At 51.6% G+C, this 57671-nt stretch carries 61 protein-coding genes and 1 riboswitch (2 of these 62 running past the window's edge); of the genes, 56 read left to right on the top strand and 5 right to left on the bottom strand.

The genetic code is table 11. The features are described from left to right. The 48 genes from MHFGQ_RS08250 to MHFGQ_RS08015 form a co-directional block, all read left to right on the top strand. On the top strand, positions 1-1200 hold the 3' portion of the coding sequence (locus MHFGQ_RS08250) for a recombinase family protein (RefSeq protein ID WP_343105498.1). 408 nt of this gene lie to the left of the window's left edge; 1200 of the gene's 1608 nt are visible here — the last part of the coding sequence; the start codon falls outside the window, past its left edge; the stop codon is at positions 1198-1200. A gap of 189 nt (positions 1201-1389) precedes the next feature. Further along, positions 1390-2571 carry a class I SAM-dependent rRNA methyltransferase gene (locus MHFGQ_RS08245; RefSeq protein WP_106006115.1) on the top strand — a complete coding sequence of 394 codons (1182 nt, stop codon included), beginning with the start codon at positions 1390-1392 and terminating at the stop codon, positions 2569-2571. Positions 2572-2671: 100 nt separating this feature from the next. Continuing rightward, positions 2672-3181, top strand: coding sequence for a YqeG family HAD IIIA-type phosphatase (locus MHFGQ_RS08240; RefSeq protein WP_106006114.1), 510 nt, complete (start codon positions 2672-2674; stop codon positions 3179-3181). Positions 3182-3230: 49 nt separating this feature from the next. Then, the gene (locus MHFGQ_RS08235) at positions 3231-4103 is read left to right on the top strand and encodes a shikimate dehydrogenase (protein WP_106006113.1); all 873 of its coding nucleotides are present in this window, start codon (positions 3231-3233) and stop codon (positions 4101-4103) included. A gap of 113 nt (positions 4104-4216) precedes the next feature. Further along, positions 4217-5422: a chorismate synthase gene (gene aroC / locus MHFGQ_RS08230; protein ID WP_106006112.1), complete on the top strand. Its 1206-nt coding sequence runs from the start codon at positions 4217-4219 to the stop codon at positions 5420-5422. Between the two features lie 4 nt (positions 5423-5426). Further along, on the top strand, positions 5427-5948 hold the full coding sequence (locus MHFGQ_RS08225; RefSeq protein ID WP_106006111.1) for a shikimate kinase: 522 nt from the start codon (positions 5427-5429) through the stop codon (positions 5946-5948). Beyond that, the gene (gene aroB, locus MHFGQ_RS08220; protein ID WP_106006110.1) at positions 5927-7000 is read left to right on the top strand and encodes a 3-dehydroquinate synthase; all 1074 of its coding nucleotides are present in this window, start codon (positions 5927-5929) and stop codon (positions 6998-7000) included. Before MHFGQ_RS08225 ends, aroB begins: the two co-directional genes overlap by 22 nt. Positions 7001-7063: 63 nt before the next feature. After that, the gene (locus MHFGQ_RS08215; RefSeq protein ID WP_106006109.1) at positions 7064-8716 is read left to right on the top strand and encodes a GspE/PulE family protein; all 1653 of its coding nucleotides are present in this window, start codon (positions 7064-7066) and stop codon (positions 8714-8716) included. Positions 8717-8883: 167 nt separating this feature from the next. Then, positions 8884-9903, top strand: coding sequence for a type IV pilus twitching motility protein PilT (locus MHFGQ_RS08210; RefSeq protein ID WP_106006108.1), 1020 nt, complete (start codon positions 8884-8886; stop codon positions 9901-9903). Between the two features lie 55 nt (positions 9904-9958). After that, positions 9959-10042, top strand: a riboswitch (cyclic di-GMP riboswitch). 55 nt (positions 10043-10097) lie between these two features. Beyond that, a complete protein-coding gene (locus MHFGQ_RS08205) occupies positions 10098-11306 on the top strand; it encodes a type II secretion system F family protein (RefSeq protein ID WP_106006107.1) in 1209 nt (402 codons plus the stop codon). 244 nt (positions 11307-11550) lie between these two features. Next, the gene (locus MHFGQ_RS08200; RefSeq protein ID WP_106006106.1) at positions 11551-12108 is read left to right on the top strand and encodes a prepilin-type N-terminal cleavage/methylation domain-containing protein; all 558 of its coding nucleotides are present in this window, start codon (positions 11551-11553) and stop codon (positions 12106-12108) included. Between the two features lie 304 nt (positions 12109-12412). Beyond that, a complete protein-coding gene (locus tag MHFGQ_RS08195; RefSeq protein WP_245907894.1) occupies positions 12413-12991 on the top strand; it encodes a type II secretion system protein in 579 nt (192 codons plus the stop codon). 154 nt (positions 12992-13145) lie between these two features. Beyond that, positions 13146-13778, top strand: a complete 633-nt coding sequence (locus MHFGQ_RS08190; RefSeq protein WP_170066362.1) for a prepilin-type N-terminal cleavage/methylation domain-containing protein — start codon at positions 13146-13148, stop codon at positions 13776-13778. Positions 13779-14027: 249 nt separating this feature from the next. Continuing rightward, a complete protein-coding gene (locus MHFGQ_RS08185; RefSeq protein ID WP_106006104.1) occupies positions 14028-14771 on the top strand; it encodes a prepilin peptidase in 744 nt (247 codons plus the stop codon). 46 nt (positions 14772-14817) lie between these two features. After that, on the top strand, positions 14818-15297 hold the full coding sequence (locus MHFGQ_RS08180) for a type II secretion system protein (protein ID WP_106006103.1): 480 nt from the start codon (positions 14818-14820) through the stop codon (positions 15295-15297). Continuing rightward, entirely contained in the window at positions 15294-15692 is a 399-nt protein-coding gene (locus MHFGQ_RS08175; RefSeq protein ID WP_106006102.1) for a prepilin-type N-terminal cleavage/methylation domain-containing protein, read from the top strand. Before MHFGQ_RS08180 ends, MHFGQ_RS08175 begins: the two co-directional genes overlap by 4 nt. Continuing rightward, on the top strand, positions 15689-16195 hold the full coding sequence (locus tag MHFGQ_RS08170) for a hypothetical protein (RefSeq protein ID WP_106006122.1): 507 nt from the start codon (positions 15689-15691) through the stop codon (positions 16193-16195). The genes MHFGQ_RS08175 and MHFGQ_RS08170 overlap by 4 nt, the downstream gene beginning before the upstream one ends. A gap of 55 nt (positions 16196-16250) precedes the next feature. Beyond that, the gene (locus MHFGQ_RS08165) at positions 16251-17642 is read left to right on the top strand and encodes a hypothetical protein (RefSeq protein WP_146127169.1); all 1392 of its coding nucleotides are present in this window, start codon (positions 16251-16253) and stop codon (positions 17640-17642) included. A gap of 25 nt (positions 17643-17667) precedes the next feature. Next, positions 17668-18576, top strand: a complete 909-nt coding sequence (pilM, locus tag MHFGQ_RS08160; protein WP_106006100.1) for a type IV pilus biogenesis protein PilM — start codon at positions 17668-17670, stop codon at positions 18574-18576. Continuing rightward, complete coding sequence (locus MHFGQ_RS08155) at positions 18573-19208, top strand: PilN domain-containing protein (protein WP_106006099.1); 636 nt, start codon at positions 18573-18575, stop codon at positions 19206-19208. The genes pilM and MHFGQ_RS08155 overlap by 4 nt, the downstream gene beginning before the upstream one ends. Beyond that, positions 19205-20539, top strand: a complete 1335-nt coding sequence (gene pilO / locus MHFGQ_RS08150; RefSeq protein WP_106006098.1) for a type 4a pilus biogenesis protein PilO — start codon at positions 19205-19207, stop codon at positions 20537-20539. Before MHFGQ_RS08155 ends, pilO begins: the two co-directional genes overlap by 4 nt. A 62-nt stretch (positions 20540-20601) precedes the next feature. Then, a complete protein-coding gene (locus tag MHFGQ_RS08145; protein WP_106006097.1) occupies positions 20602-22017 on the top strand; it encodes a TldD/PmbA family protein in 1416 nt (471 codons plus the stop codon). Next, positions 22017-23369, top strand: coding sequence for a TldD/PmbA family protein (locus MHFGQ_RS08140; protein ID WP_106006096.1), 1353 nt, complete (start codon positions 22017-22019; stop codon positions 23367-23369). Before MHFGQ_RS08145 ends, MHFGQ_RS08140 begins: the two co-directional genes overlap by 1 nt. Before the next feature lie 43 nt (positions 23370-23412). Beyond that, positions 23413-23859: a type II 3-dehydroquinate dehydratase gene (aroQ, locus tag MHFGQ_RS08135; protein WP_106006095.1), complete on the top strand. Its 447-nt coding sequence runs from the start codon at positions 23413-23415 to the stop codon at positions 23857-23859. 6 nt (positions 23860-23865) lie between these two features. After that, positions 23866-24945 carry a M24 family metallopeptidase gene (locus MHFGQ_RS08130; protein WP_106006094.1) on the top strand — a complete coding sequence of 360 codons (1080 nt, stop codon included), beginning with the start codon at positions 23866-23868 and terminating at the stop codon, positions 24943-24945. Between the two features lie 23 nt (positions 24946-24968). Continuing rightward, complete coding sequence (efp, locus tag MHFGQ_RS08125) at positions 24969-25526, top strand: elongation factor P (RefSeq protein ID WP_106006093.1); 558 nt, start codon at positions 24969-24971, stop codon at positions 25524-25526. Between the two features lie 55 nt (positions 25527-25581). Further along, positions 25582-26070 (top strand): CD1247 N-terminal domain-containing protein, encoded by a 489-nt coding sequence (locus tag MHFGQ_RS08120; protein ID WP_338825669.1) that lies wholly within the window; start codon positions 25582-25584, stop codon positions 26068-26070. 106 nt (positions 26071-26176) lie between these two features. Beyond that, a complete protein-coding gene (spoIIIAA, locus tag MHFGQ_RS08115; protein WP_245907893.1) occupies positions 26177-27223 on the top strand; it encodes a stage III sporulation protein AA in 1047 nt (348 codons plus the stop codon). Beyond that, complete coding sequence (locus tag MHFGQ_RS08110) at positions 27217-27735, top strand: stage III sporulation protein AB (RefSeq protein WP_106006090.1); 519 nt, start codon at positions 27217-27219, stop codon at positions 27733-27735. The genes spoIIIAA and MHFGQ_RS08110 overlap by 7 nt, the downstream gene beginning before the upstream one ends. A gap of 18 nt (positions 27736-27753) precedes the next feature. Further along, a complete protein-coding gene (gene spoIIIAC, locus MHFGQ_RS08105) occupies positions 27754-27960 on the top strand; it encodes a stage III sporulation protein AC (protein ID WP_106006089.1) in 207 nt (68 codons plus the stop codon). 15 nt (positions 27961-27975) lie between these two features. Then, positions 27976-28365 carry a stage III sporulation protein AD gene (spoIIIAD, locus tag MHFGQ_RS08100; protein ID WP_106006088.1) on the top strand — a complete coding sequence of 130 codons (390 nt, stop codon included), beginning with the start codon at positions 27976-27978 and terminating at the stop codon, positions 28363-28365. 5 nt (positions 28366-28370) lie between these two features. Further along, the gene (spoIIIAE, locus tag MHFGQ_RS08095) at positions 28371-29633 is read left to right on the top strand and encodes a stage III sporulation protein AE (RefSeq protein ID WP_245907892.1); all 1263 of its coding nucleotides are present in this window, start codon (positions 28371-28373) and stop codon (positions 29631-29633) included. 8 nt (positions 29634-29641) lie between these two features. Beyond that, positions 29642-30244 (top strand): stage III sporulation protein AF, encoded by a 603-nt coding sequence (locus tag MHFGQ_RS08090; RefSeq protein ID WP_106006086.1) that lies wholly within the window; start codon positions 29642-29644, stop codon positions 30242-30244. A gap of 39 nt (positions 30245-30283) precedes the next feature. Continuing rightward, positions 30284-30907, top strand: coding sequence for a hypothetical protein (locus tag MHFGQ_RS08085; protein ID WP_106006085.1), 624 nt, complete (start codon positions 30284-30286; stop codon positions 30905-30907). 49 nt (positions 30908-30956) lie between these two features. Further along, complete coding sequence (locus tag MHFGQ_RS08080; protein WP_106006121.1) at positions 30957-31580, top strand: SpoIIIAH-like family protein; 624 nt, start codon at positions 30957-30959, stop codon at positions 31578-31580. Positions 31581-32335: 755 nt separating this feature from the next. Further along, positions 32336-32524, top strand: coding sequence for an FCD domain-containing protein (locus tag MHFGQ_RS08075; protein ID WP_343105553.1), 189 nt, complete (start codon positions 32336-32338; stop codon positions 32522-32524). 241 nt (positions 32525-32765) lie between these two features. Next, positions 32766-33776, top strand: coding sequence for a sugar ABC transporter substrate-binding protein (locus MHFGQ_RS08070; protein ID WP_106006083.1), 1011 nt, complete (start codon positions 32766-32768; stop codon positions 33774-33776). Between the two features lie 85 nt (positions 33777-33861). After that, entirely contained in the window at positions 33862-35367 is a 1506-nt protein-coding gene (locus tag MHFGQ_RS08065) for a sugar ABC transporter ATP-binding protein (protein WP_106006082.1), read from the top strand. A gap of 40 nt (positions 35368-35407) precedes the next feature. Continuing rightward, positions 35408-36358, top strand: a complete 951-nt coding sequence (locus MHFGQ_RS08060; RefSeq protein WP_211292933.1) for an ABC transporter permease — start codon at positions 35408-35410, stop codon at positions 36356-36358. Between the two features lie 188 nt (positions 36359-36546). Next, complete coding sequence (locus tag MHFGQ_RS08055; protein WP_106006081.1) at positions 36547-37788, top strand: uroporphyrinogen decarboxylase family protein; 1242 nt, start codon at positions 36547-36549, stop codon at positions 37786-37788. Positions 37789-37824: 36 nt separating this feature from the next. Beyond that, entirely contained in the window at positions 37825-38832 is a 1008-nt protein-coding gene (gene iolG / locus MHFGQ_RS08050) for an inositol 2-dehydrogenase (RefSeq protein ID WP_106006080.1), read from the top strand. Between the two features lie 96 nt (positions 38833-38928). Further along, entirely contained in the window at positions 38929-39717 is a 789-nt protein-coding gene (locus MHFGQ_RS08045; protein ID WP_211292931.1) for a TIM barrel protein, read from the top strand. A gap of 207 nt (positions 39718-39924) precedes the next feature. Beyond that, positions 39925-41142 (top strand): scyllo-inosose 3-dehydrogenase, encoded by a 1218-nt coding sequence (gene iolM / locus MHFGQ_RS08040; protein ID WP_106006079.1) that lies wholly within the window; start codon positions 39925-39927, stop codon positions 41140-41142. Positions 41143-41203: 61 nt separating this feature from the next. Continuing rightward, positions 41204-42325 (top strand): 3-dehydro-scyllo-inosose hydrolase, encoded by a 1122-nt coding sequence (iolN, locus tag MHFGQ_RS08035; RefSeq protein WP_106006078.1) that lies wholly within the window; start codon positions 41204-41206, stop codon positions 42323-42325. Between the two features lie 95 nt (positions 42326-42420). Then, entirely contained in the window at positions 42421-42570 is a 150-nt protein-coding gene (locus MHFGQ_RS08030; RefSeq protein ID WP_170066356.1) for a hypothetical protein, read from the top strand. A gap of 2 nt (positions 42571-42572) precedes the next feature. Further along, positions 42573-43388, top strand: a complete 816-nt coding sequence (locus MHFGQ_RS08025; protein WP_106006077.1) for a sugar phosphate isomerase/epimerase family protein — start codon at positions 42573-42575, stop codon at positions 43386-43388. A gap of 124 nt (positions 43389-43512) precedes the next feature. After that, on the top strand, positions 43513-45051 hold the full coding sequence (locus MHFGQ_RS08020; RefSeq protein ID WP_106006118.1) for a tagaturonate reductase: 1539 nt from the start codon (positions 43513-43515) through the stop codon (positions 45049-45051). Beyond that, positions 45048-46538, top strand: a complete 1491-nt coding sequence (locus tag MHFGQ_RS08015; RefSeq protein WP_106006076.1) for a UxaA family hydrolase — start codon at positions 45048-45050, stop codon at positions 46536-46538. Before MHFGQ_RS08020 ends, MHFGQ_RS08015 begins: the two co-directional genes overlap by 4 nt. A 167-nt stretch (positions 46539-46705) precedes the next feature. Here MHFGQ_RS08015 and MHFGQ_RS08010 read toward each other — a convergent pair whose 3' ends face one another. Then, complete coding sequence (locus MHFGQ_RS08010) at positions 46706-47092, bottom strand: cyclophilin-like fold protein (protein ID WP_106006075.1); 387 nt, start codon at positions 47090-47092, stop codon at positions 46706-46708. Between the two features lie 169 nt (positions 47093-47261). Here MHFGQ_RS08010 and MHFGQ_RS08005 point away from each other — a divergent pair, with 169 nt between their 5' ends. Beyond that, on the top strand, positions 47262-48113 hold the full coding sequence (locus tag MHFGQ_RS08005; protein ID WP_170066360.1) for a C40 family peptidase: 852 nt from the start codon (positions 47262-47264) through the stop codon (positions 48111-48113). Positions 48114-48149: 36 nt separating this feature from the next. Here the strand turns inward: MHFGQ_RS08005 and MHFGQ_RS08000 are convergent, their stop codons facing one another. Beyond that, a complete protein-coding gene (locus tag MHFGQ_RS08000; RefSeq protein WP_170066359.1) occupies positions 48150-49439 on the bottom strand; it encodes a nucleobase:cation symporter-2 family protein in 1290 nt (429 codons plus the stop codon). Positions 49440-49671: 232 nt separating this feature from the next. Here MHFGQ_RS08000 and MHFGQ_RS07995 point away from each other — a divergent pair, with 232 nt between their 5' ends. Together MHFGQ_RS07995 and MHFGQ_RS07985 are read left to right on the top strand one after the other, a co-directional pair. After that, positions 49672-51090: a hypothetical protein gene (locus MHFGQ_RS07995; RefSeq protein ID WP_343105497.1), complete on the top strand. Its 1419-nt coding sequence runs from the start codon at positions 49672-49674 to the stop codon at positions 51088-51090. A gap of 420 nt (positions 51091-51510) precedes the next feature. Then, the gene (locus MHFGQ_RS07985; protein ID WP_422879851.1) at positions 51511-51921 is read left to right on the top strand and encodes a copper amine oxidase N-terminal domain-containing protein; all 411 of its coding nucleotides are present in this window, start codon (positions 51511-51513) and stop codon (positions 51919-51921) included. Here the strand turns inward: MHFGQ_RS07985 and MHFGQ_RS07980 are convergent. Next, positions 51857-52093 carry a hypothetical protein gene (locus MHFGQ_RS07980; RefSeq protein WP_340637907.1) on the bottom strand — a complete coding sequence of 79 codons (237 nt, stop codon included), beginning with the start codon at positions 52091-52093 and terminating at the stop codon, positions 51857-51859. The two genes, MHFGQ_RS07985 and MHFGQ_RS07980, sit on opposite strands and share 65 nt — an antisense overlap. Between MHFGQ_RS07980 and MHFGQ_RS07975 the strand changes: the two genes are divergently transcribed. Beyond that, a complete protein-coding gene (locus MHFGQ_RS07975; RefSeq protein ID WP_340637906.1) occupies positions 51986-52306 on the top strand; it encodes an MBL fold metallo-hydrolase in 321 nt (106 codons plus the stop codon). The genes MHFGQ_RS07980 and MHFGQ_RS07975 overlap by 108 nt on opposite strands. Before the next feature lie 478 nt (positions 52307-52784). Here the strand turns inward: MHFGQ_RS07975 and MHFGQ_RS07970 are convergent, their stop codons facing one another. Both MHFGQ_RS07970 and MHFGQ_RS07965 read right to left on the bottom strand, forming a co-directional pair. Further along, positions 52785-53126, bottom strand: coding sequence for a nucleotidyltransferase domain-containing protein (locus MHFGQ_RS07970; RefSeq protein WP_106006071.1), 342 nt, complete (start codon positions 53124-53126; stop codon positions 52785-52787). Continuing rightward, positions 53093-53485 carry a HEPN domain-containing protein gene (locus MHFGQ_RS07965; RefSeq protein ID WP_106006070.1) on the bottom strand — a complete coding sequence of 131 codons (393 nt, stop codon included), beginning with the start codon at positions 53483-53485 and terminating at the stop codon, positions 53093-53095. The genes MHFGQ_RS07970 and MHFGQ_RS07965 overlap by 34 nt, the downstream gene beginning before the upstream one ends. Before the next feature lie 226 nt (positions 53486-53711). Here MHFGQ_RS07965 and accB point away from each other — a divergent pair, with 226 nt between their 5' ends. The 4 genes from accB to amaP all read left to right on the top strand — a co-directional run. Beyond that, positions 53712-55541, top strand: a complete 1830-nt coding sequence (accB, locus tag MHFGQ_RS07960) for an acetyl-CoA carboxylase biotin carboxyl carrier protein (RefSeq protein WP_106006068.1) — start codon at positions 53712-53714, stop codon at positions 55539-55541. 45 nt (positions 55542-55586) lie between these two features. Then, a complete protein-coding gene (gene accC, locus MHFGQ_RS07955) occupies positions 55587-56933 on the top strand; it encodes an acetyl-CoA carboxylase biotin carboxylase subunit (protein ID WP_106006067.1) in 1347 nt (448 codons plus the stop codon). A 77-nt stretch (positions 56934-57010) separates the two neighbouring features. Further along, positions 57011-57409, top strand: a complete 399-nt coding sequence (locus MHFGQ_RS07950; protein WP_211292929.1) for an Asp23/Gls24 family envelope stress response protein — start codon at positions 57011-57013, stop codon at positions 57407-57409. A 12-nt stretch (positions 57410-57421) separates the two neighbouring features. Further along, positions 57422-57671: the 5' end (the start) of an alkaline shock response membrane anchor protein AmaP gene (gene amaP, locus MHFGQ_RS07945; protein ID WP_106006065.1), read on the top strand. It continues 293 nt past the right edge of the window; the window shows 250 of its 543 coding nt (coding positions 1-250); it begins with the start codon at positions 57422-57424; its stop codon lies off the right edge, out of view.

Genomic DNA, 57671 nt, shown 5'->3' with positions numbered 1-57671 from the left:
AGGGGCAAGGCTAAAAAAGCGGCCAGCGGCAAGATCCGCTGCTACGCCAAGCCTTTTGGTTATGACTGGGACGCCGAGGGGGATACCCTGGTAATTAATCCCCAGGAAGCCGCAATCGTCAAGCAAATGTTTGAGTGGCTAACGGACCCCCTGGAACCCTTAACTCCCTGGCAGATTACCCAGAAGCTGGGCCAGGTGTACCCCCAAGGTCCCAGGGGCAAGGGGTGGGTCCACTCTTCGGTGGTACGGATGCTGAAAAATCCCGTATATACCGGCCGGTTGAGGCGCAAGGATGAGCAACCTGATTGGAAACCGGTCCTTGTGCCGGCCATAATTGACCAGGAAACCTTTATGAGAGCCCAGGAGATGCTTGCCAGGTCCAAGCGTTTTAACCCTAAAACTACCAGGAGAAGATTCTTACTACAGCGCCTGCTGGTATGCGGGGAGTGCGGGAGGAGGCTTACGGTCGTTACCCATAACAATCCCCAGAGGGCGAAATATAGCTATTATACCTGCCCCGGACGTTACCCAACCAAGTTTGACGACCAAGGCCGGGTAGGCAGGTGCGGGCTCCCACCCTGGCGGACGGAAGAAATAGATAAGACAGTATGGGATACTATAGCTTCTATAATTAAGAACCCGGAGCTTTTTTACCAGTATATTACCAGCGAGAAGCTTGAAACAGCCAGCATACCCCGGAGGCGCCTGGAGGAAGCGCGGAAGAGGCTAGAGCAAGTGCAACGGGTGATCGAGCGAATTGACCGGGCTTATTTTATCCTGGAGGCGTTGCCCGAAGAAGACTACAAGCGTTACCGGGCGGAACAAGAAGGAGAGCTAGTAAGAATAGAAGAAGATATCAAGAGGCTCGAAGCCGTAATTAACGCCCAGGAACAGGTGCAAAAAGGTGTAGAATTCCTGCGCCAGTACGCTGAAAACCTGGCAAGGTCGGTGGATGAACTAAACTTTTTTCAAAAGCAGAATATCACCCGTGAGCTGGTGCAGAGGGTAAAAATATATGCTGATGGCAGCCTGGAGATAGAAGGGTATTTTAACCTCCCCTTTACCGGGCCGGGCAAAAATCTCCCGGATCATTGCGAAGAACTTACAATATTAACCCCTCAGAAACACTTAAAGGAACCACTTCCCAGTAGTGTTTTAACTTGCACACATCGAGAAAAAGGCCATTCAGAAACTCCTTAAGGAACTATCTGCCGAAGGGTGTAAGTAAGGTTTATCGGCAGAAATCCCGTGAAAATGGTAAGCTGGTATGGTATAATTTTACCGCTCCCCTTTAGGCGAGCGGTAATTATAGGCGGTAATATCCTAAAGCTACCCAGCACTACCGCTGTTTGCCTTTTGCTGGGTGCATGGAAGACGCTGGTGGTTTAGTTGGCACGAGTACAGCTGCGGCGGGGTGAAGAGGGACGCCTTCAAAGGGGCCATCCCTGGGTTTACCGGACGGAGATTGCGTCCATCCATGGTACTTACACACCTGGAGACATAGTTGCTGTAGAGGACTACCGCGGCAGGTTTATTGGCCGGGGGTATATCAACCCGGCCTCCATGATTACTGTCCGCATCTTAACTAACGACCGTGATGAAAAAATCGATAAAGTTTTCTGGCGGCGGCGTCTAACAGCAGCCGTGGATTACCGCCGCAGGGTTTTGGCCGGTGCAGGAACGGACGCCTATCGTGTTGTCTTTGGGGAAGCGGACTTTCTGCCCGGGTTAATTGTCGACAAATTTGGCCCCTACCTGGTAGTCCAGACCCTGGCGTTAGGAATTGATCGCTTTAAAGAAACTTTAGTAGAAATCCTGGATGAGTTACTCCAGCCCGAGGGTATCTATGAGCGCAACGATGCGCCGGTGCGGGAACTGGAGGGCCTGGAGTTACGGTCAGGTTTCCTGAAAGGGCCCTTTGACCCGCAGGTGATTATCCAAGAAAACGGCTTAAAATTTTATGTAGATCTGGCCGCGGGACAGAAGACGGGTTACTTCCTGGACCAGAGGGAAAACCGGGCCGCCCTGCAGTCGCTTGTCAAAGGAGCGCGGGTGCTGGATTGTTTCTGCCATACCGGCGGGTTCAGCGTCCATGCCGCCCATTATGGCGCCCGGGAAGTCCTGGGCCTGGATATCTCCCCAGAAGCCATAGCTATGGCGCGGCGCAATGCCGTCCTTAATGGTTTTGGTAACCTATGTTCTTTTGAGGAAGCCAATGTTTTTGATGCCCTGCGGGAATTTGAACGCCGTAAAGAAAGGTTTGATGTAGTAATCCTGGATCCCCCGGCATTTGTTAAGGCCAGGAAGGCCCTGGAAGGGGCCATCCGCGGCTATAAAGAGATAAATTTGCGGGCGATGAAGCTTTTATCCCCGGGCGGCTTTCTGGTGACTTGCTCCTGTTCCTACCACATGCCCGAGGATCTCTTTTTAGAAGTTATCCAGAGCGCAGCCATGGATGCCCGGCGCCGCCTGCGCCTGCTGGCCAGGCGTGGCCAGGCCCTTGATCACCCGGTGCTTTTAGGTTACGACGAGTCGCGCTACCTCAAATGCCTGCTATTGGAGATAATTTGATTTAAACTAATACCGCTGCCGGCGAAAATCGAATAAAGTTTCTCCCGGCAGTTTATTTGTGGTATAATAACCTGTAAGTGCCTAACCTAAGGAGTGAAACATGCTCAAACTGCTGCAACCTGACCTCTACGTACGCTCCCTGCGGGATATACCCCTAGCAGCTTTAAAGGCCCGGGGCATCCGCGGCTTGATTATTGACCTGGATAATACGGTGACCGAATGGGGACGGGCAACCCTGGACCGGGAAGTTTATCAGTGGTTTATGGATTTAAAGAAGCAAGGCTTACGAGCATGTCTGGTTTCCAACAATCGGGATGAGAGGGTTAAAAAGATAGCCTCCCACCTTGGTATTCCCGGAATTTCCCGGGCCGGTAAACCCCGGCGGCGGGCCTTTTACCAGGCCATGGCCGTCATGGAAACGGCAGTTGGTAATACTGCCGTCATCGGCGACCAGGTTTTTACCGATGTGCTGGGGGGAAACCGCCTGGGGCTGTTTACGATCCTGGTGATGCCCATAAATAAGCGCGAGTTCTTTGGCACCAGGCTGATGCGCCAGTTAGAAAAATTGATAACTAAACACCTTGTGATCAGCGATTTAAAGGACTTATAAAAACTAGTTTTAAATATCCCGATTATTAAAAGAAATAGCGGGGCAGGCCATGTTACAGGTAAAAGCTTCAACGCGTCTGGTGGCCCTTCTGGGTTATCCTGTAGAACATTCTTTATCGCCTTTAATGCAGAACGCCGCCTTTACCAACGCCGGATTGGACTTGGTGTACCTGGCCTTTGCCGTTACTCCTGCCGACCTGCCGGCTGCCCTGGCCGGGCTTAAAGCCATGGGGTTCCTGGGCGCCAATGTTACGGTACCCCATAAAGAAGCAGTTATTAAATACCTGGATGCAGTTGACCCCACAGCGGCCCGGATTGGAGCCGTGAATACTATAGTCAATGAAGGCGGGCGCCTCACCGGCTACAATACTGACGCCAGCGGCTTTCTGCGCTCCCTCCAGGAGGCCGGTTTTGACCCGGCCGGCAAGAAAGCAGTCATCCTCGGGGCCGGGGGAGCGGCCAGGGCGGTGGCCTTTGCCCTGGCGGGGGCCGGTTGCGCTACGCTGACCATTGCCAACCGCACCGTGGAGCGGGCCGGGCACCTGGCAGCCGCTCTGACCGGTTTGGGGGTTCCCGTTAGGGCTTGTACCCTGCAAGAAGAAGAGCTGCGCCCTAGGCTAGAAGGGGCCGACCTGGTGGTAAATGCCACCAGTGCCGGCATGGCCCCCATGGTGGGAGCCGTACCCCTGCCGGCCGCCTGGCTCAACGCCGGGCAATGGGTCTACGATCTGGTCTATAACCCCCTGGAAACGAAGCTTTTGCGGGAAGCCCGGCAGCGGGGTTGCCATGTTGTATCCGGCTTGGGGATGCTCCTGTACCAGGGGACGGCGGCTTTCACCCTGTGGACGGGAAAGCCGGCACCGGCAGAAATTATGGGACAAGCATTGCGGAAAGCCCTCCAAGCTTCTCAGGTTGCTAAGTAGGCCTTATATCTTGATAACAGGCGAAGCCGGAGGGTAGGCAGCCTGCAGCTAATCCGCGGGCTGGACGGCAAGGAAATAGAATTCTGGGATATTTAGGAGAGGTAGGAGATATATTGCTGCGTTATCTTACCGCGGGGGAATCCCACGGGCGGGGTTTAAGTGTAATAATAGAAGGGCTGCCGGCCGGGGTACCCCTGACGGCTGCGGAGATAAACACGTGGCTGGCCCGCCGCCAGGGCGGTTACGGCCGCGGCGGGCGCATGGCCATTGAACGGGACCGGGCGGAAATCCTGGCCGGAGTGAGGGGCGGCTATACCCTTGGCAGCCCGGTAGCTATATTTATCGCCAACCGAGACTGGGCCAACTGGCAGGAAATTATGGCTCCGGGACCGGAGGCCCGGGCCGAACGCGTCGTCACCCGGCCGCGTCCGGGGCATGCCGACCTGGCGGGGGGCTTAAAGTACCACCAGGCGGACCTGCGCAATATCCTGGAACGGGCCAGTGCCCGGGAAACGGCTGCCAGGGTGGCGGCCGGGGCTGCGGCTGCTGCGTTGCTCAAAGAACTGGGGATTGAACTGGCGGCCCATGTGGTCCGGATCGGACCGGTTGCAGTCAAAGGGGCGGTAGAATTGAGTGCCGCCCGGCAGGCATGGGAGTCGCCCGTCTACTGTGCCGACCCGGAAGCGAGCCGGGCCATGGTAGCCGCTATTGAAGAAGCCCGGCAAAAGGGGGATACCCTGGGAGGGGTGGTGGAAGTCCTGGCAACCGGGGTTCCCGCCGGGCTGGGCAGCCATGTTCACTGGGACCGGCGCCTAGACGGCCGCCTGGCCCAGGCTTTAATGAGCATCCCGGCCATCAAAGGGGTAGAAATCGGAGCCGGTTTTGAGCTTGCAAGTATTCCGGGAAGCCAGGCCCACGATGCCATCGCCTACCGCGAAGGGCGCGGCTTTTACCATCCCACCAACCGCGCCGGCGGCCTGGAAGGCGGCATGACCAATGGCGAAAATCTTGTCCTGCGGGCAGCCATGAAGCCTATCCCCACCCTGATGCAACCCCTGCCCAGTGTTGATTTCCTAACCAAGAAACCTGTCACGGCGGCAGTTGAACGTTCTGACGTCTGTGCCGTCCCGGCGGCAGCAGTGGTGGCCTGGGCGGCGGTGGCCTGGGTCTTGGCCGGGGCCGTGCTGGAAAAATTCGGGGGCGATTATTTGCCGGAAATCCAAGGGCGAATGGCCGCTTACCGGCAGTATTTAATGGAAGGCCCGGGGAGAGAAAGCAAAGGACGGCCGAACCCATGGCAAGGAAAGGGGGAAGGCTGACACCATGCCGTGTAATATTGTTTTGATCGGCTTTATGGGTAGCGGCAAAACAACAGTAGGGAAGATTCTGGCAGCCAGCCTGGGCTGGCCTTTCCTGGATACCGACACCATGATCGAAGAGGATGCCGGTTTGTCTATTAAAGCAATTTTTGCCCGCTACGGAGAGCAATATTTCCGGGAACTGGAGCAGGCGGCAGTTGCCCGGGCAGCCGCATCCCGGCGGGTGGTTATCGCCACCGGCGGGGGGGCCGTCCTTTCCGGAGTCAATGTCCAGCGCCTGCGGGAAGGCAACAAAGTCGTCTGGCTCCAGGTAGGGCTGGAAACGGCCCTGCAGCGGGCCGGAGTGACCGGGGACCGCCCCCTCCTCCAGGGCCGGCGCCAGGAAGAGGTGGCAGAACTCATCAAGCACCGCGAGCCCTATTATGCCTTTGCCGACGTTTATGTTGAGACAGATGGCAAAAACGCAGCCGCCGTGGCCGGAGAAATAAAGGAGGCTTTAAAATTATGGCTGGCGAACTTAAAGTAGACCTGGGTGAACGTAGTTATAAAATTATATGTGGCTCCGGGCTGTTAAAGCAAACCGGATCCCTGCTTAAAAACCTGGACCTGGCCGCTCCCTGCTTGGTGGTAAGCAATGCCATTGTAGCTGGCCATTACTGGCCCACCCTGGAGCAAAGCCTCAAAGCAGCCGGTTTTCAGCCGCATCTCGCCCTGGTTCCCGACGGGGAGGAGGCCAAAACCCTTAAAGTTGCGGCTGAACTATATGATGCTGCCCTGGCAGCCGGTATCGAGCGCGGGGCAGCCATCATGGCCTTGGGCGGCGGCGTGGTCGGAGATGTAGCGGGGTTTGTCGCCGCCACCTGGCTACGTGGGGTTCCTTTTATCCAGATTCCCACCACTATCCTGGCCCAGGTGGACGCCAGCGTAGGGGGTAAGGTGGCCGTCAACCATCCCCGGGGTAAGAACCTCATCGGCGCCTTTTACCAGCCGGCGGCCGTCATAGCCGACCTGGCAACCCTGGCCACCCTGCCGCCGCGGGAAGTCCGGGCCGGCCTGGCAGAAGTCATTAAGTATGGTGTGATCATGGATGCCGGCTTTTTTGCCTACCTGGAGGATCACCTGGAAGGCGCCCTGAATGGAGAAGAAGGTGTCCTGGAAACCATCGTTTTGCGCTCCTGTGCCCTGAAAGCAGAAATAGTTTCCCGGGATGAGCGGGAAAGTGGGTTGCGGGCTATTTTAAATTTTGGCCACACCATCGGTCATGCCGTAGAAGCCGTAACAGGATTTGCCGCCTACCGTCACGGTGAAGCCGTGGCCATGGGGATGGTAGCTGCCGCCCGCCTGGCCGTCCGGCGGGGAATGTTTTCGGAAGAGGAAACCAACCGCCTGGTGCGGTTGCTGCAGCGGGCGGGCCTGCCGGTTGATTTGCCGGCCGTCGAACCTGCTGCTTTCCAGGCGGCCCTGGGCCATGATAAAAAAGTCCGCCAGGGCCAGCTGCGCATGGTCCTGCCGGAACGGCTGGGCAGGGTGCAGGTTACCCCGGTTAGTTTAGAGGAGATTATGGCGGTTATTTGCTGAGGAATTTCCGGAGGTTAGCCACCCTCGCCTGCTAAAGAATGAATGTTGCGGGAGGGGAGCAAGATGGATACCCGGCGGCGGTTGGGGGATCTTTTAATTGCGGCCGGGATGATCACCCCGGCCCAGCTAGAGGAGGCCTTGCGGGAACAAAAGCGTACCGGCGAACGCCTGGGAAGGGTACTGGTGCGGCTGGGTTTCATCACCGAAGAGAGCATCCTGGAAGTCCTGGAATTTCAGCTGGGCATTCCCAAAGTCGTCTTGGCCGACTACCACCTGGACCCGGAGGTGGTGCGTCTGGTGCCGGAGGGCTTGGCGCGGCGCTACCAGGCCATTCCCATTCGCCTGGACGGTAACCGTCTCCTGGTAGCCATGGCCGACCCCTTGAACCTGCTGGCCCTGGACGACCTGCGCCTGGCTACCGGCAAGGAGATCATGCCGGCTATAGCTGCTGAAAGGGAAATTGAAGAGGCTTTGAGCAGGTTCTGGCAGAAGGAAACTGCTGCCAGCATGAGCGAGGCGGCCGCCGCTGCCCTGGAAGCTCCCGGTGCCGGCGGTACCGAAGGGGCACCGGCTGTACGGCTGGTTAACAGCTTTATCCAGCAGGCAATCCAGATGCGGGCCAGCGATATCCACATCGAACCCCAGGAGGGGGAGGTGCGCGTACGCCTGCGGGTGGATGGCCTGCTGCGGGAGTTAACCCGCCTGCCCCTGGGGGTTCTAAGCAGCCTGATCTCCAGGATCAAGATCATGGCGGGCATGGATATTGCCGAAAAGCGCCTTCCCCAGGACGGTCGATTTCAGTTTACCCTGGGTAAACGCAACGTCGACCTGCGGGTTTCCAGCCTGCCCACAGTTTACGGGGAAAAGATCGTTCTGCGCTTGCTGGACCAGGAGGCCATGCTCCTCTCCCTGGACGACCTGGGATTTTTGCCGGCCATAAAAGAACGCTTTGAGAATCTCATCCACAGTTCCTACGGCATGCTCCTCATTACCGGTCCCACTGGTAGCGGTAAGACGACGACCCTCTATGCCACCCTTAACATTTTAAGCTCGCCGGAAAAAAACATCATTACCATTGAAGACCCGGTAGAATACCTGCTGCCCGGCATCAACCAGGTGCGGGTCAATCCCAAGGCAGGCTTGACCTTTGCCTCCGGGCTGCGGTCTATCCTGCGCCAGGATCCCGATATCATTATGGTAGGAGAAATTCGCGACCGGGAAACGGCAGACATCGCCGTCCGGGCGGCGACCACCGGCCATCTGGTGTTCAGCACCCTTCATACCAATGACGCTGCCGGGGCCGTCACCCGCCTCTTAGATATGGGCGTTGAACCTTACCTGGTCAACTCTTCCCTTATCGGCGTAGTGGCCCAGCGGCTGGTACGCCGGCTCTGCCCCCACTGCCGGGAGATTTACCGGCCCGAACCGGGGTCTTTGGAAAAGACCTGGCTGCCAGCAGTAGAAGAACTCTGGCGGGGTCGGGGTTGCCAGCGCTGCAGCTTTACCGGTTATGCCGGCCGGACGGCCATCCAGGAGGTACTGGTGATGAATGAAGAACTCCGCAGCCTGGTGACCGCCAAGGCACCGGCCATGACTCTGAAAGAGGCGGCCGTAGCTGCCGGTATGGTGCCTTTAATCGAGGACGGCTTGGAAAAAGTCCGCCAGGGAATTACCACGGTAAGTGAAGTCCTGCGTGTTTCCCTGGGCGGTTTGTAAAGACCAGACTGTACTGTCCCGGGTGGCATATACTTCCATTGATCTTGAATTCATAGTCCTGCCCTTTGCAGTTAGCCCGGCACCATACGTTGTTTATTAACATTGGTAGCAGTTGGCTATTAAAAATCCTTGCGTTTGTTATCCTGGCTTTATCCGGGAGGATTAAAATGTTCGACATTGAAACCATCCTACGGGCGGCGGCTGCCGCCGGGGCCTCCGATGTCCATCTCTCTGTTGGCCTGCCGCCGGTTTTCCGGGTCCACGGCGAACTCCAGGTTCAGCGCCAGTGGGAGCCCCTTGATGCCGGGATGACGGCCGCCCTGGTACGGCCTATGGTGGGCGAGAGGTGGGAGGTATTGCAAGAGCGGGGAGAAATAGACCTGGCTTACTCCCTGCCCGGCGTAAGCCGTTTCCGGGTCAATGTCTTTCACCAGCGGGGGAGCGTTAGCGCAGCCATCCGCCTTATACCCAGGGAAATACCCAGCCTGGAAACCCTGGGATTACCGCCGGTGGTGGCCGAGCTGGCGGAACGACAGCACGGCCTGGTCCTGGTGACGGGGCCGACGGGTAGCGGCAAGTCCACCACCCTGGCGGCCATGGTGGATAAAATCAACCGGGAACGCAGCTGCCATATTATTACCCTGGAAGACCCCATCGAATACCTGCACCAGCACCGCCGTAGCATCGTCAACCAGCGGGAAGTGGGTTCAGATACCCGTTCCTTTGCCAGTGCCCTGCGGGCCGCCCTGCGTCAGGACCCGGATGTTATCCTGGTCGGCGAGATGCGCGATCTGGAGACCATTGCCACGGCCATCACGGCCGCGGAAACGGGCCACCTGGTCCTGGCGACTTTACATACCAGCAGTGCCATCCAGAGCGTGGACCGGATCATTGACGTTTTCCCGCCCCACCAGCAGGGACAGGTCCGTATCCAGCTGGCTGACACCCTGGAAGGGGTTATCACCCAGCAGCTTTTACCGCGGGCCGATAGGAAGGGTCGGGTCGCCGCCGTGGAAGTGCTGATTGCTACCCCGGCTGTCAAGAATCTGATCCGCGAGGGTAAAACCCACCAGATTGTTTCCAGCATGCAGACGGGAGCCCGCTACGGCATGCAGACCATGGACATGGCTCTGCGGCAGCTGGTCACCAGAGGGGTAATAACGGATAGAGAATTAAACAATGGTTAACGGAGCCAGGATTAGCAGGAACTTGCCTTTTTATGACGAATTAATGTCCATATATCCTCGTTCAAGGCAAACCTGGCGAAAGCCAGGGGCGCAAAGCTACGGGCCTGTAGACGCTGTCCATGGCCGCCGGGCTGCCGGGGAAGAGTTCTATCTTTCCCTGTTGCCGGTGGCTATTTATATTTTGGAGGGAAAGCATGAATTTTGCCTACCGGGGAAGGGATGCCAGGGGGAATGCAGTTAGCGGGACAATTGAAGCGGAAAGCCAGGAACTGGCCATCAGGGAACTGCGCCGGCAAGGGATTTTTATTACTTACTGCCGGCCGGCAGTTGTAACCCCAGCGAGGGACTGGCGGCGCCTTCTCCGGCGTCCGGTATCCCGTCGCGACCTGGCCCTCTTCAGCCGCCAGCTGGCGACCATGCTGGGGGCTGGCCTGCCGATTGTGACGGCCTTGCATATTTTACAGCGACAGGCAGAAAATCCTTCTCTGCGAGAAAGTATCGGTATGCTTCTCCAGGACCTGGAGTCCGGGGAGGCCTTTTATCGGGCCCTGGAACGGCAGCCCCGGGTCTTCCCGCCTATTTTCATTCACACCGTAGAGGCCGGTGAACTGGGTGGGGCCCTGGACGAGACCCTGGAGCGCCTGGCCGGGCACCTGGAACGGGAACATGAGGTAGAGGAAAAGGTCAAGTCAGCCCTGACCTACCCGGCGATAGTCAGCATGGTTGCCCTGCTGGTAGTTATTTTTCTCCTGACTTATGTCCTGCCTTCCTTCCAGGTCATGTTGAACAGCTTGCAGGTGCCCTTGCCCTGGCCGACGCGCCTGGTTATGGGGCTAAGTGAAGGGTTACGGCGCTTGTGGCCTTTTCTGGTCCTTTTCCTGGCCGGCGCCAGTTACGGGTTTTACCGCTGGCAGCAAAGGCCAGCGGGGCGCTACCAGGTCGACCGTTTGTTCCTTCGTTTACCAATTTTCGGTCCCCTGCATCATAAGGCGGTTCTATCTCGTTTCAGCCGTACCCTGGGTACCCTCCTGCACAGCGGTGTACCGGTCCTGCTGGCCCTGGAAATAGTGCGGCGTACGGTGGGCAATGCTGTGGTGGCTGGCGCGGTGGAGCGGGCGGCAGAAAGCGTTCGCGATGGGCAGAGCCTGGCGACTCCACTGGAAGCGAGCGGCGTCTTCCCTCCCATGGTGGTGGAGATGATTACGGTAGGCGAGGAAACTGGGGCCCTGGATGCCATGCTAGAACGAGTGGCGACTCTTTATGAGCAGGAGTTGGAGGCGGTCGTGGCCCGCCTGGCCTCACTCATAGAACCAATCCTGATTGTCGGGCTTGGTGGCATTGTGGGGGTGATCGTAATTTCGGTCTTTCTGCCCTACTTTCAGATGCTGGGCGGCATAAGGTAGAGGCGCGGGGGTATCTTTTTTCTCGTTTTGCCGGTGGCTATCCTAGCAGCCTGCCCTCATGACAATGCCCTGGCCGGCGGTTCAATGTCGAGGAGTGCCAGGATAACTCTGCATCCTGCCGCGTTTGAGATCGGGGATAATAATGCGGGTAAGAGGGGGGTGATTTACTTGTAGGTTTCCCCGGCGGGCTGGCAGCAGGAAAGCAAAAAGCGCAGGCAAAAAAATCAAGGAGGTTGATTTATTTATGTGGCAGAGACTGAAAAAGGCGCGGGACCAGCGGGGTTTCACCCTTGTCGAGCTTCTGGTGGTCATCGCCATCATCGGCATCCTGGCCGCCATCATCGCACCCAACGCCTTCAAGGCCATCGAAAAGGGCAAGGTGGCGGCGGCGGAAGCGGATTATAAGGCGATTAAGGCAGCGGTGCTGAATGCGTATACAGATACCGGGACTTGGCCGCCGTCGTCAACAGATTGGGGTGTAGATCCTGGCCTTGTGGACAAAAATAAGTGGAGTGGGGGTGCCCCGTCTACATGGAACGGCCCCTACCTGGAAAGGTGGAAGGACAAGAACCCTTGGGGCGGAAAATACTATTACGGACAGGGTGCTCCTCCTGACGGCAGCTGGAGTTGGGGAACAACAGCTAGGTGGCTTCAGTTGGAAAATGTGCCAGGTGTTAAAAGTGACGGTACCCTTCAAGATGGCAGCTCTGCAATGATTTTACAACAAGACCTTGGTACAGATGTTGTAAAAGCAAAATCAGGTAGCACTGTCCTTTACATTTTGATTTCGAAAGACGAGTAAGGTTTCTTTAATAAAGAAAACAGACGGGGTTTTTAGCAAGACAGCAGGAGTTCTGGCCTTAACGGCCCAGAAAGAGCGGCAGCCTCGGTGTGATACGGTGCCGGGGCTGCCGCAGCACCCTGTGCAACATTAGTGGCGCGGGTGGTATGACTTAAGAAGGTTGGCGGTAGTAGCCAGCTGGTTACCGTGATGTCGAAGCCGACTCTGGTATACGCGAATGGCGCAAATGATAGGAGCAAGACTTTTGGTTTGCAGTTGCTGCGCTGTCGGCGGTCCGCGTGTTTTGGTGGAGGAAGGTGGGCAAGTGAATGTGGGCTTAACCTGTCTTCGCCGGGACAGCCGCGGCTTCACCCTGGTAGAGCTTCTGGTAGTTATCGCCATCATCGGCATCCTGGCCGCCATCATCGCCCTCAATGCTTTTAGGGCAGTGGAGAAGTCTAAAATTTCCAGAACGATTCGGGATATGACCGCCTTAAAGTCGGCGGTGCTGGCCTTTTATGCCGATGTGGGTTTCTTCCCGGCTGACCCGGAGCCCTGGCACCAAGATCCAGGTCTGGGAGTAAAACCGGACACTGTTACTTATAGGGCTGATACAATCGCGGCTATGGGCTTGACGGAGCAGGAATATCGAGATAGACTTAATTCCCGCTGGCAGGGACCTTATCTAGATTTCTCCCTAACCCAGAAGACCGCCTGGGGAGGCAGGTACGATTATGAGTGCTGGCCCGGACAGGGAATCTTTGTAACTATTCATGAAATCCCCGAGGCCAGCGCCGACAAACTGGCGGAACTGAGTCCCTTTGAAGTTTATTATAAGGGGCAAGATGATGTTAATCCTAGTTTGCACAAAGTTACCTTAAAGATTACCGATTGGATTTACTAAGCGGTGGCACCGCAATGGTAAGGCCAGGACAGCAGCGGGTTGCTTAACAAACTGCCGTCCGTCTTTATTTAGACCTGCCTGAATTATGCTCTTGCTGGCATTTTTTCAGGGGTCCCCCAGCCTAAACGAACAGAAAATGCAGGGTGCATTTAAAGTGTTTTATATTCTAAGGCAAAAACTGAACAACCAACGTGGCTTCACCCTGGTGGAGCTTCTGGTGGTCATCGCCATCATTGGGGTGCTGGCGGCCATCATTACCCCTAATGCGTTCAGGGCTATAGAGAAGAGTAAGGTTTCCAGGGCGGTTGCGGATCTTCGAGCAATCAGTAACGCGGCAATGACCTACTACGCCGATGTGGGAGACCTTCCGGGATCTAAAGGACACCCTCCTGGTGAGCCTTTGCAGAATGGAAGCGATCCCGGATTCGTTCGCAAGCCTGATAGCTCGTGGCAAACGGATAATCCCAATGTTGGTTATGGAGGAAACCTGGCTGCGTGGGATGGCCCGTACCTTGAGAAGTGGCCGTCACATCATCCCTGGGGTGACGTCTACACCTGGAATTACTGGCGCGATTACCCTGTACCGGGAACAGGCATGACGGTAAGCAAGGTGGGAATTGTAACGCTGGAGGATTACGGTCACATTCCTCGTGAATCGTTGGAGGCGATTGACAGGATCTTGGATGATGGCGATTTATCGAGGGGCTATGTGTTTTACCAGCAGAGTGGCGGTGGTGTTGATTACAATGGTAACGGTTACCTCCAGGTAGTAGTGGCTACGCAATAAAGAGGGGTTAATAGTGATTAATTCATCAAACTTGCAGCGAGACAACCGCGGCTTTACCCTGATAGAACTAGTTAAGATTTGGGAGCAGATGTTGTCAAGTTTAACAGCAGTATTACCTACATTTTGATTCTACATTTTGATTTCTAAGGACCAGTAAGGGGCTTGTCGTGGCGTAAGATTGACATAAGATTATTCATGGATAAGCAAAAAGTGATTAAGCAATTTTTGTAGGAGTAAAAGGAAAAAGTCATGCTGGTGTTTTTTTTCTTAGCGGGTCTTTTTATCGGTAGTTTCCTCAACGTGGTCATCTATCGCCTGCCGCGCGGAGAAACGGTGGTCTGGGGCCGTTCCCGCTGCCCGGCTTGCGGGCGTGCGCTGGCCTGGTACGACCTTATACCCGTATTAAGCTACCTACTCTTGCGGGGCAGGTGCCGTTACTGCCGCCTGCCGATTTCCCCTCGATACCCTTTAGTCGAGCTTGTCACGGGCGTGGTATTTACCACCCTTTTTTATAATTTCGGCCTCTCCTGGCTCCTGGTAAAATACCTTTTTCTAAGCGCCGTGCTGGTAGCCGCCAGCTTCATCGATCTGGAGCACTACCTGATCCCTGACTGCCTCGTGGTGACCGGTGCCTGCGGTGGTATTCTTTTAAGCCTGCTGGCGCGGGATGTGGGGTTCTGGGCTGCGTTAGGGGGAATTGCTGCGGCAGCAGGATTTTTGCTGCTGGTTGCCGTAATTAGTAATGGTGGCATGGGCGGCGGGGATGTCAAGCTTGCAGGTATGGTGGGGCTTTATCTAGGCTGGCCCCTGGCATCTCTGGCTCTTTTCCTTTCCCTGGTCACAGGTGGCCTGGCGGGCGTTTGCTTGCTGGTTTCCGGCCGGAAAAAGCGGCAGGACCCCCTTCCTTTCGCGCCTTTTATCACCATAGGGGGACTGCTGGCGTTGTTTTTTGGCGAGAAAATGTTGCACTGGTATCTTGTTAGGTTTATGTAAAGTAATGAAAGGCGAAGCGTGAGCAGTTTATATAGCGGCGGTTGATATGGCGGGGACGGAAAAATATGGTTCCACACAGGCGGTGCAGAGAGATCGCGGTTTTACCCTGATAGAAATGGTAGCTGTCATGGCCATCACCGGGCTCCTGGCTATGGTGGTCCTGCCGGTAGTGGCTAAGAGTTTGGCATGGTGGCAGGTGCAGACGGCGGCCTGGCAGCTGGTAAGCGATATCCGAGAAGTACAGCAAATGGCCATTAGCGGCGAAGATTACCACCGCACTATTCTCTTTGATACCGTTAATAATTTGTACCGGGTCAGAAAAGATACAGAGATTGTAAAAGAAACCAAACTTCCGGCGGGGGTATCTTTTGCCAGCGTGGCCTTTCCAGGCAGCAAGCTGGCCTTTAACCTGGAAGGTGTTCCCTCGGCCAGCGGCGACATCGTCTTAAAGGATCGCTACGGTCGCTATTACTATATTACTGTCCTGCCGGTTACAGGCCGGGTCAAGGCGGGGAAAACGACGTGAAAAAGTGTTGGTGGCCTGGTAACAACCGTGGTCTAACCCTGATTGAAGTCCTGGTGGCAGCAGCCTTGCTGGCGGCTGTGCTAGTACCAATGCTGAGTATGTTTACTACCGCCGCCCGGAGTTATACCAGGGGTGGTCAGGAGACCATAGTTTTGAATCTGGCCCGGGAACGCATGGAAACCTACCTGGCAGGCGGTTATAATGGCCTGGCCTCCCTGCCTGCAGCTGGCGGCACCTGGCAGGCTTATCCCGGCCGGCCGGGATATGAGTACCAGATAACTATAACAGATTATGACCTCGTCCTACAGGTGAAGGAAGTGATGGTGCGGGTGCGCCCGGTGAATGACCCGGCGGGGCAGGTGGAACTGGCAACCCTGGTTGCCAGGTGGCCTTGAAGTGGCGGCGGGCCGGCTTTACTTTAATTGAAACTGTAATTGCCGCCAGCCTGATGGTTCTGGTCCTTATGGCTTCCTTGAGCATCCTCCAGGCGGGTTTAAAATGGTGGCAGCGCGGCTGGGACCGCATGGATGCCCAGCAGAATGCCCGCGTGGCCCTGATGCAGATGACCAGGGAGATCCAGGCGGCCGGCCAGGTGGTTAGCGGTTCGGGGAGATATACCCTTATAATTGCTGACGCGGCCGGAAACCAGTTTAAATATGAGCTGAGCGGTAGCGATCTCCGGCGGGCTGTTAAAAATAAAGGATCTTTAAGCTTCAGCGGCTATAATCTCCTGGCCTATGGGGTGCAGACCCTGGAATTTTTTTATGACCATCCAGAGGCGCCGGAAAACAGTAAAATCGTAACCATTCACCTGGTTACGCGGGACGCCGAAGGACGGAACTTTGACGTAACTACCGCGGCGGCCCTGCGGCTCAGGGTGATGAACCCTGGAGGTTAGCGTTTAACTTGCTGGTAAAGATTCTGGTAATGATTTTTATTGCAGGTGATATTCTTTGGCCGGCACCTGGCGGCGGAGTATAGCTACAGGCAAGGGGAGAATTGATGGGGTGGGGTTGTCGGAGAGATGCTGGCACCGGCGCGGCAGCGCCCTGCCGGGGGTCCTGTTGGCCATCCTGGTCCTTTCCCTCCTGGGGGCGGGGCTCCTTTCCCTCTCCCTGGTGGAGCGCCAGGGCGCGGCTAATGAAGTCAAAATTACCCAGGCCACTTACCTGGCCGAAGCCGGCATCAACCTGGCCCTGGCAAGACTACGCCATAACCCCGGCTGGCGGGACGGTTTGGGAGAAACTTACCTGCCTCCGGCAAAGGGACGGATCATCAGCGTAAGCGTGGTGTCGCAGGCTGCAAGTTATCGCTTGCGTTCCGTTGGGGAAATAGATGGGGTCCAGCGAGCCATAGAGGTTGATCTGGCCCGCCCCTTTTTTAGTTATGCCCTGGCCGGCGCCGGGGACATAACCGTAAAGAACCCCTTGACCATTAACGGCGATCTTTTTGCCACAGGCAGCATTTACCTGCAAAAGGGGGCCAGCGGCAACGTTGCTACCGGGGTGGATTTAACCATTCAAAATAACACCACCGTCCAGGGCAGTGTGGTTACCGGCCGCTACCTATATAATTACGGCACCATCCGCGGCGACGCCACCGTGGGCCAGTTTACCGACAAATACGGCAACGACCCCAATTATTACGGCCGGGTAGACGGTCAGATTATCAAGGGCCTGGGCTTTTCCTTCCCTGCCTGGCCCGGTGACCTGGTGGCCCCTTACACCGGCGGGTATCCCCTCCCGGCGGGGGAATACACCCTAGCCAGGCTCCAGGACTTTGTCGATAATGCTCCGGCAGGAGATAACGGGATAAAGATCCTGTATTGTAACGGTGATTTAATCATTAGTAACTGGGATCACGGCAATGGTAAGGGTGGAGGTAATGATACTGATTTTTATACCGGCAAAGCCATTATTGCCGCGGCCGGGGATATTACCCTGAACAAAGATATACGGGCAACTGCCAGCAGCGACGCCTGGGCTTTTGTGGCAGGAAATGATATAATCCTGGATGGCGGTGTAACGGTTGATGTTGTCCTCGTGAGCGAAGGCTATTTTTACAAGCAGGGTGCCGCCAGTACCATTAACGGCAGTCTTGTGACAGGCGGCATTGAAGAGATAGACGAAGATGATGGCCACGGTAATGGCGATAACCAAGGTGAGGACCATGGCAACTTCAATAATGAGGGCCGTGGCAAAGGTGGTAAAAAAGGTAGCGGCCATGGTCACATCAAAGGACAGCTGGAAGTTATCTATGATAATAACCGGGTACAGCTCCTGAGCCCGGCTCTGGCCGCAGCAGGTTGGCAGATCCTATCCTGGCGCGGGGCTTCCCTATATTAAAGAGCTGTTTGGAGTTGACTGCTGGATGCGCTGGCCAAGATTCAGGAGACAACCCCAATACCTGGGCATCGACCTCGGTACAACTGCCGTCAAGGCGGCTGTTTACCAGGGCCGGCAGTGGCTGACGGCCAGCGTCCCGTCTCCCCAGGGTGGCCTGGCTGATACCCAGGCCATGGTGGCGGCCGTTGCCGAGGCAGCCTCCCGGACCGGCTGGCGCGGTCGCCGGGCCGTGACGGCCGTCAGTGGGGAAAGGGTGATCGTTCGCTACCTACGCCTGCCGCGGATGACCCCCGAGGAACTCAAGAGCGGCATGGCCTATGAAATCGAAAACTACCTGCCCACCGGGGCCCGGGACATGGTAGTGGACTGGACCATCCTGGATGCTGACCCTGGTACGGATGCCGGCCAGATGCCGGTTCTCCTGGCCGCGGCGCCACGGGAACAGGTGACCAGCTTATACCAGCTTTTCCATGCCGCCGGCCTGGACCTGGTGGCCATTGACCTGGTGCCCCTGGCCCTCTGCCGCGCCCTAGCCGGAGAGGCCGGCGATAGCACGGTGATAATCGACATCGGCGGCCGCTGGAGCAACCTGGTCCTGGCCCGGGAGGGACGACCCCTTTTCAGCCGGGTAGTAGCCATTGGCGCAGGAGAACTCAGCCAGCCCGGTATAACTGGTAGCAGCCGTATGGCCGAAATGGTCCAGGAGATCCGGCGTTCCCTGGAGTTTTACCGTTCCCAGGCCGGGACGGCCTTTAACCCGGAGCGCATCATCCTTACCGGAGGGGGAGCGCAGGTGGAGGGCCTGGTCGATTACTACGGGGAGGAACTGGGAGTAACGGTAATTATCGGCCGCCCGGGGACAGGCTTCAATGGGTCCCCAGACCCGGCCCTGGCCGTAGCCATGGGCTTGGCTTTGCGGGAGAGGGAAATATGAGTGTGACTATTAATTTACTACCCCCGGAGTACCTCCCGCGGCGGCGGTCGTTGCCCAGGAGAACTGCCATTGCCCTGGCCCTGACAGGATTTCTCGTAACCCTTTATTTTATCTTCCTGGTCCAATGGGGGCTGACGGCCAGGCGCGTTGCCGGGGTGGAGGCGCAACTGGCTCTGTATGAACCACAGGCGCAGCAGGCAGAGACCAGTAAAAGCGCCATTAGTGAATGGCAGCAGAAGGAAAGGGAACTGCAGCGTTTGGTAAAGGAAAGGCGGCGCTGGCAGCCGGTCCTGGCTGCAATAAACGATGCCCTGCCGCGGGAGATCTGGCTGACCCGCCTGGAAGCAAACGAAGCCAAAGGAGAACTAATCCTAGCCGGGGGTAGTACTTCCCTCCAGGCCATCGGTAATCTTTTAAATAACTTGCAGACAAGCGGTCTGTGGCAGGCCGTCAATCTTCAGGAAGTGAAGGGTAATGGCAGCAGCCTTACCTTTACCATCCAGGCTGTTTTTAAAGGTACGCGGCCAGAGACGGGCCAATCAGAGACTGCAAGAGCAGTTCCCGCACCAAGCGATGCAACAAGAGCAACCCCGGATTCCATAAACGCAAACAGGGAAGGCAACAGTAAATGAAATTTGGTACCTACCAGTTCAGCCGCCGGGAAAAAATATTGCTGGTTTTGCTGGTCGTTGTCGTAGGGATTATTTTCTTCAACTATGTAGTTTTAGGGCAGCAGTTGCCGGCCTACCGGGACCTCAGGGGAAGGCTCAAGGCAGGCCAGGAGCGCCTGGCTGCCGCCCGGCAGGCAGCAGCATCTGCAGCCGAGCTGGCCAAAAAAGCCGATCAGGCCCGGGCCGCATGGGAGGCTGCCAGGCTCCACCTGGGTTTTACCCTCCGGGGTACAGCACCCTTCCTGGAGGCTGCTCAGCCCCGGGACCAGTCCCTACAGGTACTGGCCTTCCGGCCCCTGCCTGTGGAAAAGAGAGACCCCTTCCGGGTCTATCCCTATGAAGTAACCGTTAGCGGCCCCTACCCGGCGCTGCAGGATTACATAAGTCAGCTGGAATCCCTGCCGGCCCTGACGGCCATCCATAACTTAAAGATCCTGGCGCGCCAGGGCAACAACGCAGCAGTCGAGGCCAGCTTTATTATTGACCTATACGACCTAGGGGAAGGCAATCCCCTTCCGGCGGCCGTAGCCCTTTTTCCGTCCGGGCGGGTCGATGGTTTCACACCTCCGGCAGGGGCGGTTGCTGCCGGGGATGGAGCTAATGGGGCAGGAGCTTCTCCCGGCCAGGGAGAGACCGCCGGGAACAAACCCGCTAGCCTTTCGACAGCTTCGGTTTCAGGAACAGTGCCTCAAAATTTGCCCCCTGCATCCCCTGCACCTGCGGGTAACCCGGGAACAAATCCGGCAACCCAACCTGTGCTTGCGTCCCCGGCAGATGTAGGACAGGCGCCTCAATATACCTTACCCCGACTCGCCAAGGATGGCCTGGTTCCCGGCCCGGCCTTCCAGGAACCCCTGGCCGGCAACGGGGATGTCTGGCTGGAAGAGTTGCGGGTGCTGCGCAATGTAGGGCCCTTCTATGTTCTGAAGCGTCCGGCGGCCCTGGCCGGTATGAACCTGGGCCGCAGCATAGGCGTAACACTAAGCAAAGATAAAACTAAAGCCGAATTAAAGGTCGATCTCCGCGGCCGGTATACTCGTCTCCAGGGGTATGCCGGCATCGACGATAGCTTTGCCAACAGCAGCGGTAAAGTTAAAGTCACTATTTTTGCCGACGGCCGGCAGCTTTATCAGGGAGAAATCAGGCCGGGTGATTACCCCCAGTACTTGGATTTACCCCTCTTCCTCGTCCAGCAACTGACCTTCAGCCTGGAATGGCAGGCTGGCGGTATTGGTGACTACGATCAATTACTGGCCACCCTGGCCAGCCTCCATTTTTCGCCTGCAGATTAGCAGGAATATTTTCCCGCCCCTTGAATTATACTTATAAGAAGTTATATAGAAAGGGTGGGCAGATGCTTTTACCAGAAGGGGATCTCAAAGCCATCCTCGAGGCCGCACTGGCCGAAGGCGGCGATTTTGCTGAAATTTTTCTTGAAAGGCGGCGGACGACCAGCATTAGCTGTGAAGATAATAAGATTGAACGGGTCATTTCCGGCCTGGAACAGGGGGCGGGCATCCGCGTTATTGCCGGGGAAAATACCGCCTACGGATACAGCAATGACTTGAGCCGGGAGAGCCTGATCCAGACGGCAGCCTTGGTGGGCAAAGCCCTGAAGGAGCAGAAACGGTCGGCAGGAAGAAAGGGCCAAATTAGTTTCCATCGTCCCCGGCCCGAAGTAGAATTCAATATAAAAAAACGTCCCGATCAAATACCTGTAGCCGAAAAGGTCGCTCTGGTGGAGCGGGCCAATGCGGCCGCCCGATCCGTAGACGGGCGCATTACCCAGGTGACCATAGGTTATGGAGACGTCATCCAGGAAGTAACCATTGCCAACAGCGAGGGCGTTTTAGTTGACGACGAGCGGGTACGCTGTCGTTTCGTTGTTAATGCCGTGGCTTCTGATGGTAAAGTTATCCAAACGGGCTTTGAATCGGCCGGGGGACACCAGGGGTGGGAACTTTTTGAAGAAGTCAACCCAGAGGAGAAGGCGCGGCAGGCGGCCCGGCGGGCCGTCATGATGCTGGAGGCCCGACCGGCACCGGCCGGCAAGATGCCGGTGGTCATGGCCGGCGAGGCCGGCGGCACCATGATCCACGAGGCATGCGGCCACGGTCTGGAAGCCGATTTGGTCCAGAAGCAGCTCTCCGTATACGCTGGGAAAAAAGGTCAGAAAGTGGCTTCTGAATTGATAACCGTCATCGACGACCCCACCATCCCCGGCAAATACGGTTCCTTCCGTTTTGATGACGAAGGCACGCCGGGGCAGAAAACCGTCCTCATTGAAAACGGCATCTTGAAGGAATACATGTACGACTATTTAACGGCCCGCAAGGAGGGTCGCCGTTCCACCGGCAACGGCCGCCGGGAATCTTACCAGGATCGTCCCATTCCCCGCATGACCAACACCTATATTGCCCCCGGTAAAGACGATCCCGAAGCCATTTTACGGGAAACCAAATATGGCCTACTGGTCAAGCGCATGGGCGGCGGGCAGGTCAACACGACCAACGGTGACTTTGTCTTTGATGTAGCCGAAGGTTATCTCATCCAGGACGGCAAGGTCGGTCCGGCCGTCAGGGGCGCCACCCTCACCGGCAACGGTCCCGAGGTGCTTAAAATAATCGACAGGGTGGGCAACGACCTGGGCTTTGCTTTAGGTACCTGCGGCAAAGACGGCCAGGGAGTACCAGTCGGGGATGCGCAGCCCACGATTCGCATTCCTGAGATGGTGGTCGGCGGCATCCTGGACGAGGAGGATAAACAATAATGGATTATCAGGCTTTACAAAAGCAGTACCTAGATTTGGCTACTCAGGTGGTAGAAAAGGCCGCCGGCAAGGGGGCAGTTGCCGAGGCCTACATAAGCGCCGGCGAGAGTTTAAGCATCGAAGTGCGCGACCAGGAAGTCGAGGCGTTAACTACGGCCCGGGATCGAGGTTTGGGTTTAAGGGTGATCGCCGACGGCCGTGTGGGCTTTGCCTACACCACCGATTTCTGCCCCCAGGCCATCGACCTTTGCGTGGAACAGGCCCTGGCCAACGCCAGGATAGCTGCACGTGATGAGCATAACTGCCTGCCGGCCCGTTATCCAGAATATCCCGGGCTGGACCTTTTTGATCAGGAGATTACCGCCACCCCTGTGGAGGAAAAGATCGAGCTGGTGCGCGAAATCGAACGCCAGGCCAGGGCGTACGATCCGCGGGTCAAAATTACCGAAAGCTGCACCTATAATGATTCCCGTTATTTGGTCGTCATCGTCAACTCCCAGGGAATAGCGACCGCCTACCATGCCGCCTACTGTGGCGCCAGTACCTTCGTTGTAGCCGTGGAAAACGAAGACAGCCAGACGGGTTTCGGCTTGGCCTATAGCCTCCGCTATAAAAATATCGATCCGGCAAAAATCGGCCGGGAAGGAGCGGCTCGGGCCGTGCGCATGCTCGGCGCCAAAAGGATCGCCACCCAGCGGGCTCCGGTTGTATTCGATCCCTATGTGGCCACCAACTTCCTAGGGGTCATCGCTCCGGCCTTGACAGCCGACGCCGTGCAGAAGGGCAAATCCCTTTTCCGGGGGCGGGTAGGACAGCAAGTGGCGTCCCCAATAATAAACATCGTCGACGACGGCCGCCGGGCGGACGGCATTGCCTCCGCCCCCTTTGACGGCGAGGGCGTCCCCACCCAGCATACGGTACTGGTAGATAAAGGGACGCTCAAGGGCTACCTGCACAATACTTATACGGCCGCCCGGGACGGAGTGAAGTCCACCGGCAACGGCGCCCGGGGAACCTTTAAGACGACTCCGGAGGTAGGGACGACCAATTTTTACATCGAAGCCGGCAACCGTACCCCGGAAGAAATTATCAAGGAGATCCCCCGGGGTCTTTACGTTACCGAGGTCATGGGCATGCATACGGCCAACCCCATTTCCGGCGATTTTTCCGTCGGGGCCAGCGGCCTGTGGATTGAAAACGGCGAGTTGACTAGGCCGGTCCGCGGCGTGGCCATTGCCGGCAACATCATCGGCCTGCTGGAGAACATTGATGCCGTCGGCAATGACCTTACCTTTTTCGGGTCCACCGGCGCGCCGACGATACGCATTGCCGCCATGACCATCAGCGGTTAAGTGCACTCTACCCAAGTGAACAATAATATGGTAAAATGCAGCCATGAAGATTTTAGTGCTAAACGGCCCCAATTTAAACCTTTTAGGCACCAGGGAACCGGAAATTTACGGCAGGACTACCCTATCCGATATTGAAAAAGGTTTAAGAGAGCAGGCGAAAGAGGCGGGCGTAGAACTCGAGTTCCACCAGTCCAATCATGAAGGGGTTCTCATTGACCGTCTCCATGAAGCCCGGGGGCGGGTAGACGCTGTGGTCATCAATCCCGGGGCCCTGGGACATTACAGCATCGCCCTCCGGGACGCCCTGGCGGCCCTGGATTGTCCGGTAGTGGAGGTCCATCTTTCCAATATTTATCGGCGTGAAGAATTTCGCCATCATACGGTGACGGCGGCCGTGGCAAGCGGCCAGATCACCGGCTTTGGACCTTTAAGCTACCGTCTGGGGCTGGCGGCCGCCATCGAACTGGCGCGCTCGCAACGTAAGGGGTGAACTTTTATGACCATCAGACTGGAACGTCTGCGGCGGCTTATGGCGGCGGAAGGCATTGCGGCTCTATGGGTGCGCCAGGAAGAAAACCGGCGTTACCTCAGCGGTTTTACCGGCGACAGCGGTCAGCTCCTCATTACCGCGACTTCCCAGTATATATTGACCGACGGCCGCTTTATCGAACAAGCCCGGGCGGAAGCTCCAGATTTTGAAGTGGTGGACCTTGGCAACAAGCCCTGGGAAAAATTAGGTAACACCCTAGCTGCCGCCGGGGTAACGGAATTATACTTTGAAGCCGAACACTTCTCCTACGCCACCTATGAAAAGTTTTTGGAGGAGGCCAGGGGCTGGCCGCACAGAGTGGTGTTGAAACCGGCCAGGGGCCTGGTAGAGAGACTGCGGCAGATTAAAGACGAAAGAGAACTACAGCTCCTGCAAAAAGCCATCGATCTGGCCGATGCGGGTTTCCGCCATATCCTGGGGATTTTACGTCCCGGTATCAGGGAGCGGGACGTAGCCCTGGAGTTGGAGTATTATTTAGGCAAACAGGGCTCCAACGGGCCTTCCTTTACCACCATCATTGCCGGCGGTTACCGGGCCGCCCTGCCCCACGGCGTGGCTTCCGACCGGGTGTTACAACCAGGCGACTTGGTGGTGATGGATTTCGGCGCCGTTTACGAGGGCTACCATTCTGATCTTACGCGGACGGTGGCCCTGACACCTGTAGATCCGGAATGGCGCCGCCTGTATCACCTCGTCCTGGATGCGCAGGAAAAGGCCATTGCCGCCGTCCGTCCCGGCTTAACGGGGCGGGAAGTCGATGCGGTAGCCCGTGATTATATATCCGCGGCAGGTTACGGTTCCCATTTTAGCCACGGCCTGGGCCACGGGGTGGGACTGGCCGTCCATGAAGAACCCACACTATCCAGCCGCAGCGAGGAAAAGCTTGCGCCGGGAATGGTTGTTACCGTCGAACCGGGAATTTACCTGCCGGGACGCGGCGGTATCCGTATAGAGGATGTGGTCCTGGTGGGAGAGGACGGCCCCCGGGTTTTATCCCGGGCGCCCAAGGAATTTATAGAGTTATAAGAGTTTAGTAGGAGGTATCCCCCTTGATATCCACCAATGATTTCCGTACCGGTCTTACCATCGAAGTCGACGGAGAAGTTTACCAGGTAATTGAATTCATGCACGTCAAGCCAGGAAAAGGTTCGGCCTTCGTCCGCACCAAGTTGAAAAACAGGCGCACGGGAGCGGTAATTGAACGGACCTTCCGGGCAGGGGAAAAGGTCAACCGCGCCCATATCGAACGACGGGAAATGCAGTATTTATACAATGACGGCGAAAACTATTATTTTATGGATACAGAAACCTACGAACAGATGTCCCTACCCAAAGTCCAACTGGACGATGCAGTAAAATACTTAAAGGATAATATGAACATTTACGTCCTCCTATACCAGGGGGAAACCATAGGCATCGAACTGCCGAACTTTGTTGAGCTGAAGGTAGTAGAAACAGAGCCGGGCATCAAAGGCGACACGGCCACCGGCGGTTCCAAAAACGCCGTGCTGGAAACCGGAGCCGTTATCCAGGTCCCCTTATTTATCGAGGCGGGGGATGTCGTCCGCATCGATACCCGTACCGGTGCCTATATAGAACGGGCCTAGTTTAAGTCCGGCAGGGGCCGGTAATAATAAAAGGTGGAAAGGGAAAGGAGTGGAGATGATGAGTGACGTTCGCAAGAAGGTAGCTTACCTGAAAGGGTTAGTGGACGGCATGGATTTAAACCCCGAAAACAAGGAAACCCGCCTCCTGAAGGAAATCGTCGAAGTCCTGGAGCAAATGGCCGAGGCCATCCACGACCTCCATGAAGACTACGAAGAACTGGAAGAGTACCTGGAAAGTATAGATGAAGATCTCTACGATTTAGAAGACGAAGTCTATGCCGGCGACGAAGACGAGTACGAGGAAGATGAAGACGAAGATGAAGAAGATGAGGAAGAGGAGGAAGACGAAGGCGACTACATTGAAGTAGAGTGCCCGAAATGTCATGAGATCGTATGTTTCGACGCCGATGTCTTAGATGATGAGGACGTCGTGGAAGTCACCTGCCCCAACTGCGAAACCGTCGTCTTCGTCAACGATGAAGACGAAAAGGCCTCCGCAATAGAAGAAGAACCTCCGGACCCCAAAGATACCGACGATATTTAAGCCAGGTTTTTTCAATACCCTTTCAATACCCGACCCCAGCCATGGGGTCTTATTTTTTTGCATAAAATTGCCAGGCCCATAATAAGCATAATGCAGGGGGATGAAAATGGGGAGCATAATGCCGGTCAGCTTAGCCGGACGGGAAATAAGAGGACAGGCCGGAAATGCAGGTAGTTTGGCCGACCTCTTGTCCCTATTACCACCGGCTATCTCCACTTCCCTGGACGCCCTGCCTGTGGAGGTAAAAAACGCCCTGGAAGAAATACGCCTGCGGCGGGAACGACCCCTGCAGGTGCGCTGGGATGCCGGTGAAGGCTGGGTGCAGGCCGGCGGCGCTTTGACATCCGTACCCGACCGGGCCTATATCGTAAGCGAAAACGACCTCAACCTGACCATCCAGGCCCTCACCCGCAGTTCCCTTTACGCCCTGGAGGAAGAATTGCGCTCCGGATATATAACCGTGAGGGGTGGGCACCGGGTGGGGCTGGTAGGCGAAGCAGTAGTGCGCCAGGGTGAAGTGCAAACCTTAAAGAATTTTTCCGGTCTGAATCTGCGCCTGGCCAGAAGTGTTCCGGGATGCGCCCGGAATTTAGTTCCCTATCTTCTGGAGCAGGGTCGCCCGTTAAACACCCTTATCCTTTCACCACCTCGCTGCGGCAAAACGACATTGCTGCGCGATATTATCCGGCTATTCAGTAGTGGTATGGCAGAGTTGAGATTTTCTGGTGTTACCGTAGGGGTGGTGGACGAGCGTTCGGAAATAGCGGGTTGCTGGCTGGGGGTTCCCCAGCTGGATGTCGGCTCCCGTACGGACGTCCTGGATCGTTGCCCCAAGGCGGCGGGGATGTTAATGCTCCTCCGGTCCATGGGGCCGGAAGTCATCGCCACCGACGAGATTGGCCGCCCGGAGGAACTGGCGGTTTTGCAGGACGTATTGAATGCCGGGGTGTCCATAGTGGCCAGCGCCCATGCCGGCAGCATCGAAGAGTTAAAAAACCGCCCCGGTTGGCGGCCCCTCTTGGAAAGGGGTTTCTGGCAGCGCTTGATTATCTTAAGCCGCGCCCTGGGTCCCGGTACCATTGAGGGGCTTTTAAACGGCGAGGGCCATACTTTGCGGCGCGGGCCCTGGCGGGGGGAGGGGGGACCATGTTAAAAATCCTGGGTGGGACTTTAATAATTATGACCTGCGGTATTATCGGACTCGAAAAGTCCCGTTCTTTTAGCGCCCGCATAGAACAGCTGCGCCTTTTAAATGCCGGGTTAAAAATGCTGGAGACGGAGATAGTCTATGGCTCCACCCTTTTACCCCTTGCCTTTGCCCGTATAGGAGAACGGTTTGAGGGGCCGGTGGCTTCTTTTTTCCAGACCGTAGCCCGCAGGTTGCAAGAAGATGTCGCCTCCGGAGCCCTGGGCGCCTGGCAGGAGGGGCTGCAAGAACTCGAAAGAAAAAGTTCCTTACAAACACAGGATATAGAAATACTCCGTGCCCTAGGTCCCATGCTGGGCAATTCCGGCGTCGGCGACCAGGTCAAAAACCTGGAGTTGATCCGCCAGCACCTGGGACAACAATATTTAGCCGCCCTGGAAGAAAACAATCGCAAGGGGAAAATATGGAGTACTATGGGTTTCCTTGTAGGGATCACTCTAGTGCTGCTGCTCTATTAAAAATTTGGAGGGAGAAAAATGCTGGGGGTAGATGTAAGCCTGATATTTAAGCTAGCGGCCCTGGCTATCATCATTACAATTTTTTATAGCTTTCTGAAACAGGCCGGGCGGGATGAATATGCCTACATGACCATGCTGGCCGGCCTAGCTATAGCCCTTCTCTGGGTCATTCCTTTGATTATGGATCTCTTCAGGGCAGTTCGGTCTGTCTTCCAGCTCTATTAGAGGGGTGGCCCCGGCATGGAGATTTTCCAGATTGTCGGCCTGGCCTTAACGGCAACTCTGATGATCGTCCTGGTGCGCCAGGCCCGGGGCGCGGATGCGGCCCTTTTCATCAGCCTGGTGACGGGAGCCATTATTTTTCTCCTCCTCCTGGACCGTATCGGTACGGTGGTCAAGGTACTGGCCGACCTCTCGGCCAGGGCGGGCATCAACCAGTTTTATCTAGATACCGTGTTAAAGATCATCGGCATCGCATATGTGGCCGAATTCGGCAGTCAAGTCTGCCGGGACGCCGGTGAAAACGCCATCGCCGGCAAAGTCGAATTGGCCGCCAAGGTTTTGATTATGGTTCTGGCCATTCCCATAATTGTTGCGATTCTGGAAAGCATTATCCGTCTTCTGCAGTAGGGCAGATGGGGCAGCAAGGTTGTGATGGTATGCATCGAGCTGCTTTTCTAAGATTAAGGTATTTCCTTTTTATTATTACCCTGGTTGTTTTAAATCTGGGCATTGCCCTCCCTCCGGCCGAAGCCTATTACCTGCCACCGTCTGCCAACGAAAAGACGGCGGCAGTCATGACCCTGGACGAAAGGCTGAAAAGCCAGATGGCCGAGCTTAACCTCCAGGGTATAGATACCTTCCTTAATGAGCTGGAACAGGAAGTAGGCGAATATCTGCCCCATTTAAGCTTTCAGGAAATCCTGGCCGACCTGCGCCAGGGGAAATTGCCCCTGGATCCGGCCGCCGCCGGTCGGGGTCTGTTAAAATATCTTTTTCATGAGCTCCTGGCCAGCGCCGCCCTGCTGGGACAGCTCTTAATCCTTGCCGTCGCCTGCGCCGTGTTGCAGAATCTACAGGCGGCCTTCAGCGGGGCAAGTGTGAGTACCGTGGCCCGGGGTGTCGCTTTTTTAGCCTTAATAACCCTGGCCCTGACCTCCTTTACCCTGGCCGTGCGCACCGGCGGGGAAGCCGTTGACCGGATGGTAACTTTTTTCCAGTCCCTTTTGCCGGTCTTGATCACTTTGCTTACGGCGACAGGCGGCATTACCGCGTCAACCCTGCTACACCCGGTGCTGATATATGCCGTGACAATCACCGGTACACTGATGCACAATGTACTTTTTCCTTTATTGTATCTTACGGCCTGCCTTACGGTAGTCGGCCGCATTGCCGATCGCTTTCAGGTTTCCAAGCTGGCCGGCCTCCTGAAACAGGTCGCCATGGTGGCCCTGGGACTGATGATGACCGTCTTCACCGGGATATTGTCCATTTACGGCATCGCCGGTTCGGTGGCCGACGGGGTGGGTTTGCGTGTCGTGGAATTTGCCACCGACACCTTTTTACCAGTAGTTGGCGGCATGCTTTCCGAAGCCGTGGAAACCGTTGCCGGGACCACCCTCCTTTTAAAAAGCGCCGTCAGCGTGGTAGGGGTAATCATTATTTTTTTCCTGGCCGCCTTTCCCATGTTAAAGATCCTCTCCCTGGTGATTGTTTACAAGGTTGCGGCGGCGGTAACCCAGCCCTTCGGCGAGGAACAACTGGCCGAAGCCCTGGACGGTATCGGCGGAGCCTTAACCCTGGTCTTTGCCTGCGTGGCAGTTACGGGGTTGATTTTCTTCCTGGCCATAGCAGTAATCGTCCTCCTGGGCAATTTGACTGTAGCTTTAAGGGGGTAGCGGGGAAATTGCTGGCAAAAATCGGCGAGATAGCCCGTCAGGTGGCCTTGATTGCCTTGCTGGCAGCCTTCCTGGAAATGCTCCTGCCGGAAAAAAACATTACCCGTTATGTTCGCTTAGTGTTGGGACTTTTTGTGGTGGTAGCCATCTTGACACCGTTGGTGGAAGGATTACGTATCGGACCGGAGCTGGAGCTAGCCGCCTGGGACCTGCGCCTGGATCAGGTAACCGCCGCGCCGATACAGCAGGGTAAAGAATTGGCCAGGACCAACGAAGAAGCAGCCCTGGAAATTTACCGCAACCGTCTGGCCGGGCAAATCAGGGCCCTGGTAGCCCTGGTACCCGAGGTAAAGGAAGAAGAAGTAATTGTGGAAGTAGCAGGCGACGGGGAACGCCTGGGAGCCATCCGCCGGGTGGTCATTACGGCTTTCCTTGCAGCCGGAGAAAAGGATAAAGGGGGTGAAGATTTTGCATCTTCCCCTGGGGATGACCAGACTGGAGAAAATAAAGACGCCGGGGCAAAAGTGATTCAATCCCGGATTATAAACATGATTACCCATTTTTATGGCCTGGAACCCGGCCAGGTAGAAGTGAAGATAAATGGGAAATGAAAAGCTCCCTGTCGAGGAGGTTGAGGAGGTGTTACCCAGTTGGAGAAAAACAAGTGGACCGCCTGGCGCTTTTTGCCCCAAAAACCGCCCTGGTATCTATGGCTGGCCGTCGGCGCCTTTATTTTGGGGACTATCTTTATCAGTATCGGCAATATTAACAACTCTCTCCAGCGCCAGGGGGCAAAGACTAATGGGCAGATGCCCGGTCAGATCGGAATAGAGAGGCAACAGACGGAATTGATGGTCACTGCACGGGAGATGGAAGAGGAACTCCAGGGCATTTTGGGACAAATCGCCGGGGCCGGCAGGGTGGCGGTGCGCGTATCTTTAAAGGCCAGTCCTCTAAAGGAATATGCCACTAACACCAGGACCAGCAAACACAGCGTGGAGGAAAAGGAACAAAGCGGCGCCACCAGGATTACTACTGATACCAGTGAAGATGCGCAACTGGTCATGGCCAGAAACGGCCAAATTGGCAGCGGCGAAGGGCCGGTGGTGGCCCGGGAAACCCAGCCGGAAGTTTTGGGTGTAGTTGTGGTGGCCGACGGTGCGGGCGATCCTCAAGTTAGGGCGCGATTTATCCAGGCGGTGCAAACCCTGTGGGGCCTGGCACCCCATCAGGTGCAGGTTCTGCCCATGAAGGCCGAAGGGAGCAGTAGGTAATATGACTGTAATTTTAATTAAACTGTCAAAGATGGGGAGGGGAAAAAAGATGCTCAAGGTAGGAGAAAAAGGACGAGTGATAATTGCCCTGGTGCTGACCTTTGGGGTCCTGGCTTACCTGGTCCAGGGCGAGCCTAAGGGGACCAAGACGGCTGGTATCGATCTGCCTCCGGAACGGCCGGTGCAGCAGGTCAACCAGACTAATGCCGGCGAAGCCACCAAGGTAGCTGCTCCGGCCAAGGGACAGACGACAACTAATACTGCTGTCACCGATCCCAAGGCGGAAGATATTCTCAAGGAGGCGAGTTCCAAAGCTGAAGGAGGAGCCGCCTTCTTTATCGAGTATCGCCTGGAAAGGGACCGCCAGCGCAGTCAGCAAATCGCCCTGCTCAAGCAGATTATCGATAACCCCAACGCCGGCGGCGAAGGTAAGCAGGAAGCCCAGAAGCGGCTGGTGGAACTGACCCAGCAGATGGACCTGGAGATGCAGCTGGAAAAACTCATCGTCGCCAAAGGTTATAAGGACGCGGCGGTGTTCATCCAGCCCAATGCCGTAAACGTCATCGTCATGGCCGACAACTTCGGCGACGAGGACGCCAACAAGATCGGCGACCTGGTCTCCCGCTCCACCGGCCGCCCCCGAGAGCAGATCAGTATGATTCATAAGAAATAGATAACGCTAATTAAATAAAAGTATAACAAATAACCGGGCTGAGAGCATATATGCTGGCCCGTTTTTTATTTAAAAAAATTTTTTATCCCTTAGGAGGAATTCAGGCAAGAATGTCGAATAAGATAATACAACCGGTATACAAGAAGGATACAAAAGGAACACAATTCAGGGTGGTATTTTTATGGAGACCCTTCGAGGATTGGATGTCATCCAACCTGTAATGGGGCAAAAAAAAAAATTTTTTTTTTTTTTTTTTTTTTTTTTTTTTTTTTTTTTTTCTTTTTCTTTTTTTTTTTTTTTTTTTTTTTTTTTTTTTTTTTCTTTTTTTTTTTTTTTTTTTTTTTTTTTTTTTTTTTTTTTTTTTTTTTTTTTTTTTTTTTTTTTTTTTTTTTTTTTTTTTTTTTTTTTTTTTTCTTTTTTTTTTTTTTTTTTTTTTTTTTTTCTTTTTTTTTTTTTTTTTCTTTTTTTTTTTTTTTTTTTTTTTTTTTTTTTTTTTTTTTTTTTTTTTTTTTTTTTTTTTTTTTTTTTTCTTTTTTTTTTAAAAATTTTTTTTTTTTTTTTTTTTTTTTTTATTTTTTTTTTTTTTTTTTTTTTTTTTTTTATTTTTTTTTTTTTAAATTTTTTTTAAAAATTTTTTTTTTTTGGTAAAAAATTTTTTTTCCATTTTATTTTAATTTTTATTTAAAAAAAATATCTTTCTATTTATATTATAAATTTTGGTAATAAGGCTCTCTATATTTAATATTTTGGATTAAATAGGGAATTATTTTTCTAACCAGGATAACAAGAATAGAATTGAAACGTCTTTCCCTCAACACCTAAAAATCCTGGAAGCGTTAAAACAAAGGGATCCTGCGGCGGCGGAAGAGAATATGCGCCAGCATATGCAAAGCATAAAAGAATACTACTATGATTGGTTTGGGTTTAAAGAAGCGAATTTATAGTAACTAAATCGGTTAAAAAATAAAAAGAAAAATAAAAGGTACTCACGATGTTAAGTAATGTTAAATAATAAAATCAGATAAATGATAAAAAATTACTTATAGTTTTTTATAACCTAAATACATAAGAAATACACTAAAGGAGGGGGCGGCCTTCGAGTAGTATAAGTGAGATTAAAATTTCAGAAGCATTGCGTCAGGAAAAGCAAAATATGACAAAATATGACAAGGAGGTTATTTAAAAATGAAGTTAAAAAGATTAATTATTACCCTATTAGTTTTTATAATTAGTGCAAGTTTGCTAATTGGTTGCGGAAAAGGAAGCAATACAGCAGACAAAGAAGGTTCTAAAAATACAAATGCTACTACCACGTCTACTAAGAAAAAAGTGATAGGCGTTATGATTGGAGATATGAGCAACCAGTTTCAATCTTATATTATGGATGGTATGAAAGCTGAAGCAAAAAAGTATGAGGATGAATTTGAATTTGTTTTTGTTGATGGAAAATTCGATTCCAATGTTCAGTTATCACAGGCAGAGAACTTCATTTCACAGAAAGTAAATGCCATCGTTTTAATACCCGGAGATAAAGAGGGGTCAAAACCAATAGTTGATCGAATCGTTAAAGCAGGTATTCCTCTTATAGGTTGTAATACTAAAGTGGCAGATATGGAAAAATTAACGACTTATGTCGGGTCCGATACTATCCAATCTGGAGAGCTTTTAATGCAAGGTATTGCAGATAAGTTAGGTGGTAAAGGAAATATCGTCGAACTCCAAGGTTTTTATGGGCATGAACCTCAAATAGAAAGACATAAAGGCATTCAAAATATACTAAGCAAATATTCCAATATAAAGGTTCTCGCAGAAAATACAGGGAAATGGAATAGAGCCGAAGGAATGGCAGTAATGGAGAACTGGTTAAAATCAGATCTAAAAGATAAGATTAATGCTGTTGTTGCCCATAATGATGAAATGGCGATTGGTGCGATGAAGGCAGTAGAGGCAGTAGGGTTGTTAGATAAAATTATTATTGGTGGGATTGATGCTACACCTGAAATGTTAAAGTATTTAAAAGAAGGCAAAGTAGAAGTTACAGTTTTCCAAGATGCAGTGGGTCAAGGTAAAAAAGCAATAGAATGTGCGGTAAAAGCTGTTAAAGGCGAGAAGTTGGAAAAGGAATATATGATCCCTTATGAATTAGTAAAACCAGAAGACGCCGATAAATATCTTGCAAAGTACCCAACCAAATAATACTACAAAAGGAAAATGCAGAACAGATATCAATTTTGATATCTGTTCTGCTAATTCTGCGAGTTAATAAAAGGCGGGTAGAAATATGCAAGAAAATTATATCTTAGAAATGGAAAATATAACCAAAACCTTTTCGGGTGTGAAAGCATTAAATAATGTTAAATTAAAAGTAAAAAAAGGAACCGTGCATGCATTAGTAGGTGAAAATGGTGCTGGGAAGTCTACGTTAATGAAAATCTTAATGGGGATTTATAAACCAGATAGTGGCATTATTAAATTTAAAGGAAAGGAAGTCAGTTTTCAAAGCCCACGAGATTCATTAAACCTAGGTATTTCTATGATTCACCAAGAATTATGTTTAATACCTTATATGACAGTCGCTGAAAATATTTATTTAGGAAGAGAACCGTTGAGTTCCACAGGCTGGGTAAATGAAAAAATAATGTTTCAAAACACAAAAAACTTATTAGATAGTTTAGATATACCTATCGAACCCACAGTAAAAATAAATGAACTTAGTATTGCTAATAGGCAATTGATAGAGATAGCAAAAGCTATATCCTATAATGCTGAACTAATTATTATGGATGAACCTACTTCTGCCATTACTGATAGGGAAGTCAATAACCTATTTAAAATTATTAGAACACTGATAGTTAAAGGTATATCTATTATTTATATTTCACATAAGTTGAATGAAATATTTGAGATAGCGGATGAAATTACTGTTTTAAGAGATGGGCAATATATAAAGACAGATTCAATAAAAAATCTTAATAAAGAAATGGTAATTGAAATGATGGTAGGGAGGGAATTAAAACAATTATTTCCCAAAAAAGAAGCAAAAATAACAGATATAATTTTAGAGGTAAAGAACTTAACCCATAAAAGGAAATTTAAAAACATCTCTTTTAAACTTCGTAAAGGTGAAATATTAGGCGTTGCAGGTTTAATGGGGGCAGGACGAACGGAGTTAATGGAAAGCATTTTTGGCTTAAGAAAACTTGATGAAGGGGAAATTTATATAAATGGTAAAAAAGTGGAGATTAAATCGCCAAAAGATGCTATAAAAAATAAAATAGCATTTTTAACCGAAGATCGTAAACGTACTGGATTATTTTTGGAACACTCTGTTGAAGACAATATGATCATCAGTAGTCTAAAGAACTATTTAAAAGGGAAAATAATTGTAGACCATAAAAAGATAAAAAATATATGTAAGAAATATATAGAACAATTAAAGATTAAAACACCAAATGAACAACAAATAGTTAAGAAGTTAAGTGGAGGAAACCAGCAAAAAATTTTAATAGCAAAATGGTTATTAACCGAACCAGATATATTTATACTTGATGAACCAACGAGAGGAATAGATGTAGGAGCCAAAGCCGAAATACATTCTTTAATGAGTACTTTAGCCCAAGAAGGAAAAGCCATCATTATGATTTCCTCTGAATTACCAGAAATTCTTGGAATGAGTGATAGAATTATAGTGATGCATGAAGGAAGAATTACTGGTGAATTATCAAGGGATGAAGCTAATCAAGATTTAATTATGAAATATGCAACTGGAATGTTTTTTAAAAACTAAAGATAAAACTTTAAAGATAAAACAAAGAGGTGTTTAAGACTTGAATTACAGACATATTTTAAGTCGTTATGGTATAACAATAGTTTTTGTAGCCATGGTTATTGTAGCATCAATACTTTCACCCTATTTTTTACAATTAGGAAATATAATCAATGTACTAAGACAGATTACTATTATAGCTATAGCTGGTTTTGGTGTTACTTTCATAATAATAAGTGGTGGCATTGATTTAGCTATCGGTTCAATTATCGCATTAACAGGAGTTATAGCAGCTAGTTTTGCCCATCCTAATCAATTTCCAGTTATTGTACCCATTTTAATAGGGCTTTTGGTAGGGGCATTGACAGGTTTAATAAGCGGATCAATTATTGTATTTGGAAAAATACCCCCTTTTATTGCCACGTTGGGTATGATGATCTCGGCAAGGGGATTAGCTTTAATATATACAGAAGGAAAACCTATAACCAATTTTTCAAAGTCATTTGATTTTATAGGTGAGGGCTTAGTATTTAATATCCCTTTTATGATTTATATATTATTAATCACATTATGTGTTTCCCATTTTATTTTGAGACATACTAAAATAGGTAAATATATTTACGCTATTGGGGGGAATGAACAAGCTGCTATTGTATCTGGTATTAATGTAACTAAAACTTTACTTTTCGTTTATTCGTATGGGGGATTGTTATCGGGACTTTCAGGAATTTTACTTGCTTCAAGGATAAGTGCAGGACATCCTACAGCTGCAGTAGGTTATGAATTAGATGCAATTGCTTCTGCTGTTATTGGAGGAACTAGTCTATCTGGGGGAATTGGTACAGTTTGGGGAACGTTAATAGGAGCGCTTATTATTGGGGTTTTAAATAATATTTTGGATTTACTTCATGTATCTGCATATTGGCAACAAGTTTTAAAAGGTGTTATTATCGTTGGTGCTATTTTATTAGATAGAATAAAGACGCTGAATACAAATGAAGATGGTAGATAATTTTATTTAAATTAATTAAGTCACAAGAAGGAATTAAGCTAAAAATGTAGAATAAAAATTTGTGTTATAGGTATACCCTAGGTATACAATTAGGATCCAATTTAATAAGGTGGTGGTCGTGAATAAGAGTAAAGTCTAAAAGTAAAAAATAGAAGCTAATAAAGATATAATCAAGGAAGGAGATTTGTATGAATTCGAGAGAACGAATAATTGCTTCTATTAATCATAAGCAAGTAGATATTGTACCAATAGATTTGGGTTCGACAACGAGTTCTGGAATATCTGCAATAGCTTATAATAATTTAAAACAATATCTTGGTATTAATAAAGGTTACACTAGAGTTTATGATATAGTACAACAACTTGCTCAACCTGAAGATGAAATATTAGATATGTTTAATGTTGATGTTCTAGATGTAGGTAGAGTATATAATACCGAGGAAAAGGATTGGTATGATATTACGCTTCCAAGCGGCCATATAGTACAATTTCCAACCTGGTTTAAACCTATTCGAGATGAAGAAGGTAATTTAAATGTTTATTCCGAAGATGGAATTCTGATATCAAGAATGAAAAAGGATGCATTTTACTTTCATCAAGAATATTATCCTTATCTTAATGGTTATCCCGAAAATTATGATAATATAACAGAAGCGATGAATAAAGTTCAATGGTTTAAAATTGCTGTCAGCCCATGGGATCATTTAAATGATACCAATTTTTGGGAAGATCTGCGTGAAAAAGCTTTAAACTTACGGGAAAACTCAGATCGTGCTTTAGTAATTTCTAGTGGATGTAGTTTATTAGAAAGTGGAAATTACTTACGACGTATGGATAATTTTTTAATGGATATTTATACTTGTCCGGAAGAAGTAGAACGTTTGCTTGATGTTTTAGTAGAACAGCATTTAGCTTTGTTAGAAAAAGTATGCAAAGCAGTAGGAGATGTGGTAGATATAATCCGTTTTTCCGATGATCTAGGAATGGATCAGGGCCCGCTTATGTCACCTGAGGTATTTCGTAAAATTTTTAAACCGCGGTTAGCATTATTGTGTGATTATGTAAAAAAACATAGTAATATGCATACCTTTTTACACTCCTGCGGTTCTATCTATAAACTCCTTCCAGACTTGATTGAAGCAGGTATTGAAATAATTAATCCTGTTCAGACTACCGCCAAAGATATGGAGCCTTATAGGTTAAAGAAAGAATTTGGAAATGATATTACCTTTTGGGGAGGTGGATGCAATACAAGGAGCATTTTAAACCGAGCTACGCCAAAAGAAGTAAAAGATTATGTAAAAAGACAATTGGAAGTGTTTGCTCCTGGAGGAGGATATATTTTTAATCAAGAACATAATATTTTACCTGACGTGCCTCCTGAAAATATTATTGCTATGTTTGAAGCCGTGCGTGAATTCTCTTTTTAAATAAGTTTATTTTGTAAAGTTATGGAGGAATATGCCATGGTAAGGCTTGGACTGATCGGTGCTGGTAGAATTGGAAAGGTACATGCTGAAAACATAGTATCTAGAATACGTGAAGTTGAGCTTAAAACCATAGCTGATATCTACCTAAATAATGATATTAAAGAATGGGCTCACAGCATTGGTATTAAAAATGTCACTAATGATGCTGGGGAAATTTTTAGCGATCCTGAAATTGATGCAGTGTTAATTTGCTCTTCTTCAGATACTCATGAGCAATTTATAATTGAAGCAGCGAAAGCTGGTAAACACATCTTTTGTGAAAAACCCATTGGAAGTGATATTGAAAAAATTAAAGAGGCTCTTGAGATAGTTGAAAATAAAGGAGTAAAGCTACAAGTTGGTTTTGTAAGGAGGTTTGATCACAATCATAAAAAGGTCCATGATGCAGTAAAAGAAGGTAAGATTGGTGAACCCTATCTTGTTAAAATAACCTCAAGAGATCCACAACCACCACCCTTAAATTATTTAAAAGTATCTGGTGGACTATTCTTCGATATGACTATTCATGATTTTGATATGGCAAGATATCTATCCGGCAGTGAAGTGGAAGAAGTATTCGTACATGCAGCAGTTCTAGTGGATCCCGCTATTGGGGAGATAGGTGACTTTGATACGGCAATTATAACTATGAGATTTAAGAATGGAATGCTTGGTGTCATTGATAATTGTCGAAAAGCAATATATGGCTATGACCAAAGAACGGAAGTACATGGTTCCAGAGGATGTATAATGGTAGAGAATGATAGACATAACACGTCAATGTTGTTAACCAATGAAGGTACTCTAAGTGAAAAACTACTTTGGTTCTTTTTGGAAAGATATAATGATGCTTTTGCTATGGAGCTTAAGTCTTTTATCGATGCAATTATAAATGATACTCAGCCCCCCGTTACAGGTATAGACGGACTTAAGGCGGTCTTAGTTGCTGAAGCGGCAGCTATTTCAGCTAAGGAGGGTAAACCAATAAAAGTAAATGAAATATAAGAGATTTAAAAACTCCAGTAAAGGGGGGCCTTCATAGGATATATGACATAGAAGGATAGATTAACAAATATGCAATTAATTATATTTAGATAGGGGTTGATTATTACGAAAAAATCAGTATGCATAGAAACTATATTTACAGAAGTACCTTTTGAAGAAAGAATTAAATTAGCTAAGGATTTTGGATTTGAATATATTGAGTTTTGGACTTGGAAAGACAAAGATATTGACAAAATAAAAAGTATATGTGAAAACCTTGAAATCAAAGTTGCTAGTTTTTCTGGCGACCAGGATTTTTCTTTAATTAATGAACAAGAAAGCAAAGAATATATCTCTTTTGTAAAAGATTCTATTAAAACCGCAAGATATTTAGATTGCCAATACCTTGTACTTCATTCTAATGCCTTAGGTAAAAATGGTGAGGTTTTGAATCCACACCATGAAATTAGTGACTATAAAAAATTCTATACTATGGTTAATGTATTAAAGGATTTAGCACCTATAGCTGAAGAAGCCAAAGTTACACTTGTGTTAGAGGCGCTAAATACAAAAATAGATCATGTTGGAAATTTTTTGGCTTATACAAAGGATGCTGTTGAAGTAGTTAAATTGATAAATTCTACCTACATCAAGATATTGTATGATATATATCATATGCAAATTATGGAGGGTGATTTAATCAATACTATTAAAAAATATATCGAAGTAATCGGTTACGTTCATATAGCAGACGTTCCGGGTAGACATGAACCTGGAACAGGGGAAATTAATTTTATAAATGTGATTGAGACGTTAAAATTGTTAAATTATAACGGAATTATAGGTTTTGAACTATATCCATTAAAAGATTCTAAACAAGCTGTTGCTATTATAAACAGCTTATAAATTCTTAAGTAGCTTGCGAGGAATAACGGCAAACTCACATTACAAATTGCAACGAGATACAACGAGATAATGTAATCCTTTGATTACAAAGTTTATGAACGCTTATTTTTAAATAAAGGGTATACCAGCAGAATACCAAAGGAACTCCAAAGCTGGTTCGCCAAATTATTAGTTTAATAAAATTAAAAATAAAAGGGGAGTGTTTTTATGAGCACCAAAATGCGCGCCGTAGTACTTCATGCCGATTGGGACCCCAAACCGGAATTCAAGTTGGGGCCCAAGGACATTGAAGGCCGGCAGACCTATCTGGGTAGCAAGGTATGGCGCAATCCCAGGGTAACTATCGAGGAAAGGGATGTTCCCCAGGCTGGACCTGGCGAAGTAGTAATTGAAGTTAAAGCCTGCGGTATTTGTGGTAGCGATGTCCATATGGCCCAACCGGATGAACAAGGTTATATTTTATACCCTGGGCTAACCGGTTTCCCGGCTGTTCTGGGTCATGAGTTCTCCGGTGTAATTGTTGATGCCGGGCCGGGTGCGTTCGATAAACGGACCAATAAGCCGTTTAAAGGCGGCGAAGCGGTTTGTGCTGAGGAAATGCTCTGGTGCGGCGCTTGCCAGCCCTGCGCTGATGGATGGCCAAACCACTGCGAACGCCTGGATGAGCTCGGATTCAACGTCGACGGCGCCATGGCCAAGTATATAAAAGTTCCCGCCCGTGTAGTCTGGAGCCTTGAACCCTTGCGCGAACATTATTCAGACGAAGAAGTATTTTTGTTGGGGAGCCTGGTGGAGCCTACGTCGGTAGCTTATAACGCCGTGATTGAGCGCAGCGGTTGGGGTATACTGGGTGGTATCCGGCCTGGCGATAACGTGGTCATTTGCGGCGGTGGACCGATTGGTATCGCAGCCTGTGCCATTTTGAAGCGCCAGGGCGCGGCTAAGGTTATTTTATCCGAACCCGAACCGTCCCGGGCCGAATTGGGACGCAAGATGGGGGCGGATTATACCATTAATCCCCTCCAGGAAGATTTCACCGAAAGGGTCCTGGAAATTACCCACGGCTATGGCGCCGCCCTATACCTGGAAGCCACCGGTCTGCCGACGATAGTCTATCCCCAGATTGAAAAAACGATTTGGGAGCAAAAGACGCTGAATGCCAGGGTCATGGTAGTTGCCCGCGCGGATGCCAAAATGCCGGTGACCGGGGAAGTCCTGCAGGTGCGCCGGGCGCAGATAATCGGTGCCCAGGGGCATTCCGGGCATGGTACCTTCCCGCGGGTTATTGAGAGCATGGCCGCCGGGATGAATATGTTGCCCATGATCACCAAGCAGATCACCCTCGATGAGGTACCCGAAAACCTGGTGACTTTAAGAACTGACCGGAAAGAATGTAAGATTACCGTGCGCTTGGATAAAGAATAAGTTTCACTTTCAACCGGGGCAATTTTACTGTCAAAAAATACAAAGCAAAGGAGTAAAGCATATGGACCAAAAAATATGCAAAGGATGGCTATTAACCGATCACCCGGCCATTATCTTTGAAGACAACGAAGTCGGCCGCCTGAAGAAACAAATCTGGGAGGCCTCCGAAGAAGAAATCGACGCTATCCTGAAAGAATACGAGATTCCTTCAGAACCTGAACTGGGTAAACCCGGTACTTATATCCAGAATACCCCCCGGGTCAAGGTAATCGAAAAGCGCAAGAAAAATGACATAGTGTTTGTGCCTATCGGCTGTACAGAAAACCACGGCCTTCATGCCAACAGCGGCCTGGACACCTTCATGGTCACCCAGATTTTAGAGGGTGTGCGTCGTTATACGGCCAAGCAAGGACGAGAAGTGAGCCTGGCTTTTCCGCCTCTGAATTACGGCGGCCATCCCTACCACCATCTGGGTATGCCTGGAACTGTAATCATGCCCAAAGAAGTCGTTGAGGAAACCGTAATCTACACTATGCTGGGCTTATGGAACGATGGCTTCCGGAAGATTATCCTGGTCAACAATCATGGTCACCTGTGGATGCTGGAATCCGCCATCCAGGAGTTTATGAAACGCTTCCAGTTGCCGGGTGTCTTCCAGGTAATTGATTGGCACCGGGCTGTAAGGGAATTCTTCTTCCCGGTAGATAGAGAAGATAGCCTGCAAACGGATTTCATCCACGCCGATGAATCCGAAACCTCGGTTGCCCTGCTGCTATTCCCCGGCATGATCGATATGAGCGTGGTGCAGGACGCCCAGGGAGAAAGCTTCCTGCCTCCGGGACACTTTGATACTTCAGTGGACCCCTACCGGCGTCCCCACCGCTGGTCCGAAGGAGAAGGGCATGCAGCTATTGAACGGGCGGCCACTCCCCAGGGCGTGGTAGGCAAACCCAGCCTGGCTTCCGCCCGGAAGGCCAAACGGCCCATCGCTGCCATTTTGAAGTATCTCACCCTGCTGCATGACCACATCCTGGAAGCATTCCCGCCCGGCACTGTACCGCCGGTTGAAAAGGTAACCTTACGGACGGAAGAAGAAATGAGGCCTTTCCTGAAAGAACCTTTAAGCGAGGGTTGGAAATCTGCATATGAACTGCCCCTTATCGGGCCGTTCTATAAACTGTAATTTTTAAGCGATATAGCTCTAAATTTCATGCGGGCTTCAAGGCAGGCAAAGGCCTATGCCTTAGCCCGCCTTTTAAACAGAAGGGGATTACAATTATGCCTGAAAAGATAAATCTGAACGACCAACAACCGCCTGTTACTGGCAATGACGGCTTGCAGCCTGTTTTAATCGGTCTGGCAGCCAAGCAATCACTGGCCGAAGGCAGGCCTGTTCCTGTTAAATTACCTGCAGGCGGAGGTCTATAAAAATGAAATTAAGTGTGTCCCTCGCTCAAAATGTATCTGATAGCGCCCCCTTTATCCTCAGGGGGCCTTATCTTGATAACATTAAAAAAGCCGCTGAACTGGGGTATGATGCTGTAGAGATCCACGTGCGCGACCCGCGCGAACTTGAGGTGGAGCAGATTTTAAAAGTTTGTCAGGAGGAAGGAATAACTGTTTCTACCCTGGGGACGGGCCTGGGATATGTGGTGGATAAATTAAGCCTGACCCATCCTGAGGCTCAAATAAGGGAGAAAGCTGTTAAGCGTATTTTAGACCATATTGAAGTTGCCTCATGCCTGGGGGCGGGAGTTATTGTTGGCTCAATGCGAGGAGTAATACCTGACATTGGCCAATTTAAACAATATGAAAATTACGCCGCCGAAGGCCTGGCTGTTTGCCTGGAGAAAGCTAAAAAATGCGGCGTGGTGCTTTTCTTAGAAGCTATCAACCGCTATGAAACCAATTTTCTCAATACGGCAGCTGATACTTTAAACTTTTTAGCGCGGTTCAATACCCCTTACCTTAAGGTCCATCTGGACACCTTTCACATGAATATCGAAGAGGTTGATCTTGACGAGACTCTGAAAAAGACGGGGGAAGCACTGGGCCATATTCATTTTGCCGATAGCAATAGATTTTATCCGGGACAGGGACATCTTGATTTTAAAAAGATAATAGAAACCTTGAAAAATATGGGTTATCAAGGTTATATCGCCCTGGAATGCCTCCCCTATCCTGCTCCTGAGGAGGCGGCAGCGGGGGCTATAAAGTATCTGAAAAGCTTACTCGATGAGAATTGAGCCATAAAAGGTCTACTGGTTATCAGGGTTAATTGCCGGGAAAGACGACGTGTGCTTTAAAGAAACGGCGATTTTTTTCAGGGGAAAATTTCTGAAATTAGTGCCCGGGAAGGAGCAAAAGAAAATGCTTGCACTAAATAAAGCCCTGCTCACCGGTGATTTCAGCTTCCCACCCAATCTGGAGGCAGGCCCCTACCCGGATAACTTACCGGAGCGGGTCCTCCAGTTCGGGGAAGGCAATTTCCTGCGCGCCTTTGTCGACTGGATGATCCATGAACTGAACAAAAAAGGGTTGTTCCAGGGCCGGGTGGTGGTAGTGCAGCCCCTGGCTCAGGGCCTGGTCGACAAGATAAATAAGCAGGACGGTCTGTATACCTTAATCCTGCGCGGATATCAAGACGGCCAGATGGTAGAAAAGCGGGAGATTATTACTTCCATCAGCCGGGGTATTAACCCTTACGAAGACTGGCAGGCCGTCCTGCGCTGCGCCGAAGACCCGCGAATCGACATCGTCATCTCCAACACCACCGAAGCCGGCATCATTTTCGACCACGGCGACAGCTTAACGGCCGCCCCGCCGCGGTCCTTCCCCGGGAAACTAACGGCTTATCTTTACCACCGCTATAAACACTTCCAGGGCGACCCGGATAAAGGGATGCTCATTCTTCCTTGCGAGCTCATCGACAGGAACGGCGACAACCTCAAAGAAATAACCTTAAGGCTGGCCGAAGAGTGGGGGTTACCGGGAGGATTCCGGCAGTGGCTAAAAGAAGCCAACATATTCCTCAACACCCTGGTGGACCGGGTTGTACCGGGTTACCCCCGCGACGAAGCAGAGCAACTGGCCGGAGAGCTAGGCTATCAAGACGACCTGCTAGACACCGGCGAGCTGTTCCACCTCTGGGTGATCGAAGGCCCTACGCACCTTAAAGAAAAGCTCCCCTTCCATGCAGCCGGCCTCAACGTCATCTGGACGGACGACATGACGCCGTACCGCACCCGCAAGGTACGCATCCTGAACGGCGCCCATACCGCCACAGCCGCCGTAGCCTTCCTAAGCGGCGTCGACACGGTAAGGGAGGCTGTAGAACATCCCCGCCTCGGCCGCTTTATAGAGGAATTAATATATAACGAAGTCATCCCCGCGACCGACCTGGATGAAGGAATGCTCACCGAATTTGCCGGGGAAGTGCTACAGCGCTTCCGCAATCCCTATATCGTCCACCGCTGGCAGAGCATTTTGCTCAACACCACCTCCAAATACAAGACGCGGGTGCTACCGTCATTACTGGACTACGTAGCAAAGAAAAAGGCCGTACCGGCAAAGCTCACCTTCTCCCTGGCCGCCACGGCAGCCTTATTTAAGGACGGCCGGGTTAACGGCCGGCAATTCCAGGGGAAGCGGCCGCAGGGAGAGTTTATTATCGAAGACGACCCCGAGGCCCTGGCTTTCTGGCAGGCAGCCTGGCAGCAGTATAAAGGAACAGCGGAAAGTGCAAGAGAAGTAGCCCCATATATCCTGGGTAACAGCGAACTGTGGGGCAAGGACTTAAATAGCGTTCCCGGCCTGGCGGAGAAACTTGGGGTTTACCTGCAAGAGATTGTAACCGGCGGCATGGCGGCAGCCCTGGAGAAGGTGCTGGCAGAAGGAGAAGGAGCATGAAAAAAGCAATCCAGCTGCATGCCCGGGATAACGTAGCCGTAGCCCTGGTGGATATAACAGCAGGAGAAACCATAGCTATCGCGGGCCGGGAGATAACCTTGCAAGAAAACATCAAAGCCGGCCACAAGTTTGCCCTTTTAGACCTGCCAGCCGGCCGGGAAGTAAAGAAATACGGCTATGCAATCGGGATAACCACCCAGCCGGTGAAAGCCGGGCAATGGGTGCACAGCCACAATTTGCACAGCGGGCTGGGGAAGCTAGAAGAATACACCTATAACCCCCTACCCATAACGCCGGTTGCCTTTGAAGGGAATCCGACCTTTCACGGCTACCGGCGACCAGACGGCCAGGTAGGAGTAAGAAACGAGCTCTGGATTATCCCCACGGTGGGCTGCGTCAACCAGCTGGCCGAGAACATGGCCCGGAACGCCGCAAAGGAACTGGAGGGTAAAAGCGCAATAGACGGCATCTATGCCCTCAAGCATCCCTACGGCTGCTCGCAGCTTGGTGACGACCACCATAATACCCAAAAGCTCCTGGCCTCCCTCTGCCGCCACCCCAACGCCGGCGGGGTCCTGGTCCTGGGCCTGGGCTGCGAAAACAACAATATCCCGGCCTTCCACCAGGTGCTGGGAGAGGTAGACCCGGCGAGGATTAAATTCCTGGTGGCCCAGGAAGCAGAAGACGAAATGAGGGAAGGTTTAAGGCTGATAAAAGAACTAGCAGAACAGGCCGCAAGCTGCGAACGCGAACCCTGCCCAATAAACGAACTAAAAATAGGGCTCAAGTGCGGCGGTTCCGACGCCTTTTCCGGCATAACCGCCAATCACCTGGCAGGCCTGGTAGCCGACCGGATAATAGCAGGGGGCGGCACGGCGGTACTCACCGAAGTACCGGAAATGTTCGGCGCCGAAACCATCCTCATGGACCGGGCCGTGGATGAAGAGGTGTTTCAAAGGATAGTAAAGCTGATCAACACCTGGAAGCAATACTACCTCGACCACGGCCAGCCGGTTTACGAGAACCCCTCACCCGGCAACAAAGAAGGCGGTATAACCACCCTGGAAGAAAAGTCCCTCGGCTGCGTGCAGAAAGGCGGCACGGCAGCAGTAGTAGATGTCTTGGATTACGGCGACAGGTGCCAGAAGCAGGGGCTCAACCTCTTAAGCGCGCCCGGCAACGACCTGGTATCCTCCACGGCCCTGGCGGCGGCCGGTTGCCAGATTATCCTTTTCACCACCGGCCGTGGTACACCCCTGGGCACCTGCGTGCCCACGATAAAAATCGCTAGCAACACTGGCATTTACTCTAAAAAGCCCCGGTGGTTCGACTTTAACGCCGGCAGGGTCCTGGAGGGTGAGAATATGGCGGAACTGGCAGGAGAATTACTGGAGCAGGTTTTGCGGGTAGCCTCCGGAGAACCGACAAAAGCGGAAACCCTGGGTGTAAGGGAGATCGCTATATTCAAGTCCGGGGTCACCCTCTAAAAGTCTTTTGAAAGAACTCCTTTACTCTCAAGTTAAATTTTATTTTATGATCCAAACGTCCGTAAAACGGAGTGGGTACGGAGAGGGTAGGGGGATAGTAGGGGGTCGCTAGTTAAGATATATTTAAAAAAAGCCCTGCCAGTTATAATTCTGCAGGGCTTATTTTTTCACAAAGTATTGGTGATATTGGCGGCAATAATTTCTACCTTAGCGCCGTCGGGTACCTTCTTTAGCAACTCCGGATCGCTTAAGATGCGTCCCACTTTATTTACCGGGCTGGCGGCGCGGGGTTTGAGGCCGGTGCTGGCAGGCGTGGGACCGAAGAAAAGGCAGAAGGCATGTCCCGGCGGCCAGTAAGCAATGTCACCCACTTCCATATCCGCCGTAGCTCCTTTTTCCAGTCCGGCTTTTACAGGGATGGAAAAGTAGATTTCATCGCCCCACGTATTCACCCGGCCGGTTATGGGCAGGGCGGCCTGGATCTTGCGTGCGGTTTCGCTGTCGTTTAGCTCGGCAGTCACGGCAATATCACCGAATTTAATAACAATTTCCATGGTTGCAACCCCCGGTAGCATTTTTAGGCATATTTTAGCATACATAAGGTCTGACCTGCAATAATATATTTTAAACTGGCGTAAAGGGAGTTGAAGGTCTGGTTTGAGCCGGCGTGTTTATTTTTTACTGCTATTACCTGCAGTTTTAATCACGATAGGGGTGATCGGATTGAACAAAAGGGCCGTCCGCTTACCACCGCCGGAAAAACCCGCAGCGCCACAACCGGCCCGGCAGAGTTCCTATTATGTCCGAATCCCGGTGGCCGACGTCCGCGCCAACCCCGATGGAGGGGCGGAATTGGTCACCCAGGCCCTCCTGGGAGATGAGGTAAAGGTGCTGAAGGAGGGAGGGGAATGGCTCCAGGGGCAGGTACCTGACGGCTATATCGGGTGGTTGAAAACGGCCGATGTAGTGCGCGATACTTCACCGGCGGTGCGTGATTTGGCGGTGGTAAAAGTTCCCCGTACTTTGCTGTACGGCCGCCCGGGTGGAGGGGATACAAAAGGTGAAGCCTTAATGGCCACCGATTTGCCCCTGCTGCAGCAACAAGGGGATTGGCTGGAAGTATGGCTTCCCGGACAGGGAACGGCCTGGCTGAAAGCCGGGGATAATGAGGTCTGGCCTCAGGGCAAACTGGCAGGCAACCGCAGCGGGGAAGATGTGGTTCGGACGGCCGAACGCCTGCAGGGGGTGTCATACCTCTGGGGCGGGGTGACCCTTTACGGCATTGACTGCTCCGGTTTAGCTTATATTGCCTATTTTTTAAATGGCATTAGACTCCCCCGGGATGCCGACATGCAGTATCATGTCGGAAAAGAGGTGGCCAGGGAGGAACTCCAGCCGGGCGACCTGGTCTTTTTCAATACGGAAGGCACGGGAGAACTGCCGACCCATGTGGGTATATATAGCGGTAATGTAGAATTTATCAATTCCCGTTCCGGCCGGGGCGTGATAACCAGCCGCCTGGATGAACCGCTCTTCGTCCGGGGATATCTAGGAGCGCGGCGTTACCTGCCGTAGATGAGTGGGGGAACCTTTTAGGTTCCCCCTGCCGATTTATTTACCGCCGTTAAAGAATAGGTTTAAAAATATGGCCGCAAGGGAACCTAAGGTAATGCCGCTGTGGAAGATAATTTGACACCAAGATGGAAATGCTTTAAAGAATTCCGGAGCTAACGTTGGTATCATGCCGATGCCGATGCTGATGGCCACGATAAAGAGGTTGTGAGGATTTTTTTCAAAATCGACCCGGGAAAGGGTCCTGATGCCGTTGGCAGCGACGATCCCAAACATGGCGATCCCGGCTCCGCCGAGCACGGCGGAAGGTATGGAGGCAACGATGGTGGCCAATTTGGGAAAAAGGCCGAGGGCTACTAAAATGATACCGGAAGTCGCCACTACAAAGCGGCTTTTTACACCGCTTAAAGCAACAAGCCCCACGTTCTGGGCGAAGGCAGTATAGGGAAAGGCATTAAGAATGCCGCCCAGCATAGTGGCAAAACCATCACCCCTCAGACCTCGGGCCACATCATCTTCGCTTATTTCTTTGCCGACGATTTCACCCAGGGCAAAGAAATCGCCCGTCGATTCTACCATGATAACCAGCATTACGAGGATCATGGAGATAACTGCACCTACGTTAAAGGTAGGAAGGCCAAAATAAAAGGGAGTATCGATTTTGAGCCAGGGAGCCGTATTTAAACCGGACAGATTCACCATACCCAGGGGGATGGCGACGACCAGACCGATAAGCAGTCCCAGCAGTACTGAAATATTAGCGATAAATCCTTTAAAATATTTTTGCAGCAACAAAATGGAAATAAGAACTAGCGTCGCCACCATGAGGTTGGTCGGTGAACCATAATCGGGGCTGCCCGTGCCTCCGGCGGCCCAGTTTATACCTACCGGCAAGAGGGAAAGGCCGATGATAGTAATTACACTGCCGGTGACAATAGGGGGAAAGAAATTGATGATTTTGCTGAAGTAGGGGGCGAAAATAAAGGCGAAGAGTCCTGCGATAATTACCGCTCCATAAATACCCCGCATACCCATAGTAGAGGCGATCATTACCATGGGGGTAACAGCGGCAAAGGATACGCCTTGAATAATAGGCAGGCGAATGCCGAGTTTCCAAAACCCAATGGTTTGAATTAAAGTGGCGATACCGCAGGTGAATAGATCGGCATTAATTAAAAAAGCCGTCTGTTCCTTTGCCAGGTGGGCGGCTCCGGCTATAATGAGGGGAACGGCGACCGCACCTGCATACATTGCGAAAACGTGCTGCAACCCATAGAGGAAAAGCTGGCGGCCGGGAAGTATTTCATCTACTGGGTGTTTACCTTGCATTTAGCATCCCACCTTGCACAGTTAGGTTTATTGCCTTAATTATTAAATTATCTCCTGCTAGTGCCTTTTTATAACATCACTCCTTTTAATTTAAATTTAGATTAAATTATTGAGTGTTTATTTGATGATATTATACTCTTAAAAAAACAAAGACCGCTATATGTAAATTACTGTTTAAGATGAATTCCTGCACAGGGTCGTAGACAAGGTCTGGAATAAGCTCCGGGAGTTGTTGCAACAGCTCGATAGGGCGTCGGTGATCCGCGAAGTGCTCGGGGTGCATGAAGCCGTTATCCAGGACCGTGACCACTGGCGCCGTACCGCACAGGCAGTCCTTGCCTTGTATGCGCCGGAGGAGGACGTCTTCGCTGTCGCGCAAAAGCGGGAATCGGATCGGACCAATGTTTCGTTGGCGGCCCGCACTATCCTGGAAATGGCTATCTGTGAGTGTCCAGAGGTAGGTGGCCGCCAGCTCTCCCGGTGGGAACTGGATGAACTATTGGCCAAAGCGGCACTGCTAGTCGAAGTTGCAACGGACTCTGACGCGGTCAATAGTGACCTGATTGAACCCCGAATCGACTTGCACCCGAATGGCGAGTACACCATCGATCGCGGGTTCCATAACACCGTCATCAAACCTTTTTTGACCGCTTACTTCCGTGAAGAATTCGAAGCGGCGGCAGGGGAGTATAGTAAATTGTATCGAAATGAGCGCCCCGGCGAACGAAAGAGCGCTGACGAGGTATTTTCTGCCGATTTTATTCGCGCATTTCGGACTGAGTTCGGTTTAACGCCGGACGAAGCGGTTGACGGTTTAGCGGAGCTTATGGATTTAGCGGTCGAGCGTGACAGCGTCGTCGTGGAGACAACGCTAGGCGCCCTCAAGAAGAGATTGACTAAGGCCCGTGGCCTGTCACTTGATGCCAGCAAAGCATTCATCCGTACTTTCAGCATCTTTCATCGCCCGGCATGGGACAAACCGCCGTCAGGATTCAGGAAACAGGACCTTTACCCCTGGCGATTCCGTCGCAGGCTTTCTGCAACATTCAGGCCTATTCTTGTCTTTGGGGAGCAAGATGACGACAAAGTGTTTTTCGGAGCCGGCTTGTTGTGGCTTGGAGTCGGATACCTGCTGGAAAGGGCAGAGAAAGGACATCTGCCGAAAGAGTTTTTCACCTCGCAGGAGATGAAACAGTACATCGGGAGGGTAAACAGCGAGAGGGGTCATGCATTTGCTTGGCTCGTTGCCGATCACTTTCGCGAGAACGGATGGCAGACGCGGACCAACGTACAGATGACCGAGTTGGGTGGTCCCGCCGAACTCGGCGATGTCGATGTCCTGGCGTGGAGGCCAAGTGGAGAAATTCAGATCATTGAGTGCAAGCGCTTGCAGCTTGCCCGGACTGTTGCCGAGGTTGCTGAAATCTGCCGCCGCTTTCGAGGAGAAGCGAAGGATGAGCTAGATAGGCATCTCCGGCGGGTTAACTGGATAAAGGCTAACCCTGCAGGTCTGCACGGTATTGTCGGATTCGTGCCGGATCCAACTTGCATCGATGATAGGCTTGTAACTAACACACACGTACCGATGATGTACCTCACTTCGTTGCCGCTCGAAGCTGACAAGATAGGTCCACTGAAGTATTCAAAGTAAACAATTAGCGGTTGGGCGTACGTATGTCTCGTTTCCTCACCCATAGGCAATAGCCAACTCCAAATTACGCGAGGGATGAAAGTTGCGATAGCCGCACGGATGACGACGAATTCCTCCTCGTCATTCACGCAGCTTTGGCTATCTGCCATTCCAAATCCTGGTTGAGGGCGGCAGAAAGTTGCCGCCCAAATTCATTACCTAGGGTGGGATTTCAGTGTCCCTAACCGCCCTAGATAAGTCCACAAAACTCCTCACTTGGTTACCTCACGCTATCCCTGATTACCTCCTACCCCAAGACACTCCCAATGCGCAGAATCCATCTTTGTCCTTTTCCTTACAGTAATCTATGCCTTTACCTTCATCCTACCGGCCGTAGCCCAGCCCACGGTCACCGTCGACGGCCAGACGCTTGCCTTCGACGTGCCGCTGACTGTCGAGCAGGGTCGCACCTTGGTTCCATTGCGGGCCATCTTTGAAGCCCTGGGCGCGGACGTAAACTGGGATGCCGCCACCCAGACGGTCACCGGGACGAAGGGTGCCACAATCGTTAAGCTCACCATCGGCTCCACCATCGCCTACGTCTCTGGCCAGGCCGTGCCCCTCGATGTTCCGGGCAAGATTCTGAACGGACGCACCCTGGTCCCACTTCGCTTCATCAGCGAAAGTCTCGGTGCAGAGGTTGTCTATGACAACAGCCGGATTACTATCCGGTCTGGTGATGCAACATTCGTGTCTCCCGATCCGACGGTCGGTGTCAAGGTCCACTTCATCCGTCGGCTAGGGCGACGCAATCTACATCGAACTGCCAAACGAGGTGGACATCCTGATTGACGCTTGGGACACGGGCTACGGCTCCAAAGTCGTTAGCTACCTGCAGAACAGAGATGTGGACGATATAGAAATCCTTATTGCCACGCATCCCCATGCAGACCACATAGGGGGTCTGCCGGCCGTTTTTGAAGCCTACAACGTAGAGACCGTCGTCGACTCCGGCGTAAGCCACATGAGCCAGACCTACCAACGATACTGGAGCGCCGTCCAGGCGGAAGGCTGCGATTACCAGAAGGCAGCCGGACAGTCCTGGACCTTTGGAAACTGCCAGTTCGAAGTTCTGGGGCCCACTACCACCTACCAGAACCTGAACGACAACTCGGTGGTTGCGAGGCTCACTAGCCTGGGTGGAGCGTTCTTGTTCACCGGCGATGCCCTAGGCTGAAGCTGAGGGCGCGATCCTCCACAAGAACATGGACGCCAACATACTGAAGGTCGGTCACCACGGGAGTAGAACCTCGACCAGTGACGCCTTCCTGGCGGCGGTGGATCCTAAAGTCGCTGTTATTATGGTCGGAGAGGGGAACCGATACAGCCACCCACACGGAGAAACTTTATCCAGACTGGCCGACGCAGGTGTTGAGATTTACCGGACGGACCCTTCATGGCACGATATCCGTCTCGTTGACTGACCGCGATTATACCGTTAGTACCGAAAAGAAGGCGACGGTAAAGCCAATTACCTAGCCGGCACCGTCTCCCGACCCTGCTCCGGGCGATCCGGCTCCAGGGAAGGTGAACATCAATATCGCCACGGTAGAAAAACTACAACAGATCATCCACATCGGACAGAGCAGAGCACGAGATGAAAAATAACCTCCGAACGGTTCGGCCCGATGGAGGTTTACTGTACTATACCCTTCTTATATTTGATACTCAACAATTTTCTGTCGTGTCAGGACGTCATAAAGAAAGCTAGCTTTGCTTAATTTTTCTAGCTGTATCTCCTCTGGTAGGCAGGCTAAAGGTTCTATAGGTTCCCTTACTTTTGCAATAGCCGTACCCAGAACTTCAAAACGCCGGTGATAAGGCATTTTTGCAAAGTCAGATGAGACAACCAGCAGGTCTATATCACTATCTTCCCGGGCATCTCCCCTGGCCTGAGAGCCAAAAAGGATTATTTTGTCCACCTTGAGCCCTTGTTGTTTAAGGGCTTCGGCAAAGTTTCGGATTATGACGTCAATATTGGATTGCTTTTGAGACATTCTAGCACCTCCCTTGTCTTGGCAAGGTACTCCTTTGCAACTTTTCTTGAATATGCTTTGAGGGCCGCCTCGAGATCTTTGGGATAGCGGGTGTTTGGACCTATAGCATCCAATATTCCGAGAAATTTGAGGTGATCTTCTACCATGGTCAACTGAGCTATTTCTGCCAGGTATACTAGCTTATGGGTCTTTGGTGGCGCCTGTCCTGTTTTTTGAACTATTATGGCTTTAAGAGCTTTTTCTAAAGCTAACTGTCCCATGAAGATGGAATAGATGTATTTCCTGGCTTTAAACATGGCCTCAGCAGTGGAAAAATCGTATTCAGCTTGTTCCAGCCATTCCAGGGCTTCCGGTATCACAGTTTAACACCTCTAAAAAATGATACCACATTTTGTAAGAAACGCCAACTTTAAATTTGTAAAAATCAAGGATTTCGAGGGTATATACAAATATATTGTATACTTGCTCAAGAAATATTGCGTAAGCCGGCTCTGGTTTATATAATAAGGCAAGGCGGTTATATAAAATAAAGGAAAACCGCTCTGGTAAGCAAACCAGAGTTTTTCTATATCTGGGAGGAGAAACATTTTGAGCCGGCTAAAAATTACCGATACAACCTTACGGGACGGACACCAGAGCCTTTGGGCCACGCGGATGACCACTGCCGATATGGTGCCCATCCTGGAGAAGATCGATAGCGTCGGCTATCATTCCCTGGAGGTCTGGGGCGGCGCCACCTTTGACGTCTGCATGCGTTTCCTGGACGAAGATCCGTGGGAACGCCTGCGGACCATTAAAAAATACGTCCGCAAGACCCCCCTGCAGATGCTCCTCAGGGCCCAGTCCCTGGTTGGTTATCAGCTCTATCCCGATGATGTGGTAAGAGCCTTTATCGCCAGGGCGGTGGCCAACGGCATCGATATCATCCGCATTTTTGACGCCTTAAACGACCTGCGTAATATGGAGGTCCCCATAGAAGCAGCCAAAAAGGAAGGAGCCCACGTCCAGGGAACGGTAGTCTATACCATCAGTCCCGTCCATACCACCGAGCACTACCTTAAAACGGCCCTGGAACTGGAGGGCATGGGCGTGGACTCTATCTGTATTAAAGATATGGCCGGCCTTCTCGCCCCCTTTGAAGCCTATGAGCTGGTGAAGCTTTTTAAAGAAAAGCTCCGCATCCCCGTTCAGCTCCACAGCCACTATATCGGCGGCTTGGCCGTAGGCGCATACCTCGAGGCCGCCCGGGCGGGGGTAGACGTTGTTGATACGGCGTCAGTCCCCCTAGCCTTCGGTGCTTCCCAGCCGCCTGTGGAAACAGTGGTCCGGGCCCTGGCGGGGACGCCTTACGATACCGGCCTGGATTTAAATCTCCTCTTTGACATTGCCCGCTATTTCGACGACCTGCGCCGGGAGTTGGGATACGAACGCGGTGTGACCCGCATCACCGATATGTGGGTCTTCCAGCATCAGGTACCGGGCGGAATGATATCCAACCTGGTAAGCCAGTTGAAGGAACAAAAAGCGGCCGACCGCATTCATGAAGTTCTGGCCGAAATTCCACGGGTGCGAGCCGATCTGGGTTATCCGCCCCTGGTGACGCCCACCAGTCAGATTGTCGGCACCCAGGCAGTACTTAATGTCCTTACGGGACAGCGGTATAAGATTGTACCTGGGGAAGTTAAAAATTACGTCAGGGGCCTTTACGGCCGGCCGCCGGCGCCCATCGACGAAGAAGTACGCCGGATAATCATTGGGGATGAAGAACCCATTCAAGGCCGGCCCGCCGATGCCCTGCCGCCGCGTTTAGATGAAGCCCGACAGGAAATCGGCGATCTGGCCGAGAATGAAGAAGACGTCATCAGTTACGCCTTGTTCCCCCAGGTAGCCCGGAAATTTTTAGAAGATCGCCGCGCCGGACGTTTGCGGCCCGGTCGCCGTACTACAAAACCCCAGGTCGGAGATAAGGTTGAGGCAGGAGGTAAAAGAAAGATGGATCTTAAGGACATCACCCAGCTCATAAAAGCCCTGGACGAAACGGGGATTACCGAACTGAACCTGGAAAGCGAGGGGGTCAAAATCGTCATCCGCCGCGGCGGCAACCGGGAAGGGTATACGCAGGTTGAAGAAAGGCGTAGCCCCGAAGATACACCGTCAGTCCAAGAGCGGGAAGATATAGTTGAAGTCAAGGCACCTATGGTCGGCACTTTCTACCGGGCTCCGTCTCCTGACGCGCCACCCTTCGTCGAAGAGGGTACCAGGGTTAAACAGGGGCAAACCTTGTGTATAATAGAGGCGATGAAGTTAATGAACGAACTGGCGGCGGAAACCTCCGGCCGGGTGATAAAGATCTTGGCTGAAAATGGCCAGCCGGTAGAATACGGCCAAGTCCTCTTTCTAATAAAGAAGGAATAGAAACTAAAACAGTCGTTTAACTTTGTTTTCTGCGGAGGAAAAGAGATGTTCAGGCGTGTGCTTGTTGCCAATCGCGGTGAGATTGCGGTGCGGATTATCCGCGCCTGTCGAGAAATGGACATTGAGACGGTGGCCGTTTACTCGGAAGCCGATCGGGGAGCTCTTCACACCAGGCTTGCCGATAAAGCTGTGTGCATCGGACCGGCCCCGGCCAACCGCAGCTACCTGCATATTCCCAGCATTATTGCCGCCGCCCAGATGAGCGGTGCCGACGCTATCCATCCCGGGTACGGCTTTCTTGCCGAGAATCCTTATTTTGCCGAGATGTGTGCCACGGCGGGCATCACCTTTATCGGCCCTTCTCCCCGTGCCATGCAGCTAATGGGCGCCAAAGCTACGGCCCGGGCCACCATGATGGCGGCGGGGGTACCGGTAGTTCCCGGTTCCGAAGGGGTGGTAAAAGACCTGGATGCCGCCCTGGCCATAGCCAAAGAGATAGGCTATCCCGTGCTGATTAAGGCTTCGGCTGGCGGCGGCGGTCGCGGCATGAGGGTGGCCCAGGGGCCGAAGGAACTGCGCCAGGCCCTGCAGACAGCCCAAAGGGAAGCGGAAGCGGCCTTCGGCGATTCCGAAGTGTATTTGGAGAAATATATAGAAGAACCGCGCCATATTGAGTTCCAAATATTAGGGGATACCGAAGGTAATCTCATCCACCTGGGCGAGCGGGATTGTTCCCTCCAGCGCCGCAACCAGAAAATTCTGGAAGAAGCTCCTTCGGTGGCCCTGACGCCGGAACTGCGGCGGGAAATGGGGGAAGTAGCCCTGAAGGCGGCCAGGGCCGTCGATTATTACAGCACGGGCACGGTGGAGTTTTTATTGGATAAATACGGCCGTTATTACTTCATCGAAATGAACACCAGAATTCAAGTGGAACATCCTGTTACCGAAGCTGTGACGGGCATTGATCTGGTGCAGGAGCAGATTAAAATTGCCGCCGGCGAATCTTTAAAAATCCGCCAGGAGGACGTTGAGATCCGGGGACACGCCATTGAATGCCGCATCAACGCCGAAGACCCGGAACATAATTTCCGGCCGGCCCCGGGACGCATCGAACGCTATCATGTGCCAGGCGGTTTCGGCATCAGGGTGGACAGCGCCGTTTATAGCGGTTACATTATTCCACCTTTCTATGATTCCCTGATTGCCAAGGTCATAGCCTGGGCCCCTGACCGGGACAAAGCCATCAGCCGCATGGCCGGGGCTTTGAAGGAAATGATCATCGAAGGAATACCGACCACCATTCCTTTCCATCAACAAATTCTAGAAAACGCCTTCTTCCGGCGGGGCGAGATTTATACCAATTTCATCCAGAGACGCCTGCTGGCAGGTTAAAATTATTTTCGGAGGAACGGTTGTGGTGGCTCCCGGCCTCTGGTATAATATAGAAACAAAAACGGAGGTGGATACTGGTGGAAAATAATTTGGAGCAACAAGCGCATACCGAACTAGGTACTATAAGAATTACCAACGAAGTTGTAGCCATTATTGCCGGGCTGGCCGCCACGGAGATTGAGGGCGTGGCCGGTATGAGCGGCGGCATTGCCGGTGGCATTGCCGAGCTTTTGGGACGGAAAAACTTGAGCAAAGGCGTAAAGGTGGAAGTAGGGGAAAAGGAAGCGGCCGTAGACCTGTACCTGGTCGTTAATTTCGGCGTGAGGATTCCCGACGTCGCCATCCGGGTGCAGGAAAACGTCAAAAAAGCGATAGAATCCATGACCGGCCTGCGGGTGGTGGAAGTCAACGTCCATGTCCAGGGTGTCGTTTTCCCCCAGGAAGAGAAGGAAGAAGAAACCAGCCGCGTGAGGTAGGAGGGTAACGGGTTGTCATTGCTCGACCGGGCCATCCTGGCCCTCTTTGCTTTACTGGTGGCGCTCTTATCCCTGGCCTTTCTGGCGGTCATTGCCGGGTGGACGGTACCGTTGGACCTGTTTGAATTGAGCCTGGTCCGCAGTGACTACCGGTTGCTGGCCGGAGCAGGCGCCGCGGTTTTATTGTTGCTGGCTTTACGCTTTTTGTTGGCAGGCATGCGCCCAACGGCCGCAAGGGAGGAACAGGCAATCATCAAGGCGG

Source organism: Moorella humiferrea, from assembly GCF_039233145.1.
Classification (GTDB): Bacteria; Bacillota; DSM-521; order Neomoorellales; family Neomoorellaceae; genus Neomoorella; species Neomoorella humiferrea.
The sequence above is the reverse complement of the archived record's forward strand: the minus strand, read 5'-3'. Positions and strand labels throughout refer to the sequence as shown.

Excerpts from the sequence above, each read along its gene's own strand:
- pilM (WP_106006100.1), top strand. The coding sequence starts at position 17,668 with ATGCGCTGGCCAAGATTCAGGAGACAACCCCAATACCTGGGCATCGAC.
- MHFGQ_RS08240 (WP_106006114.1), top strand. The coding sequence starts at position 2,672 with ATGCTCAAACTGCTGCAACCTGACCTCTACGTACGCTCCCTGCGGGAT.
- MHFGQ_RS08215 (WP_106006109.1), top strand. The coding sequence starts at position 7,064 with ATGGATACCCGGCGGCGGTTGGGGGATCTTTTAATTGCGGCCGGGATG.
- MHFGQ_RS08065 (WP_106006082.1), top strand. The coding sequence starts at position 33,862 with ATGCAAGAAAATTATATCTTAGAAATGGAAAATATAACCAAAACCTTT.
- spoIIIAD (WP_106006088.1), top strand. The coding sequence starts at position 27,976 with ATGGAGATTTTCCAGATTGTCGGCCTGGCCTTAACGGCAACTCTGATG.
- MHFGQ_RS08235 (WP_106006113.1), top strand. The coding sequence starts at position 3,231 with ATGTTACAGGTAAAAGCTTCAACGCGTCTGGTGGCCCTTCTGGGTTAT.
- MHFGQ_RS08205 (WP_106006107.1), top strand. The coding sequence starts at position 10,098 with ATGAATTTTGCCTACCGGGGAAGGGATGCCAGGGGGAATGCAGTTAGC.
- MHFGQ_RS08225 (WP_106006111.1), top strand. The coding sequence starts at position 5,427 with ATGCCGTGTAATATTGTTTTGATCGGCTTTATGGGTAGCGGCAAAACA.
- MHFGQ_RS08180 (WP_106006103.1), top strand. The coding sequence starts at position 14,818 with ATGGCGGGGACGGAAAAATATGGTTCCACACAGGCGGTGCAGAGAGAT.
- MHFGQ_RS08015 (WP_106006076.1), top strand. The coding sequence starts at position 45,048 with ATGAAAAAAGCAATCCAGCTGCATGCCCGGGATAACGTAGCCGTAGCC.
- spoIIIAA (WP_245907893.1), top strand. The coding sequence starts at position 26,177 with ATGGGGAGCATAATGCCGGTCAGCTTAGCCGGACGGGAAATAAGAGGA.
- aroQ (WP_106006095.1), top strand. The coding sequence starts at position 23,413 with ATGAAGATTTTAGTGCTAAACGGCCCCAATTTAAACCTTTTAGGCACC.
- pilO (WP_106006098.1), top strand. The coding sequence starts at position 19,205 with ATGAAATTTGGTACCTACCAGTTCAGCCGCCGGGAAAAAATATTGCTG.
- accC (WP_106006067.1), top strand. The coding sequence starts at position 55,587 with ATGTTCAGGCGTGTGCTTGTTGCCAATCGCGGTGAGATTGCGGTGCGG.
- MHFGQ_RS08010 (WP_106006075.1), bottom strand. The coding sequence starts at position 47,092 with ATGGAAATTGTTATTAAATTCGGTGATATTGCCGTGACTGCCGAGCTA.
- MHFGQ_RS08120 (WP_338825669.1), top strand. The coding sequence starts at position 25,582 with ATGATGAGTGACGTTCGCAAGAAGGTAGCTTACCTGAAAGGGTTAGTG.
- MHFGQ_RS08130 (WP_106006094.1), top strand. The coding sequence starts at position 23,866 with ATGACCATCAGACTGGAACGTCTGCGGCGGCTTATGGCGGCGGAAGGC.
- MHFGQ_RS08025 (WP_106006077.1), top strand. The coding sequence starts at position 42,573 with ATGAAATTAAGTGTGTCCCTCGCTCAAAATGTATCTGATAGCGCCCCC.
- MHFGQ_RS07970 (WP_106006071.1), bottom strand. The coding sequence starts at position 53,126 with ATGTCTCAAAAGCAATCCAATATTGACGTCATAATCCGAAACTTTGCC.
- MHFGQ_RS08000 (WP_170066359.1), bottom strand. The coding sequence starts at position 49,439 with ATGCAAGGTAAACACCCAGTAGATGAAATACTTCCCGGCCGCCAGCTT.
- MHFGQ_RS08055 (WP_106006081.1), top strand. The coding sequence starts at position 36,547 with ATGAATTCGAGAGAACGAATAATTGCTTCTATTAATCATAAGCAAGTA.
- aroB (WP_106006110.1), top strand. The coding sequence starts at position 5,927 with ATGGCTGGCGAACTTAAAGTAGACCTGGGTGAACGTAGTTATAAAATT.
- MHFGQ_RS08210 (WP_106006108.1), top strand. The coding sequence starts at position 8,884 with ATGTTCGACATTGAAACCATCCTACGGGCGGCGGCTGCCGCCGGGGCC.
- MHFGQ_RS08070 (WP_106006083.1), top strand. The coding sequence starts at position 32,766 with ATGAAGTTAAAAAGATTAATTATTACCCTATTAGTTTTTATAATTAGT.
- MHFGQ_RS08140 (WP_106006096.1), top strand. The coding sequence starts at position 22,017 with ATGGATTATCAGGCTTTACAAAAGCAGTACCTAGATTTGGCTACTCAG.
- MHFGQ_RS08200 (WP_106006106.1), top strand. The coding sequence starts at position 11,551 with ATGTGGCAGAGACTGAAAAAGGCGCGGGACCAGCGGGGTTTCACCCTT.
- MHFGQ_RS08185 (WP_106006104.1), top strand. The coding sequence starts at position 14,028 with ATGCTGGTGTTTTTTTTCTTAGCGGGTCTTTTTATCGGTAGTTTCCTC.
- MHFGQ_RS08145 (WP_106006097.1), top strand. The coding sequence starts at position 20,602 with ATGCTTTTACCAGAAGGGGATCTCAAAGCCATCCTCGAGGCCGCACTG.
- iolM (WP_106006079.1), top strand. The coding sequence starts at position 39,925 with ATGAGCACCAAAATGCGCGCCGTAGTACTTCATGCCGATTGGGACCCC.
- MHFGQ_RS08030 (WP_170066356.1), top strand. The coding sequence starts at position 42,421 with ATGCCTGAAAAGATAAATCTGAACGACCAACAACCGCCTGTTACTGGC.
- spoIIIAC (WP_106006089.1), top strand. The coding sequence starts at position 27,754 with ATGCTGGGGGTAGATGTAAGCCTGATATTTAAGCTAGCGGCCCTGGCT.
- MHFGQ_RS08020 (WP_106006118.1), top strand. The coding sequence starts at position 43,513 with ATGCTTGCACTAAATAAAGCCCTGCTCACCGGTGATTTCAGCTTCCCA.
- MHFGQ_RS08110 (WP_106006090.1), top strand. The coding sequence starts at position 27,217 with ATGTTAAAAATCCTGGGTGGGACTTTAATAATTATGACCTGCGGTATT.
- iolN (WP_106006078.1), top strand. The coding sequence starts at position 41,204 with ATGGACCAAAAAATATGCAAAGGATGGCTATTAACCGATCACCCGGCC.
- MHFGQ_RS08155 (WP_106006099.1), top strand. The coding sequence starts at position 18,573 with ATGAGTGTGACTATTAATTTACTACCCCCGGAGTACCTCCCGCGGCGG.
- iolG (WP_106006080.1), top strand. The coding sequence starts at position 37,825 with ATGGTAAGGCTTGGACTGATCGGTGCTGGTAGAATTGGAAAGGTACAT.
- spoIIIAE (WP_245907892.1), top strand. The coding sequence starts at position 28,371 with ATGGGGCAGCAAGGTTGTGATGGTATGCATCGAGCTGCTTTTCTAAGA.
- MHFGQ_RS08080 (WP_106006121.1), top strand. The coding sequence starts at position 30,957 with ATGCTCAAGGTAGGAGAAAAAGGACGAGTGATAATTGCCCTGGTGCTG.